General features: G+C 41.5%; 57 protein-coding genes and 2 tRNA genes (2 of these 59 cut by a window edge). 30 read left to right on the top strand and 29 right to left on the bottom strand.

The features are described from left to right. The 3 genes from KFB94_10105 to KFB94_10095 all read right to left on the bottom strand — a co-directional run. Nucleotides 1–270, bottom strand: partial view of a nitroreductase family protein gene (locus tag KFB94_10105; protein QVL45548.1) — the start only. Its footprint begins 300 nt before the window's first position; the window shows 270 of its 570 coding nt (coding positions 1–270); it begins with the start codon at nucleotides 268–270; its stop codon lies beyond the left edge, outside the window. A 205-nt stretch (nucleotides 271–475) separates the two neighbouring features. Continuing rightward, entirely contained in the window at nucleotides 476–1,084 is a 609-nt protein-coding gene (locus tag KFB94_10100; GenBank protein QVL45547.1) for a response regulator transcription factor, read from the bottom strand. 14 nt (nucleotides 1,085–1,098) lie between these two features. Continuing rightward, complete coding sequence (locus tag KFB94_10095; protein QVL46672.1) at nucleotides 1,099–2,538, bottom strand: PAS domain S-box protein; 1,440 nt, start codon at nucleotides 2,536–2,538, stop codon at nucleotides 1,099–1,101. A 318-nt stretch (nucleotides 2,539–2,856) separates the two neighbouring features. On the opposite strand from KFB94_10095, the gene KFB94_10090 reads away from it, so the two are divergent. The 4 genes from KFB94_10090 to KFB94_10075 all read left to right on the top strand — a co-directional run bounded on the left by KFB94_10090 (nucleotide 2,857) and on the right by KFB94_10075 (nucleotide 5,684). Next, the gene (locus tag KFB94_10090; protein QVL45546.1) at nucleotides 2,857–3,372 is read left to right on the top strand and encodes a hypothetical protein; all 516 of its coding nucleotides are present in this window, start codon (nucleotides 2,857–2,859) and stop codon (nucleotides 3,370–3,372) included. Nucleotides 3,373–3,377: 5 nt separating this feature from the next. Continuing rightward, on the top strand, nucleotides 3,378–3,578 hold the full coding sequence (locus tag KFB94_10085; protein ID QVL45545.1) for a hypothetical protein: 201 nt from the start codon (nucleotides 3,378–3,380) through the stop codon (nucleotides 3,576–3,578). A 108-nt stretch (nucleotides 3,579–3,686) separates the two neighbouring features. Continuing rightward, on the top strand, nucleotides 3,687–5,063 hold the full coding sequence (locus tag KFB94_10080) for an MBL fold metallo-hydrolase (protein ID QVL45544.1): 1,377 nt from the start codon (nucleotides 3,687–3,689) through the stop codon (nucleotides 5,061–5,063). A 33-nt stretch (nucleotides 5,064–5,096) separates the two neighbouring features. Continuing rightward, nucleotides 5,097–5,684: a hypothetical protein gene (locus tag KFB94_10075; protein ID QVL45543.1), complete on the top strand. Its 588-nt coding sequence runs from the start codon at nucleotides 5,097–5,099 to the stop codon at nucleotides 5,682–5,684. A gap of 95 nt (nucleotides 5,685–5,779) precedes the next feature. On the opposite strand, the gene KFB94_10070 is transcribed toward KFB94_10075, so the two are convergent. The 3 genes from KFB94_10070 to KFB94_10060 all read right to left on the bottom strand — a co-directional run bounded on the left by KFB94_10070 (nucleotide 5,780) and on the right by KFB94_10060 (nucleotide 7,197). Further along, nucleotides 5,780–5,869: transfer RNA gene (locus KFB94_10070), tRNA-Ser, on the bottom strand. A gap of 33 nt (nucleotides 5,870–5,902) precedes the next feature. Then, the gene (locus KFB94_10065) at nucleotides 5,903–6,445 is read right to left on the bottom strand and encodes a peptide deformylase (protein ID QVL45542.1); all 543 of its coding nucleotides are present in this window, start codon (nucleotides 6,443–6,445) and stop codon (nucleotides 5,903–5,905) included. Further along, nucleotides 6,442–7,197 carry an S-methyl-5'-thioinosine phosphorylase gene (locus tag KFB94_10060; protein ID QVL45541.1) on the bottom strand — a complete coding sequence of 252 codons (756 nt, stop codon included), beginning with the start codon at nucleotides 7,195–7,197 and terminating at the stop codon, nucleotides 6,442–6,444. Before KFB94_10060 ends, KFB94_10065 begins: the two co-directional genes overlap by 4 nt. Nucleotides 7,198–7,274: 77 nt before the next feature. Between KFB94_10060 and hpnC the strand changes: the two genes are divergently transcribed. From hpnC to hpnE, 3 genes are read left to right on the top strand one after another with little or no spacing between them, the layout of a single operon-like run. Next, complete coding sequence (hpnC, locus tag KFB94_10055) at nucleotides 7,275–8,138, top strand: squalene synthase HpnC (protein ID QVL45540.1); 864 nt, start codon at nucleotides 7,275–7,277, stop codon at nucleotides 8,136–8,138. Between the two features lie 14 nt (nucleotides 8,139–8,152). After that, nucleotides 8,153–8,992 (top strand): presqualene diphosphate synthase HpnD, encoded by an 840-nt coding sequence (gene hpnD, locus KFB94_10050; GenBank protein ID QVL45539.1) that lies wholly within the window; start codon nucleotides 8,153–8,155, stop codon nucleotides 8,990–8,992. Further along, the gene (gene hpnE / locus KFB94_10045) at nucleotides 8,985–10,271 is read left to right on the top strand and encodes a hydroxysqualene dehydroxylase HpnE (protein ID QVL45538.1); all 1,287 of its coding nucleotides are present in this window, start codon (nucleotides 8,985–8,987) and stop codon (nucleotides 10,269–10,271) included. The genes hpnD and hpnE overlap by 8 nt, the downstream gene beginning before the upstream one ends. Here hpnE and radA read toward each other — a convergent pair. The 7 genes from radA to rpsF form a co-directional block, all read right to left on the bottom strand. Continuing rightward, the gene (radA, locus tag KFB94_10040) at nucleotides 10,268–11,638 is read right to left on the bottom strand and encodes a DNA repair protein RadA (GenBank protein ID QVL45537.1); all 1,371 of its coding nucleotides are present in this window, start codon (nucleotides 11,636–11,638) and stop codon (nucleotides 10,268–10,270) included. The genes hpnE and radA overlap by 4 nt on opposite strands. A 1-nt stretch (nucleotide 11,639) precedes the next feature. Next, complete coding sequence (gene alr, locus KFB94_10035; GenBank protein QVL45536.1) at nucleotides 11,640–12,707, bottom strand: alanine racemase; 1,068 nt, start codon at nucleotides 12,705–12,707, stop codon at nucleotides 11,640–11,642. Nucleotides 12,708–12,709: 2 nt separating this feature from the next. After that, nucleotides 12,710–14,089: a replicative DNA helicase gene (dnaB, locus tag KFB94_10030; GenBank protein ID QVL45535.1), complete on the bottom strand. Its 1,380-nt coding sequence runs from the start codon at nucleotides 14,087–14,089 to the stop codon at nucleotides 12,710–12,712. A gap of 95 nt (nucleotides 14,090–14,184) precedes the next feature. After that, nucleotides 14,185–14,634: a 50S ribosomal protein L9 gene (gene rplI / locus KFB94_10025; GenBank protein ID QVL45534.1), complete on the bottom strand. Its 450-nt coding sequence runs from the start codon at nucleotides 14,632–14,634 to the stop codon at nucleotides 14,185–14,187. A gap of 11 nt (nucleotides 14,635–14,645) precedes the next feature. Then, on the bottom strand, nucleotides 14,646–14,879 hold the full coding sequence (rpsR, locus tag KFB94_10020) for a 30S ribosomal protein S18 (protein QVL45533.1): 234 nt from the start codon (nucleotides 14,877–14,879) through the stop codon (nucleotides 14,646–14,648). Between the two features lie 63 nt (nucleotides 14,880–14,942). Continuing rightward, entirely contained in the window at nucleotides 14,943–15,227 is a 285-nt protein-coding gene (gene priB, locus KFB94_10015; protein ID QVL45532.1) for a primosomal replication protein N, read from the bottom strand. Between the two features lie 2 nt (nucleotides 15,228–15,229). Continuing rightward, nucleotides 15,230–15,619, bottom strand: a complete 390-nt coding sequence (rpsF, locus tag KFB94_10010) for a 30S ribosomal protein S6 (protein ID QVL45531.1) — start codon at nucleotides 15,617–15,619, stop codon at nucleotides 15,230–15,232. A gap of 295 nt (nucleotides 15,620–15,914) precedes the next feature. Between rpsF and KFB94_10005 the strand changes: the two genes are divergently transcribed. From KFB94_10005 to KFB94_09995, 3 genes are all read left to right on the top strand, one after another. Beyond that, the gene (locus KFB94_10005) at nucleotides 15,915–16,241 is read left to right on the top strand and encodes a hypothetical protein (protein ID QVL45530.1); all 327 of its coding nucleotides are present in this window, start codon (nucleotides 15,915–15,917) and stop codon (nucleotides 16,239–16,241) included. Between the two features lie 104 nt (nucleotides 16,242–16,345). After that, nucleotides 16,346–16,945: an HAD-IA family hydrolase gene (locus tag KFB94_10000; protein QVL45529.1), complete on the top strand. Its 600-nt coding sequence runs from the start codon at nucleotides 16,346–16,348 to the stop codon at nucleotides 16,943–16,945. A 76-nt stretch (nucleotides 16,946–17,021) separates the two neighbouring features. Then, nucleotides 17,022–18,296, top strand: coding sequence for an aminotransferase class I/II-fold pyridoxal phosphate-dependent enzyme (locus KFB94_09995; protein QVL45528.1), 1,275 nt, complete (start codon nucleotides 17,022–17,024; stop codon nucleotides 18,294–18,296). Nucleotides 18,297–18,318: 22 nt separating this feature from the next. Here KFB94_09995 and KFB94_09990 read toward each other — a convergent pair whose 3' ends face one another. Beyond that, nucleotides 18,319–18,741 carry a hypothetical protein gene (locus KFB94_09990; protein QVL45527.1) on the bottom strand — a complete coding sequence of 141 codons (423 nt, stop codon included), beginning with the start codon at nucleotides 18,739–18,741 and terminating at the stop codon, nucleotides 18,319–18,321. Between the two features lie 65 nt (nucleotides 18,742–18,806). Then, nucleotides 18,807–19,139 carry a hypothetical protein gene (locus tag KFB94_09985; GenBank protein QVL45526.1) on the bottom strand — a complete coding sequence of 111 codons (333 nt, stop codon included), beginning with the start codon at nucleotides 19,137–19,139 and terminating at the stop codon, nucleotides 18,807–18,809. A gap of 139 nt (nucleotides 19,140–19,278) precedes the next feature. Between KFB94_09985 and KFB94_09980 the strand changes: the two genes are divergently transcribed. The 4 genes from KFB94_09980 to KFB94_09965 all read left to right on the top strand — a co-directional run bounded on the left by KFB94_09980 (nucleotide 19,279) and on the right by KFB94_09965 (nucleotide 23,174). Then, nucleotides 19,279–19,884 (top strand): DUF4202 domain-containing protein, encoded by a 606-nt coding sequence (locus tag KFB94_09980; GenBank protein ID QVL45525.1) that lies wholly within the window; start codon nucleotides 19,279–19,281, stop codon nucleotides 19,882–19,884. A gap of 77 nt (nucleotides 19,885–19,961) precedes the next feature. Then, the gene (locus tag KFB94_09975; protein QVL45524.1) at nucleotides 19,962–20,564 is read left to right on the top strand and encodes an alternative oxidase; all 603 of its coding nucleotides are present in this window, start codon (nucleotides 19,962–19,964) and stop codon (nucleotides 20,562–20,564) included. Nucleotides 20,565–20,573: 9 nt separating this feature from the next. Then, nucleotides 20,574–22,103 carry a helicase gene (locus tag KFB94_09970; protein ID QVL45523.1) on the top strand — a complete coding sequence of 510 codons (1,530 nt, stop codon included), beginning with the start codon at nucleotides 20,574–20,576 and terminating at the stop codon, nucleotides 22,101–22,103. 396 nt (nucleotides 22,104–22,499) lie between these two features. Next, on the top strand, nucleotides 22,500–23,174 hold the full coding sequence (locus KFB94_09965; GenBank protein QVL45522.1) for a hypothetical protein: 675 nt from the start codon (nucleotides 22,500–22,502) through the stop codon (nucleotides 23,172–23,174). 72 nt (nucleotides 23,175–23,246) lie between these two features. On the opposite strand, the gene clsB is transcribed toward KFB94_09965, so the two are convergent. From clsB to uvrB, 4 genes are all read right to left on the bottom strand, one after another. Next, nucleotides 23,247–24,410, bottom strand: coding sequence for a cardiolipin synthase ClsB (gene clsB, locus KFB94_09960; GenBank protein QVL45521.1), 1,164 nt, complete (start codon nucleotides 24,408–24,410; stop codon nucleotides 23,247–23,249). Continuing rightward, the gene (locus tag KFB94_09955; GenBank protein ID QVL45520.1) at nucleotides 24,410–25,153 is read right to left on the bottom strand and encodes an endonuclease/exonuclease/phosphatase family protein; all 744 of its coding nucleotides are present in this window, start codon (nucleotides 25,151–25,153) and stop codon (nucleotides 24,410–24,412) included. Before KFB94_09955 ends, clsB begins: the two co-directional genes overlap by 1 nt. 104 nt (nucleotides 25,154–25,257) lie before the next feature. Continuing rightward, a complete protein-coding gene (locus KFB94_09950) occupies nucleotides 25,258–25,521 on the bottom strand; it encodes a SemiSWEET transporter (GenBank protein QVL45519.1) in 264 nt (87 codons plus the stop codon). A 44-nt stretch (nucleotides 25,522–25,565) separates the two neighbouring features. Further along, nucleotides 25,566–27,584, bottom strand: coding sequence for an excinuclease ABC subunit UvrB (gene uvrB, locus KFB94_09945; GenBank protein ID QVL46671.1), 2,019 nt, complete (start codon nucleotides 27,582–27,584; stop codon nucleotides 25,566–25,568). A gap of 148 nt (nucleotides 27,585–27,732) precedes the next feature. Between uvrB and KFB94_09940 the strand changes: the two genes are divergently transcribed. The 4 genes from KFB94_09940 (at nucleotide 27,733) to mqo (ending at nucleotide 32,051) form a co-directional block, all read left to right on the top strand. Further along, the gene (locus KFB94_09940; GenBank protein ID QVL45518.1) at nucleotides 27,733–28,746 is read left to right on the top strand and encodes a trypsin-like peptidase domain-containing protein; all 1,014 of its coding nucleotides are present in this window, start codon (nucleotides 27,733–27,735) and stop codon (nucleotides 28,744–28,746) included. A gap of 147 nt (nucleotides 28,747–28,893) precedes the next feature. Beyond that, a complete protein-coding gene (locus tag KFB94_09935; GenBank protein QVL45517.1) occupies nucleotides 28,894–30,108 on the top strand; it encodes a pyridoxal phosphate-dependent aminotransferase in 1,215 nt (404 codons plus the stop codon). A 122-nt stretch (nucleotides 30,109–30,230) separates the two neighbouring features. Then, a tRNA-Asn gene (locus tag KFB94_09930) sits at nucleotides 30,231–30,306 on the top strand. Between the two features lie 239 nt (nucleotides 30,307–30,545). Next, nucleotides 30,546–32,051, top strand: coding sequence for a malate dehydrogenase (quinone) (mqo, locus tag KFB94_09925; GenBank protein QVL45516.1), 1,506 nt, complete (start codon nucleotides 30,546–30,548; stop codon nucleotides 32,049–32,051). A gap of 1 nt (nucleotide 32,052) precedes the next feature. On the opposite strand, the gene KFB94_09920 is transcribed toward mqo, so the two are convergent. Continuing rightward, nucleotides 32,053–33,855 carry a PQQ-binding-like beta-propeller repeat protein gene (locus tag KFB94_09920; GenBank protein ID QVL45515.1) on the bottom strand — a complete coding sequence of 601 codons (1,803 nt, stop codon included), beginning with the start codon at nucleotides 33,853–33,855 and terminating at the stop codon, nucleotides 32,053–32,055. Nucleotides 33,856–33,970: 115 nt separating this feature from the next. Between KFB94_09920 and mnmC the strand changes: the two genes are divergently transcribed. From mnmC to KFB94_09905, 3 genes are all read left to right on the top strand, one after another. Continuing rightward, nucleotides 33,971–35,188 carry an FAD-dependent 5-carboxymethylaminomethyl-2-thiouridine(34) oxidoreductase MnmC gene (gene mnmC / locus KFB94_09915; GenBank protein QVL45514.1) on the top strand — a complete coding sequence of 406 codons (1,218 nt, stop codon included), beginning with the start codon at nucleotides 33,971–33,973 and terminating at the stop codon, nucleotides 35,186–35,188. Between the two features lie 50 nt (nucleotides 35,189–35,238). Further along, nucleotides 35,239–37,110 carry a tetratricopeptide repeat protein gene (locus KFB94_09910; protein QVL46670.1) on the top strand — a complete coding sequence of 624 codons (1,872 nt, stop codon included), beginning with the start codon at nucleotides 35,239–35,241 and terminating at the stop codon, nucleotides 37,108–37,110. Between the two features lie 80 nt (nucleotides 37,111–37,190). Then, a complete protein-coding gene (locus KFB94_09905) occupies nucleotides 37,191–38,285 on the top strand; it encodes a PilT/PilU family type 4a pilus ATPase (protein QVL45513.1) in 1,095 nt (364 codons plus the stop codon). Here the strand turns inward: KFB94_09905 and KFB94_09900 are convergent, their stop codons facing one another. Beyond that, nucleotides 38,286–39,176 (bottom strand): DMT family transporter, encoded by an 891-nt coding sequence (locus tag KFB94_09900; GenBank protein ID QVL45512.1) that lies wholly within the window; start codon nucleotides 39,174–39,176, stop codon nucleotides 38,286–38,288. It lies immediately after the preceding gene. A 14-nt stretch (nucleotides 39,177–39,190) separates the two neighbouring features. Here KFB94_09900 and dapC point away from each other — a divergent pair, with 14 nt between their 5' ends. Beyond that, complete coding sequence (dapC, locus tag KFB94_09895; GenBank protein QVL45511.1) at nucleotides 39,191–40,375, top strand: succinyldiaminopimelate transaminase; 1,185 nt, start codon at nucleotides 39,191–39,193, stop codon at nucleotides 40,373–40,375. A 40-nt stretch (nucleotides 40,376–40,415) separates the two neighbouring features. Beyond that, the gene (gene fae, locus KFB94_09890; GenBank protein ID QVL45510.1) at nucleotides 40,416–40,964 is read left to right on the top strand and encodes a formaldehyde-activating enzyme; all 549 of its coding nucleotides are present in this window, start codon (nucleotides 40,416–40,418) and stop codon (nucleotides 40,962–40,964) included. 228 nt (nucleotides 40,965–41,192) lie between these two features. Here the strand turns inward: fae and miaA are convergent, their stop codons facing one another. After that, on the bottom strand, nucleotides 41,193–42,140 hold the full coding sequence (miaA, locus tag KFB94_09885; GenBank protein ID QVL45509.1) for a tRNA (adenosine(37)-N6)-dimethylallyltransferase MiaA: 948 nt from the start codon (nucleotides 42,138–42,140) through the stop codon (nucleotides 41,193–41,195). 106 nt (nucleotides 42,141–42,246) lie between these two features. Here miaA and KFB94_09880 point away from each other — a divergent pair, with 106 nt between their 5' ends. Next, nucleotides 42,247–42,621 carry a hypothetical protein gene (locus KFB94_09880; protein ID QVL45508.1) on the top strand — a complete coding sequence of 125 codons (375 nt, stop codon included), beginning with the start codon at nucleotides 42,247–42,249 and terminating at the stop codon, nucleotides 42,619–42,621. A 44-nt stretch (nucleotides 42,622–42,665) separates the two neighbouring features. Beyond that, nucleotides 42,666–44,357, top strand: coding sequence for an NAD-binding protein (locus KFB94_09875; GenBank protein QVL45507.1), 1,692 nt, complete (start codon nucleotides 42,666–42,668; stop codon nucleotides 44,355–44,357). A 9-nt stretch (nucleotides 44,358–44,366) separates the two neighbouring features. On the opposite strand, the gene mutL is transcribed toward KFB94_09875, so the two are convergent. Genes mutL through tsaE form a run of 3 tightly spaced genes read right to left on the bottom strand, consistent with a single transcriptional unit; the run spans nucleotide 44,367 to nucleotide 47,931 of the window. Then, a complete protein-coding gene (gene mutL / locus KFB94_09870; GenBank protein ID QVL45506.1) occupies nucleotides 44,367–46,184 on the bottom strand; it encodes a DNA mismatch repair endonuclease MutL in 1,818 nt (605 codons plus the stop codon). A 4-nt stretch (nucleotides 46,185–46,188) separates the two neighbouring features. Continuing rightward, nucleotides 46,189–47,451: an N-acetylmuramoyl-L-alanine amidase gene (locus KFB94_09865; protein ID QVL45505.1), complete on the bottom strand. Its 1,263-nt coding sequence runs from the start codon at nucleotides 47,449–47,451 to the stop codon at nucleotides 46,189–46,191. A 9-nt stretch (nucleotides 47,452–47,460) separates the two neighbouring features. Next, complete coding sequence (gene tsaE / locus KFB94_09860) at nucleotides 47,461–47,931, bottom strand: tRNA (adenosine(37)-N6)-threonylcarbamoyltransferase complex ATPase subunit type 1 TsaE (protein QVL45504.1); 471 nt, start codon at nucleotides 47,929–47,931, stop codon at nucleotides 47,461–47,463. Between tsaE and queG the strand changes: the two genes are divergently transcribed. The 4 genes from queG (at nucleotide 47,930) to KFB94_09840 (ending at nucleotide 50,790) form a co-directional block, all read left to right on the top strand. After that, nucleotides 47,930–48,997 carry a tRNA epoxyqueuosine(34) reductase QueG gene (gene queG / locus KFB94_09855; GenBank protein ID QVL45503.1) on the top strand — a complete coding sequence of 356 codons (1,068 nt, stop codon included), beginning with the start codon at nucleotides 47,930–47,932 and terminating at the stop codon, nucleotides 48,995–48,997. The two genes, tsaE and queG, sit on opposite strands and share 2 nt — an antisense overlap. A gap of 371 nt (nucleotides 48,998–49,368) precedes the next feature. Beyond that, the gene (locus KFB94_09850) at nucleotides 49,369–49,779 is read left to right on the top strand and encodes a hypothetical protein (protein QVL45502.1); all 411 of its coding nucleotides are present in this window, start codon (nucleotides 49,369–49,371) and stop codon (nucleotides 49,777–49,779) included. Nucleotides 49,780–49,817: 38 nt separating this feature from the next. Further along, nucleotides 49,818–50,165, top strand: a complete 348-nt coding sequence (locus KFB94_09845; GenBank protein QVL45501.1) for a hypothetical protein — start codon at nucleotides 49,818–49,820, stop codon at nucleotides 50,163–50,165. Nucleotides 50,166–50,562: 397 nt separating this feature from the next. Continuing rightward, nucleotides 50,563–50,790 carry a hypothetical protein gene (locus tag KFB94_09840; GenBank protein ID QVL45500.1) on the top strand — a complete coding sequence of 76 codons (228 nt, stop codon included), beginning with the start codon at nucleotides 50,563–50,565 and terminating at the stop codon, nucleotides 50,788–50,790. 384 nt (nucleotides 50,791–51,174) lie between these two features. On the opposite strand, the gene KFB94_09835 is transcribed toward KFB94_09840, so the two are convergent. Genes KFB94_09835 through glgC form a run of 4 tightly spaced genes read right to left on the bottom strand, consistent with a single transcriptional unit; the run spans nucleotide 51,175 to nucleotide 56,619 of the window. Further along, nucleotides 51,175–52,119, bottom strand: a complete 945-nt coding sequence (locus tag KFB94_09835; GenBank protein ID QVL45499.1) for an ROK family protein — start codon at nucleotides 52,117–52,119, stop codon at nucleotides 51,175–51,177. Beyond that, nucleotides 52,094–53,542 carry a 4-alpha-glucanotransferase gene (gene malQ, locus KFB94_09830; protein QVL46669.1) on the bottom strand — a complete coding sequence of 483 codons (1,449 nt, stop codon included), beginning with the start codon at nucleotides 53,540–53,542 and terminating at the stop codon, nucleotides 52,094–52,096. Before malQ ends, KFB94_09835 begins: the two co-directional genes overlap by 26 nt. Continuing rightward, on the bottom strand, nucleotides 53,532–55,250 hold the full coding sequence (locus KFB94_09825) for a glycoside hydrolase (GenBank protein QVL45498.1): 1,719 nt from the start codon (nucleotides 55,248–55,250) through the stop codon (nucleotides 53,532–53,534). Before KFB94_09825 ends, malQ begins: the two co-directional genes overlap by 11 nt. 52 nt (nucleotides 55,251–55,302) lie before the next feature. After that, a complete protein-coding gene (gene glgC, locus KFB94_09820; GenBank protein QVL45497.1) occupies nucleotides 55,303–56,619 on the bottom strand; it encodes a glucose-1-phosphate adenylyltransferase in 1,317 nt (438 codons plus the stop codon). 141 nt (nucleotides 56,620–56,760) lie between these two features. Here glgC and glgB point away from each other — a divergent pair, with 141 nt between their 5' ends. Beyond that, on the top strand, nucleotides 56,761–57,671 hold the beginning of the coding sequence (gene glgB, locus KFB94_09815) for a 1,4-alpha-glucan branching protein GlgB (protein ID QVL46668.1). It continues 1,288 nt past the right edge of the window; 911 of the gene's 2,199 nt are visible here — the first part of the coding sequence; it begins with the start codon at nucleotides 56,761–56,763; the stop codon falls past the right edge of the window.

Here is a 57,671-nt window from a genome sequence, read left to right as displayed (position 1 = left end):
AAAAATATTAAATTCGGGCTTAATAAAATGATCCAGTTCAGACGAATGATGATGTTGAGGGTGTTTGCTAAATAATAATTTGGTTAAATCTGACAAATGTTGCAACAAGGCTACATCTTGAATAATAGTAAATGCACATGCTTCTCGATTGGTCGCTGTCGGCGCCATCGCTGCAGCCTCAATTAAACTAGGCACTTTCTTTGCATCCACTTGCTCAGAGGTGTAATCTCTAACAGACCTCATGCCCAAAATAGCTTCAAAAACATTCATGACATTCAACTCTATTCTCATCTATACGCATCTATTATCGGTGTTTATAAGCTTGGTTATCTTTTACAATATCAATAATTTAAGCAGGCAGTAATCCGCTCAAACACGTATAAATGATTCGTTATTCAGGCATAAGGATTAGGTCTGTTGAGCAGATGCTTGTTGTTGAAAAACCAATTGAATGCCATAAATTGAATAATATACACTAACTTTCACAACCCCCTTCTCTTGCAATGCTGGCCAAATCTAGCAAATTAATAGCGCCTGTTTTATGCATAATCTTGGATTTATGAATTTCTACCGTGCGGTGACTGATCGCTAAGCGGCGTGCAATTTCTTTATTAGGGAAACCATTGATGGCTAGCACCATCACCTCACGCTCACGCTCAGTTAGGCTGTTAACAAGGGATTGTGCTTCTTTTTCACAAGCAGCTTGTGATAACTTCTTTTTACTTTCAATAATGGCAGGACGAATGGATGCAAGAAGCTTTTCTCTGGTTACTGGCTTTGTTAAAAAATCAATAGCACCCGACTTAATCGCATTGACACTCATTGGTATATCGCCATGACCAGTTAAAAAAATGATTGGTAATAAAATTTGACGATTGATCATTTCTTTTTGCAAACTTAAACCACTCATGTTTGGCATGCGGACATCAATAATTGCACAACCCAGCACCTCTTGCTGATAATCGGCAAGAAATGTCGCCCCACCATCAAAAGCTTTTACTTGAAAACCCTCTTGCTCTATCATCATTGAAAGGGCATCCCTTATTGCAGGATCATCATCAATAATAAATATAGTCGTTGTCATTATTTTATTAACGCTTAGTTTATGGCAAAAGGCAAGGTTAAATGAAAGCTGGCGCCACTAGCGCTATTGGCATCAAACCAAAGCTGACCACCACATGCTTCTATTAATGACCGGCTAATTGTTAGCCCCATGCCAATACCTTGTGATTTGGTGGTAAAAAAAGGTTCAAAAATACGCTGCTGCACTTCGGGCGTGAGTCCCGGGCCATTATCTTGAATAATCACCTCTGCCATATTGGATTGTGAATGCGTACGAAGTGATACTTGAATCTTTGCAACTGAAATGCCTGCAAGATGCGCCGCCTCAATACCATTGCGCAAGAGATTAACAATGACTTTCTGCAGCTGGGTTCGATTGGCTAAAACAGGTGGCAAATCAGGCTCTAAATGTAAGCTTGATTGAAATTCTCCATAGCCACTATGTTGCGTAATATTGACAGCCTCTTGGATCACCCCGTTCAAATCAATTGGTAACGCTTCAATCTCACCTTTATGAAAAAACTCCATAAGCTCATGTAGACTTTTACCTGCGCGCTGCGCTTGTGCCACGCAGCCTGTAAGACTACGATTTAACCTGTCTTTATCAATATCGCTTGCTTGTAATGCATATAATGCAACCTCGCTATAGGCTGAGATGGCTGCTAAAGGTTGGTTAATCTCATGTGCGATTGCCGATGCTGTTTGAATCGCTATTTGTGTTTTTGCGAGTGTTTCTAACTCTATGCGTTGCTCAGTTAACGACTGCTGCAACAATATACGTTCAGTCACATCGTGTACAACACCCAGCATGCGCACGGCAACATGATCATTAAAAAAAACCTTACCAGAAGCATGTAGCCATCGTTTAGGCTTATTGGTCTCGTTGTGAATGCGAAACTCAAGCTGATAGACACGCTCGCTTTCCATTTGAATAGCGCGATCAAAGATGGTTTGCCATTTCGCCCGATCAGCCGCATCAATCGCTTCAATAAAGTGGTGATAACTAACACTGTTATTGTGTGGGAAATCAAAAAAATCTTGAATATGAGCATCAAAGGCAACGGTATTGCTGAGCAAATCAATATCAAAAACGCCCAAGCCTGCCGATAATTTAGCCAGCCGCAAACGTTCTTCACTTGCTTTTAAAGACGCCTCTGCCCATATTTGTTTTTCAGTCATATGGAAGGTAACCAAGGCATACGCATCGTCCTCGCATACCAATGGGCTTAGACCAATATCCACTGGTAATTCTTGACCTTGTTGTGTCAGCACAACGAGGTTTTTTCCATTCCCCATTGCGCGCTTTTCTTGATGATTAAAAAAGCCACGTCTGAGTTGCGTATGGTGTGTGCGATAGGATGCTGGCATTAACATCTCCACGTTCATACCGATCAACTCATCCGCGGTATAGCCGAGCATTTTTTGTGCTGAATCATTGGCTAAAACGACCTGCCCTTCATTATTGACCAATAGCATGGCGTCAGCTATGGCATTAAAAAATACAGGAAAACGTAAACTTTCAAATGAACGGAGCAAATTTATCCTCAGCTTAAAGATTAACTATTGAGTATCCATCTGTCAGCATGGCTTAACAAACATATTAAATTGATTATACTTCGTCTTTTATTTATACATATACATAACGGATATATAAGGGTTAGCCCTTACGTGTTTGCACGCATATTTAACCGATGTATTACGCTGTAAGATAAAATTATTGTAAGGCATTACTTTTTAAAAAAACAGGATTGTGTTTAGCAATTAATGATGACTAAACCGTGAAGGATCATACGCATGAAACTGAAGCTGTTATATGTACTATCAATCATGATCGCCAGTCTAGTCTGCCCATTAGCTGTATTAGCCGATGAAGTGCCGCCGGCTGCACTCGATAATATTAGTCCTTCAAGTAATGAGGAAGGATGTAGCCTAGATTCAACCTTATCTGCAAAAGCTATCAAACAAGGTAACATTACCTATATCACAGGTGGCACGTGCATAGATAGTGCCAATCAAATGAAGCGAATGGCCAAAGACTATCCACTTGAGGTGGTGTTGGTGCAAAAATCTGCAACGTATGAAAAAGAAAACTATATCGCAGATGTGAAAATCAAAATTAAAGATGCAAAAGACAATTTGGTACTAGACGTAGTGACGGAAGGTCCTTTTTTATTAGCTGATTTGCCAATCGGAAGCTATCAAATTTCGGCTGAGTTTCGTCGTGTCCTCAAGTCGACAAATATTAAGATAAACAAAAATAAGCATGAGCGCGTTGTGTTTTTATGGCCTGAAGAATCAGCTAGTGATTAGCTATCATGCCTAACAAAACGGTAAACAGTGTTGAATCAGACAATACAGCCGTAAGCCTTCATCAATCATTTCCTGTTGCTTATACTGTTGAACTGCATCGATTAATTCAAATTGCTGCCTATGAATTGGCAGAAGCAGATGCATTTAGACAGTCCCCATGCCATTACTGGATTATCGCCGAACAAAACATAGCGCTAGGGTTGTAGTACTTTTGTTTGTTAAGATAATAAAATTAAATGATGGGCGCTCAATGTAAACACAATTTTTAGCGCTCTTCTATCCAAAAGAAAATGAAAGATACATCACACAACAATATGACTCAGTCAAAATTCCAACTCCAATTTTTAGGCGCCACCGGCACAGTAACTGGTTCAAAATATTTACTTCGGCATCTTGGCAAAAATATCTTAATCGACTGCGGTCTGTTTCAAGGCTTTAAACAACTACGCTTACGCAATTGGAAGCCCTTGCCTATCGACCCTAAAAATATAGATGCAGTGATTCTGACGCACGCCCACATTGATCACACTGGTTATTTACCATTATTGGTTAAAAACGGTTTTAAAGGACCCGTTTACTGCACATCTGCCACGCGCGATTTATGTGAAGTGTTGCTGATGGATAGTGCTAGGCTACAAGAGCAGGAAGCGACTTATCTGAATAAACATCTTATATCTAAACACAAGCCCGCCCTGCCTTTATATACACCAGACGATGCTATCCGCAGCTTACAGTTGCTACAAACGGTTGAACTTTATAAAGAGCAATCGTTGAGTAAGTCATTGCGCTTTCATCTATTACCTGCAGGGCATATTCTTGGTGCAACTATGGTCAATATTAATAGCGATGAACAATCTATCTTATTCTCTGGCGATTTAGGCAGACAAAACGATCTCATCATGAAACCGCCAGCCATTGTCAAACATGCAGATTATCTTGTAATAGAGTCCACTTATGGCAATCGTATTCATGAAACGGAAGATCCACTGGTCAAGTTAGCTGATGTGATTAATCGCACGATTCAACGTGGCGGTAAAGTGATTATTCCAAGCTTTGCTGTAGGGCGAACTCAAACGCTGTTGTACTCCATTCATTTACTCAAATCGCAAAATATTATTCCTGATGATTTGCCCGTCTATCTAAACAGCCCAATGGCGGAGGAAGCTACAGCCATTTTTGACAATCACCCAGATGATCATCATTTAACTGTTGAGCAATCAGCTGCGTTGTGCAGAACTGCCAAAGTAATCACTGACGTAGAGGGCTCTAAACAGCTGAATTTACGTAAAGAACCCATGATTATTATCGCTGGTAGCGGCATGGGAACAGGTGGTAGAGTTATTCATCACTTTAAGGCATTTGCACCAGACGCTCGCAACACCATTCTGTTTTCCGGTTTCCAAGCGGGTGGCACACGTGGTGCCGCGATGATAGATGGTGCTCAATCAATCAAAATTCACGGTGAGTATGTGCCCATACACGCTGAAGTCACCTCAATCAATAGCTTGTCTGCGCATGCCGATGCTAATGAAATCCTGACTTGGCTCAAGCATTTTGAACAACCACCAACACGCACGTTTATCACCCATGGTGAACCAGTTGCAGCCGACGCACTCCGCTTAAAGATTAAAGAACAGTTGGATTGGGAAACCTACATTCCAGATTATCTAGAATCTGTTAATCTGTCGTAAGACAGTATTTAAAGATAATATCGTGGAGAATGTATGAACAATCATATTCGTGAGCTATTGGGTCAAATATCAACACTGGAAGATGAGCTTCGCATTGCATTAAAAGAACAGCAATCCACCATCTCATTTCAAATCAAAGGTAAACGTATTGAATTTGAAGAATCGATTAAACAAACACATCAGCAGTTAAAAACAAGCTTCTTTCGCTGGCTTGTTACTAATCGACCGCAAAACTTAATCACTGGACCCATTATTTACAGCATGATTGTTCCATTATTGATTGCTGATCTTTTTATCAGCTTTTACCAACTAACTTGCTTTCCAATTTACGGCATCAAGAAAGTAAAGAGAAAAGATTATATATTTTACGATAGACATCAGCTTCAGTATCTCAATTTTATAGAAAAATTTCATTGCACTTATTGCGCATATGGTAGCGGAATGATTGCTTATGTCACTGAAATTGTGGGGAGAACTGAGCAATATTTTTGCCCTATTAAACACGCACATCATGTTATTGGAAGCCATCAACGCTATAGTAGCTTTTTAGCTTTTGGTGATGCAGAAGACTATGAAGCCAAACTAGAAAACTTTCGTCAGCGGTTGGGTGAAGATTGCTAATTTCTTGATATGACTAAAGCAAACCCTAGCCCAAACCAAAGTGTCATTAATAAAAAAGCCAGTGTCGCTAAACGCTAACACTGGCTTTTAAATTCTGGCGGAAGAGGTGAGATTCGAACTCACGGTGGGCGTGAACCCACGACAGTTTTCAAGACTGTAGCATTAAACCGCTCTGCCACTCTTCCTAATGAAGGCGAGATTATACCAAAGAAATGTCTTTATGGAAGCGACTGGCTGGGAAAAATAACATCCAGATAACCAAAAGTTGTTAAATCTTTCATTCTCATTGGATAAAGTATGCCATCAAGGTGGTCACATTCGTGTTGTACTACTCGCGCATGAAAGCCGCTCACTGTTCTCTCAATTGGATTTCCGTATGGGTCAAAACCACTATAGTTTAAATTTGTATACCGCGGTACAACACCTCGTAAGCCAGGAACCGACAAGCAGCCCTCCCAACCATCTTCTTGTTCATTTCCAATAACAGTTAGCTTTGGATTAAGTAAAACTGTATAGGGTACGTCATCAGCATCTGGATAACGTACATTCTTTGTCTCATCACCATCTTTTTTACCAAATATAACCAGTCGCAAACTCACACCAATTTGCGGTGCTGCTAGACCAGCACCATGCATATCTGCCATGGTATCTTCCATATCTTGGATTAATGTATGCAGTTCAGGGGTATCGAAATTGGTTATTTCATGTGCTCGCTTTAGCAACAAAGGCTCTCCCATGCGCAAAACAGTGCGTACGGTCATTGGACAACCTTTTTGTGTAGTTTAACTGCCTCGCTAATCAATGCACGTACTTTTTCCATGGTCTCAGCCAATCGATTCATCATCATTTCATATTGAATTTCTTCTTCACTCTCACCTCTGCCAGCAGCATGATTGGCGACTGGACAGATAGCCGCATAATGCAGATTAAGCTCTCTTGCTAATGCAGCTTCAGGCATGCCTGTCATTCCCACCAAGCTTGCACCATCGCCTTCTAAGCGATTAATTTCTGCAGCTGTTTCAAGCCGAGGGCCTTGTGAGCAAGCATAAACACCGCCATCATGTATGGCTAGTTGAATATTTGCTGCAGCTTGCTTACAAATGTCTCGTAAAGACGCTGTATAAGGATGTGTAAAATCAATATGCATGACAGGCCGTTCTATACCATCACAATAAGAATTATCTCGACCATGGGTGTAATCAATAATTTGGTTAGGTAGTACGATATCGCCTGGTAACAAAGCGGTATCTATGCTGCCTACCGTTGCCACCGCCAATAAATGTGTTACACCCACTGAATCCAAAGCCCAAATATTGGCGCGATAATTAATCGCATGTGGCGGTATCGTGTGCCCACCTCCATGTCGTGCAAGAAACACAACATCGTGACCGCTAATTTTGCCAAATACCAGCGGTTGCGAGGCGTCTCCATATGGCGTACGCACAATCTGGCGCCTAACTACCTCTAAATTTGCCAGTTGTGTGAGACCAGTTCCGCCAATAATGCCTATCATATTAATCCTTCAAATTTTGTTTATTCTATCGCCTGTAAGCGCTGTAGCATAGCGATATTCTATGGCATACTTCATCTATGCGTGCGAATAAACCCATTTTACAAGCCCCTGATCATACTGTACTTGCCAAACAGCATTATGAAAACTTTCCCGTTGCTTCTGTTGTTTTGCCCAAGCGTTTACGTTACCCAATTGCCTTGATATACCATTTTGCGCGATGTGCAGATGATTTTGCTGATGAAGGTAATTTGACACAATTTGAAAGACTCGCGCTATTACAACACTATGTTGATGAGATCGATATCATTAACAACGTAGGTAATAGTAACTCTGCTTTTTTTACTGAATTGGCACAGATGATTAAGGATAATCAGCTGCCATTAGCTCCTTTTTACGACTTATTAGATGCATTCAAACAAGATGTTACAAAAACGCACTATGCAAATTTTGATGAAGTGCTAGATTACTGTAACCGTTCAGCCAATCCTATTGGCAGACTATTACTATATCTGTTTAACAAGGCTACGCCTGAAAACCTCACTTATTCAGATTGCGTATGTAGTGCGCTACAACTGATTAACTTTTATCAAGATATTGCCATTGATTATGATGCAAATGCTCATCAAAGTCGCCTCTATCTGTGCTTAGATGAAATGGCACAATTTGGCGTTACCGAACAACAAATTGCAAACAAAGAAATGAATCAGAACTGGGTACAATTCATGCAATTTAATATTGAGCGTGCAGAAATCATGTTACAAAAAGGTAAGCCTCTCGCTCGGATCTTACCAGGTCGCATGGGGTTAGAAATGCGGTTAATTATCGGCGGCGGAGAAACGATTATTCGTAAGTTAAAAAAAGTGAATGGTGATATTTTTAACCGCCGCCCTACTGTGAAAGCCTGGGATTGGCCTTATATTTTTCTAAAAGCATTCATTTGAAATATTAAAACTACATGACACCTCAGCAATATTGTAAAGACAAAACCAAAAAAAGCGGCTCTAGCTTTACAGTGAGTTTTATTTTTTTGCCTAAACCAAAACGTGAAGCCATGATTGCGCTTTATGCTTTTTGTCGCGAAGTCGACGATATTGTTGACGAATGCACGGATTACAACGTAGCGCAAACCAAAATCAATTGGTGGAAAACGGAAATAGAAAATTTATATGCTGATAAACCGCAACATCCGGTTAGTTTTGCTTTGCAACCGGTGATTAAACAATTTGACTTAGCCAAAGAGCATTTCTTAGAAATTATTGATGGTATGGAAATGGATTTACAGTTTAATCGCTATGAAGACTTTAAACAGTTACAACTCTACTGCTATCGTGTTGCTAGCGTCGTCGGTTTACTTAGCGCGCAAATATTTGGCTTCCAAAATCGTAATACACTTAAATTTGCGCATGATTTAGGCATGGCGTTCCAACTGACGAATATCAGCCGTGATGTTGGCGAAGATGCACGTAGAGGTCGCATTTATTTACCTTTGGATGAACTCGCAAAAGCCAAAGTCACTGAAGAAGATATTTTAAATAGTCGTAAAACAAATGAAGTTAAAGCGCTCATTGAGTTTCAGCTTGAGCGCGCAGAGCGATTTTATGACAAAGCCCTCAAACAATTACCCAATGAAGATGCCAAACAACAATTGCCAGGACTCATGATGGCTGCGATTTACCGCACCCTATTGCGTGAAATTAAAGCGGATGGCGCTGAAAATGTATTGACGCATAAAATTGCTATTCCGCCATTGAGAAAGTTACTACTGGCGCTTAAAGCGTATTATAAATATGCCTAGCATTGCTATTGTTGGTGGTGGCATAGCCGGTTTGGCCGCAGCCGCCAAGCTAACGCAGCAAGGTCAATCTGTAACCCTATTTGAAGCAGCGCCAAGCTTGGGTGGCCGTGCGCGCGGGATGGATTTTAACGGCTTGCGACTAGATAACGGCCAGCATATTTTATTGGGCGCCTATCGTGAAACGCTTAGCTTATTAAAGATAGTTGGCGTGACAGAGTCAAAAGTGTTAATGCGCTTACCTCTTAGCTTACAAGTTAAAGATTTAACCGGCGATTTAAACTTTTCCCTAAAGACCAATCCTCTGTTACCAGCGCCATTACATATTTTATATGGGCTATTAACCACGCAAGGCATATCAATCAAAGAGAAACTATCAGCTATCCGTTGCATGATGTGGATGCGTTTAAACCGCTTTACACTCAAACATGACCAATCTGTAGCTACTTTTTTAACCACACATCGCCAATCAGCCGTCTTAATTAAGTGCTTATGGGAGCCGCTGTGTCTGGCCGCGCTTAATACACCGCTGAGTCAAGCTAGTGCGCAAGTATTCTTATGTGTTTTACGTGATAGTTTTGCGCAGCAACAACATGATGCCGATCTGATTTTTGCTAAAACCGATTTAAGTACTTTAATGAGTCATCCCATTGCAGACTATTTGCAGCAAAATGGTAGTAAAGTCGTTGCTAATTGCGCTATTAACAATATTATTGCAACTGATACTGGTTATGAACTGCAAACCAAAAAGCAAGCCTATGTATTTAAAACAGTCATCTTGGCCTGTGGGCCGCATCAATTAAAAAACTTTACCGAGACCTTGCCCAAACTAAGTCGGCTAACTGAGCATTTTAGTTATCGGCCTATTACTACCGTTTATTTGCAATACAAACATCACATTTCATTACCGGAACCGATGATCGGCATGGTGAATAGCCTAAGCCAATGGATATTTGATAGGGGTCAGATCTGCGATCAAAAAGGATTAATTGCTGTGATAATTAGCGCGCATATGCCTTTCAAGCAAACACAAGACGCTTTAGCAGCGCAAATAGCCGATGAGTTGAAGCAATTATTCCCACAATTAATACAGCCAATTTGGTATAAAGTCATTACAGAAAAACGCGCCACATTTAGTTGTGATGTTGCTTTAGCCAGACCGACCAATATCACAGCTTATCCTAACTTATTGATAGCAGGCGACTATACCGCTGGCGATTATCCAGCCACGATTGAAGGGGCAATAAGAAGTGGTATAAAGGCGGCTTCTTTTATTGATTAACTGTTGCGAATATGATTGAGCGCCTGATCTAAGCGATCAACAGCAATCACTTCTATACCCGGAATCTTTGTTTTAGGTGCATTGGCTTTGGGTACAATCGCTTTGGTAAAACCCAATTTAGCTGCCTCTTTTAAACGCACTAAACCGCCCTGTACAGGACGTACCTCGCCTGCCAATCCAACTTCACCAAATACAATCAGTTTATCTGCTAATGGTTTGTTTTTTAAAGAGGAAAAAATCGAAATTAATACAGCCAAATCAACGCCTGGCTCGCTAATTTTAACGCCACCAACAGCATTGATAAAAACATCTTGATCAAAACAGGCAACACCAGCATGACGGTGCAAAACAGCCAATAACATCGCCAAACGATTTTGCTCCAAACCAACACATAAGCGTTTTGGTGCTGGCGCATGGCTTTCATCGACTAATGCTTGAATTTCTATCAATAATGGACGGGTACCTTCCATAGTCACTGTAATGCAACTACCTGCAACTTGTTGTTCATGGTGTGATAAAAATAAAGCGGATGGATTAGCGACCTCTTTTAAACCTTTTTCTGTCATCGCAAATACACCAAGCTCATTGACCGCGCCAAACCGATTTTTAAAAGCTCGAATCAACCTAAAAGAGGAGTTCTGATCACCTTCAAAATACAGCACTGTATCAACAATGTGCTCCAACACGCGTGGGCCAGCTAGAGTACCCTCTTTTGTGACATGTCCAACCAATATCACAGTAATGCCAAATTGTTTAGCTAGACGGGTCAATTGTGCAGAACATTCTCTGACTTGTGCCACGGAGCCTGGTGCAGATTGTAGCGCTTCGGAATAGACTGTTTGTATCGAATCAATCACAGCAATATTAGGCTGATGCGATTGCAGGGTCGCCAATATTTTTTCTAAATTAATTTCAGCAAGCAAGTCGATTTCACTTGCGTCCAATCCCAATCGCTTAGCGCGCATGGCAATTTGTTGTGGAGACTCTTCCCCGCTGACATAAATAGCCTGACTGGTTTTACCCAAATGACACAGCACTTGTAATAGTAAGGTTGATTTACCAATACCAGGGTCGCCACCAATAAGAATAACGCCTCCCTCAACTAAGCCGCCGCCTAAAACGCGATCAAATTCCGCAATACTGGTTGGCTGGCGTTCGATATCAGCAGCTTCTACTGCGCTTAATTTTTGTAATTGGCCAGTGCTTGCCAAGCCTTCAAATTTGTTAGCGTAACGATTGGTGCTTGCTGTTTCTGCTACACTTTCAACTAAAGTGTTCCAAGCCATGCAACCCGGGCATTGACCTTGCCATTTGGGCTCGCTTGTACCACATTCAGTACAAATATAGACACTTTTTGCTTTTGCCATATTAGGCAACCACCATGATGGGCACACGCGGCGCGACTGCACAAAGCAGCTCGTAGCCTACAGTGCCACTTGCTTCAGCAACGGCGTCTACTGGCACTGTAGTGCCCCATAGTTCAACATGAGCGCCAATATCAGCTTCAGGCATATCAGTCAGATCACAAAAGAGCATATCCATAGAAACGCGACCCAGTGTCTGCGTTAGTCGCCCATTTACAGCAATAGGCGTACCATTGGGCGCATGGCGCGGATAACCATCGGCATAACCACAGGCAACAACGCCAATACGGGTCTCTTTTGTAGCGGTAAATCTTGCACCATAACCAACACTTTCACCAATCGCCAGTGTTTGAATTGCAATTATTTTTGCACTGAGTTGCATGACTGGTTTTAAATCATAGGCAGTGGCGGGTGTGCCGCTGACTGGTGTTGCTCCGTAGAGCATGATACCTGGACGCACCCAATTAGCATGAGCTTCTGGATATCTCAGAATGGTGGCTGAATTGGCTAAAGAAACTGGCGCATTAAGTGATTTTATCGTCTCTTTAAAACGGGTGAGCGGTTCAGCAATACCCTGCTCCTCATCAGCAGTTGCAAAGTGAGTCATCAACGTGATGTGTCTAACATTTTTACAATCATTTAGCTGTTGATAAATAGATAAATAATCGCATGGCCTAAAACCTAAGCGATTCATACCCGTATTCATTTTTAGGTATATATTAACTGGTCTTGATAGCGTTATGCTTTGCAATAAATTAGCTTGAATAGCACTATGAACTACCACACTAATTTTAAAGCTAGCTGCTATACGCAATTCCTCTTCGTCAAAAGCCCCCTCTAGCAGCAGAATATCCTGTTCAAAACCTGCTTCACGCAAGTCAATCGCCTCAGATAAATTGAGTGTTGCAAATGCGTCTGTGTTAGCCAAAGCATGTGCGACATTCATCAAACCATGCCCATATCCATTGGCTTTCACAACCGACATCACTTTGGCCGCTTGGGCATGCTGCCTCACAATATTAAGATTATGTTGTAAGGCGCTAGTCGATACGGTTGCTTGAATCGGTCGCATGGCTAGTCATCTGTCATATAGTCAGCATTAGCAAAATCTTCAAAGCGCGTGTGTTGCCCAATAAAGGTCAACCTAACCCGACCAATTGGACCGTTACGTTGCTTGCCAATAATAATTTCTGCTGTGCCTTTGTCTGTACTATCTGGGTTATATACTTCATCACGATAAATAAACAAAATCAAATCTGCATCTTGTTCAATCGCGCCCGATTCACGTAAATCACTCATTACTGGACGTTTATCAGGCCGTTGCTCAAGACCACGATTTAGCTGCGATAGAGCCACTACAGGCACATCCAACTCTTTCGCTAATGCTTTGAGCGAACGCGAAATTTCGGAAATTTCCGTTGCTCTATTCTCAGTGCGCGTTCCTGCAGGCGCTGCCATCAATTGTAAGTAATCGACCACAATAAGGCCTAATTTTCCAGTTTGACGATGCAAACGTCGTGCCCTTGCGCGCACATCAAAGCTACTTAATCCAGCGCCTTCATCAATAAAAATTGGCGCTTCATTAAGTTTGCCTAGCGCAGTGGTCAGCTTCTCCCAGTCCTCATCCTCTAAACGACCGGTACGCATGCGATGTTGGTCTAAGCGACCAATAGAGCCAATCATCCTTGTAGCAAGCTGTGTTGCCCCCATTTCCATGGAAAAGATAGCGACTGGCAAGCCGGTGTCGATAGCTACATTCTCCGCCATATTGATAGAGAAAGCAGTTTTACCCATTGATGGGCGACCTGCCACAATAATCAAATCGCCACCATGCAAGCCTGAAGTCATTCTATCTAAATCAGCGAAACCCGTTGGGATACCCGTCACTTCACTTTGATCTTCACGGGAAAATAATTCGTCAATTTTTTCTGCCACTTGTGGCAATAGCGCTTTAATGTCTTGAAATCCTTGATTATCTCTATTACCACTTTCAGCAATTTGAAAAATCTTAGCCTCAGCTTCATCTAATAATTGCTGTGCATCACGGCCATTCGGATTAAAAGCGCTACCTGCAATATCAGAACCAACAGTGACTAGTTTACGCATCACTGCCCGTTCGCGGACGATTTCGGCATAACGACGTATATTCGCTGCTGTTGGCGTGTTTTGAGCCAGCGAGCCTAGATAAGCAATGCCGCCGATAGCAGTTAGTTCTGCCGTGTTTTCTAAAGATTCTGCCACGGTAACAATATCAGCAGGACGGTTACGTTCTATTAACCGTGCAATATGTTGATAAATAGTTTTATGATCGTGCTGATAAAAGTCATCTGCATTTAAAATATCAGCGACTTTATCTAAGGCTTCATTTTCAAGCAATAAGCCACCAATAACGGACTGTTCCGCCTCAATGGAGTGTGGGGGAAGTTTTAATGCATCTAGTTGTTCATCAGCCATAACGTATGATTATACGGCATAAATAAGTGACTCTCACAAAGCACAGACAACAAAAAAGACGACCTCAGTCGCCTTTTTTGATGAGAGATGAAAAATTACGCTTCAGCAATCACTTTAACCGTGATGTCAACAACCACATCATGGTGCAAAGCGATACTTACTGGGAATTCACCAACTGCTTTAAGTGAACCGTTAGGTAAACGCACTTCTGATTTAGACACTTCAGTACCAGCCACTGTTAATGCAGCAGCAATATCATGATTAGTCACTGAACCAAATAAGCGACCATCTTCGCCTGCTTTTTGTGCGATTTCAACAGTTTGACCAGCTAGTTTATCCGCACGCGCTTTAGCTGCCGCTAAAATATCTGCTTGTTGCTTCTCTAATTCTACACGGCGCGCTTCAAATTCAGCTTTGTTTGATTCAGTTGCACGTTTTGCTTTACCTTGTGGTATCAAAAAGTTACGGCCGAAACCATCTTTTACTTTTACGATATCGCCCAATGCGCCTAAATTAGCTACTTTTTCTAATAAAATAATTTCCATTGTTATTCTCCTTAGCCTGGGTGTTTATCAGTGTATGGTAACAACGCTAAGAAACGTGCACGTTTAACTGCTGAGGTTAATTGACGTTGGTATTTAGCTTTTGTGCCAGTCATACGCGCTGGAATAATTTTTGCATTTTCTGAAATAAAATCTTTCAGCAAATCCACATCTTTATAATCCACTTCTTTAATGCCTTCTGCACTAAAACGGCAGTAACGGCGGCGTTTATACATATCTCTTGCCATGTCTAACTCCTAATCTTTTTCGTTTAGATAACCACTTTAATTTAGTTTATTAAATTAAGCCTGTTATATCAGTTCAATATTCTTTATATGCAATACCAATTGTGTGCTTTTTGCGCTACGCTTTGCCAAAAATCCTAGTGCGCGTAGTGTGGTACCTAGTTGAATGTTGGTTTTAGCTAAATCACCAATTACAACCGCTTTTATTTCACATTCTACTTTACGCTTTAAGCCAGCTTCAATAGCTTCTGAAACATGGCTAATCACAAAACTCAACAACGGCAAACCTGCTGGTGTATAACGTAAAGCCTCAATCTGAGTCACTTCCCCGCTTATTGCCAGCTTATTCACTTCTACTCTGCTGTCGCCTCTTCTGTCGCAGGCGCTTCTTTTGCTGAATCACCGCTCAATACTGATTTAGATTTCTCTTCTTTCATCATTGGGCTAGGCTCAGTTACCGCTGTTTTTGTGCTAAAAGTTAAATGACGCATGACGGCATCATTAAATTTAAAGCCCAGCTCTAACTCTGCTAATGTCTCTTGATCACACTCGATATTCATTAACACATAATGTGCTTTATGAATTTTGTTGATTGGGTAAGCCAATTGTCGACGGCCCCAGTCTTCTAAACGGTGAATAGTGCCTTTGTTGCCGCTAATCATGGTGCGATAACGCTCAATCATTGCAGGCACTTGCTCGCTTTGATCAGGATGCACGATAAATACTACTTCGTAGTGACGCATGAAATCTCCTTGTGGTTAAAGCCACCCATCCAGCCCTTTCATGTAAGGCAGCAATCAACAATTGCTTTGTGGTGTGGCAAGGTTTATGTAAGGCCGTGATTATAGTTAAAAAACGTTTACGAATCAAATGCTTTTTAGCCTTAGTATCAAAAGCGGGTGATTTAGATTAAAAATTATCTAAAAATTTATTTGGGATGCATGCAAAGGCAGTGCATAATAAGCGCTCTTATTAAGATATGAGGCATAATAAGCCTTGTAATATTTATTCATTTAATCATATTAAAAAGGAATTAAAATGGCAGAAGCAAAAGGTTTAGCAGTTCCAGTCAAAATGAAAAGCGAATTGGCAGCGTTGTGTGGTGCGGATGCACTTCCACGTACTGAAATCACAAAAAAAATCTGGGACTACATTAAAGCCAATCAATTACAAACTAAATCAGTCAATGGCAAACCTGAAAATGCTGGTAAATACATTGTAACTGATGCCAAATTATTGCCTATCTTTAAAAATACAAATACAACAAGTAAAACAGGTAAAGTAACCAACCTAACCAACATCAAAGAAGGCGAAACTGTCGACATGATGCAAATGGCAGCAATTGTTGGCGCCAACTTAGCGTAAAGCAACAGACGTTGTATAACAACGTTATGTCAATAAAATGAGTCATCAGTGATTACATGGTTAATCATTGATGACTCATTTTTTATTTAAAAAGTCAAATACATATGAAAATATCAGCTGTTCTTTTTGATATTGGTGGTGTACTTATTGAGTTGAATGGATTGCCTTCACTGGCGAAATTGTTAGACAGTCAACAATCTCATGATGAAATTTATAAAAATTGGATGTCCTCTCCCGCTGTGATTGCACATGAAACAGGCAAAATTTCTAGCGATGTGTTTGCAGAACGAATCGTCAAAGATTTAAACATTAACTTGAGCCCAGATGCTTTTATGGCAAACTTTGCCACATGGATAGTAGGCACCTTCCCCAATACTTTCGATTTGCTCCACGCCATACCAGATGATATTACCCTTGCCGCCTTAAGTAATACAAGTCAGGCACATTGGGTACATGTAGAGGCAACTGGGCTAACGGAGAGTTTGGATCATTTGTTTTTGTCTCATGAAATTGGCCACCTTAAACCAGAACACCAAGCCTTTGCGGTAGCCGCTACAGGGCTGCAGCTACCAGCCGAAGAGATTATCTTTTTTGACGATAATATTGATAATGTCAATGCCGCGAATGCGTTTGGTTTTCATGCATACCAAGCATTTAATCCAGAACAAGTGAAGCAAGTATTAATGCAATATAAACTGGTGTAAACCACGTCACTTGCAACCATAGCGCTAGCGTATTAAGCTAGTTTACACGACTAATAGCAATGCTGAGGAGCACATAATGAAGCTTGAATCTATCGCACTACACCACGGCTATACATCAGAGACAACAACTAAAGCTGCCGCCGTACCAATCTATCAAACAACCTCTTATACATTCGACAACACCCAGCATGGTGCTGATTTATTTGACTTAAAAGTGCCTGGTAACATTTATACACGCATCATGAACCCAACAACAGATGTATTGGAGCAGCGGGTTGCAGCAATGGAAGGTGGTATAGCCGGCTTGGCACTGGCTTCAGGTATGGCAGCTATAACCTATGCTATTCAATGTATTTGCGAGGTAGGCGACAATATTTTGAGTACAAGTCAACTTTATGGTGGGACATATAACTTATTTGCACACGCACTGCCAAGACAAGGCATTGAGGTGCGGATGCTTTCTTATGATGATTTTTCTGGATTTGAAAAAGCAATTGATAGCAATACAAAAGCTATTTTTTGCGAGTCTATTGGCAATCCTGCCGGCAATATTGTTGATATTCAAAAGCTTTCAGAGATTGCGCACAGGCATGGCATTCCAGTTATTGTCGACAATACAGTTGCTACACCCTATCTTTGCAAACCATTTGAACTGGGCGCCGATATTGTGGTGCATTCACTCACCAAATATATCGGCGGACACGGCACATCCATTGGCGGTATGATTGTCGATTCTGGTAAATTTGACTGGGTTGCCAACAAAAATCGATTTGCCATCCTAAATACACCCGACCCTTCTTATCACGGTGTTATTTATACGGAAGCATTAGGTGCTGCCGCGTATATTGGGCGTTGCCGCGTTGCGCCATTAAGAAATACAGGAGCAGCCATTTCACCAATGAACTCATTTCAAATTCTACAAGGCCTAGAAACATTAGGTCTACGTATGGAGCGTCATTGCGAAAATGCTGAACAATTGGCTGAGTATTTACAAAACCACTCCAAAGTTAGCTGGGTTAACTATGCAGCGCTAAAAAACAGTGAATACCATGCTAACTGTCAAAAAATAACCAATGGTAAAGCATCTGGCATTTTAAGTTTTGGCATTAAAGGTGGCGCAAAAGCGGGTGAGCAGTTTATTGATGCGCTAGAGATGATTCTGCGCTTAGTGAACATTGGCGATGCTAAGTCATTGGCTTGTCATCCTGCATCTACTACGCACAGACAGCTTAATGAAGAGGAACTGAAAAAAGCTGGGGTTAGTTCTGACTTAGTCCGAATCTCTGTTGGTATTGAAAATATTGACGATATTATTGCAGACGTTAGTCAGGCTTTAGATAAGGTAACCTAAATAAGTCATTACATGGTGTTTATTACAAACGTATCAGCAAAACAATAATCACCACACACAAAATGAAAGAAATCCCTTGCCAAAAAGCAACTGGATTGCGTTCGATTAAAGGCGGTCTCGTTCTATTTACAAACGCTTGATTAGGTTGTTTGAGATCCAAAATAAATTCAGATAAAGCCTCATGGCGCTTGCTTGGATTAGGATGTACCGCCTTCATAATTGTGTCATCTACCCAAGTAGGCACGTCTGGTCTAGCGTAACGAATACTGTGGTAGCTCAATTTATTTTGATCAGATTTGCTATTTATTTTCGCCACCTGCGTAGCGTAAGGTAGCTTGCCAGTCAACATTTGATAAGCAATCACTCCCAATGAAAATAAATCGGAACGCTCGGTCCCCTTTTCACCTAAAAAATATTTAGGTGCACTATATTGCGCAGTTCCCAAATCTTAACAATACCAATGTCAATCAAGTCATGAATGAATAACAAAAAGTGAAAAAGTATCAAGCGTTACTTCACTCTTTCTTCTAGTCGCTTATCTTCAATTGGTAGATCATAAGCGTCTGCAACATAACCGGGGCCTTTCATAATCATGATGAGTGCACAGCCTATTGCTAATACACCAACAAAAAACCAGTATGAAAACAAGGCGCCGAGACAAACGTAAATTGTTTTGTATTGTGCTGCTGAAATAACTGCGTTTTGTAGATAAATGATAGCGATTGGCGAAAGAATAAATAAAGTGCCGACGCCAAAAATTAGTGGCATTCGTTTCAAAATTGGCCATTCAATCCCAATTGGATACCGGGTGGCATGTGGTAACTTTTTAAAAAAATCAATCATCAACTAAACCTTTATCTATAGCAGACTGCCAACAAGGACTGACTATTATTGTTAGCCTATTCTGCATGTGTATAAACTTATTTGATGCAAATCAAGATTTCAGCTTTTAAGAGTAGGCTGAAAGCTTTAGAATTTGCATATGACAGAGAATCAAATTCGTTTTAACAATACCATTGCCAATTTCGATGCGATTAATAGTCAAGACCCTAATCAAATCGACGTGAATGGAACACAGCACCCTAAAGCGCTAATCTATGCCGAGCGATTGAGTGAAATGCTCAACCGCTATGCACCAGAGGCGTCTGAAGCTTTGCAACTTGCTATCCGCGCACAACATATTCAACGTTGGATATCTCCTAGAACCGACTACCCAATGACCAAGGCTGGCTATATGCAATGGCGCAGCAATCTCAAAAATCATCATGCAGAACTGGCAAGCACGATCATGCAGCAACATGGTTATGATGCTGCAACAATCGCAGAAGTTGCAAGCTTATTAAAAAAAGAAAATTTACGCACAAATGCCAATACGCAAACGCTAGAAGATGTGATTGTATTGGCTTTTTTAGAACATGATTTAGCTGATTTTGTGTTGAAATATAATGATTACAGCGAAGAAAAATTCTTAACGATTTTGCGCAAATCGTACATGAAAATGTCAAAAAAAGGGCGCGCTGCCGCATTAACTTTGATTCATATTCCAGCGCATCTATTACCAATAGTACTTAAAGCCGTTACAACTTAAAAAATTTATCTTGTTAAGCAATTATTTGTTCGACATATTGTCCGATGAATATCTAGTGTTAAAACAGGAAATCAGTCATGCATTCAGAAACGCATTATCAACCCAAAAACTGTTCAGATAGAGTGGCGTTGGCAATTACAAAATGTTTAAGATTTTTTGCGGATGCTTTTTTTAGTGGTCGTTATGGTCACCGTGCTGTTGTACTTGAGACCGTTGCAGCAGTTCCTGGTATGGTTGGGGGTGCAATTCAACATTTAAAATCGTTAAGGTTGATGAAATCTGACGATGGTTGGATTAGAACCTTATTAGATGAAGCAGAAAATGAACGCATGCATTTGATGACTTTCATTGAAATTGCACAACCCAGCTGGTTTGAAAGAACACTCATTATTATTGCCCAAGGTATTTTTTATAACTTGTTCTTTTTACTTTATCTTGTGTCTAGCAAAACAGCACATCGATTAGTGGCTTACTTTGAAGAGGAGGCAGTTTATAGTTATACCGAGTATCTTGCTGGTATTGAAAATGGTACTTATCCCAATGTGAATGCGCCAGCAATCGCCATTCAGTATTGGAATTTACCAGCTGACGCTACACTCAAGGATGTGGTCATTGCCGTTCGTCAAGATGAAATGAATCATCGTGATGTGAATCATGATTTTGCTAACATACTGCAATAAGGTTTACTTTTGCGCCCTCTCTACCTATTCGCGGCCTATGCCAACCGCTTTACCTTAGCAAGACAATTAAATCGACAACACCACTTTTATCTGGGGCCAACCAACTCAGGCAAAACTTACCATGCTTTGAACGCATTAATTGACGCCAATAGCGGCCTTTATTTAGCACCCTTACGATTACTTGCAATGGAAGTACGCGATCGATTGGTGCAAGCTGGCGTACCGTGTCACTTAATTACGGGTGAAGAGCGCATTTATATGGATGGCGCACAGCATACGGCTTCCACGATTGAAATGATGCATAGTCACAAAGCCGTTGATGTTGCTGTCATTGATGAAATTCAAATGTTACAGGATCCAGACCGCGGTCAAGCTTGGACGGCTGCATTGATTGGGGTGCCAGCCAAGCAGGTTTATATTTGCGGCTCTCATGCTGTGACCCAGCTTTGTACCAAGGCTTTGGATGCTTTAAGAGAAATGTATGACATCACTTATTTAGATCGCAAAACACCACTGATACTTGAACAAAACAGCTTATGTGGCAAACGTTACAGCAAGCAAAAGCTCAAACATCAGCTACAAAAAGGGGATGCGATTGTCACTTTTAGTCGTAAAGATGTGCTGACGCTCTCAGCCAGATTCAGAAACTGGGGTTTTAAAGTCGCCAGTATTTACGGCGCACTCTCACCAGAAGTTAGACGTCACGAGTCAGAACGGTTTTTATCAGGGGATGCAGATATATTGGTTGCAACCGATGCAATTGGGATGGGTCTCAATTTACCAATTAGACGAGTAATATTTGCCAATATTCATAAATTTGATGGCATTGCCTCGCGTTATTTAAACGTCACCGAGGTACGCCAAATTGCGGGGCGTGCAGGTCGTTACGGTGTCTATGAGACGGGTTATGTGAATGTATTAGAAGACGATGAACAAATCCATATCGAGCATATGCTAAATGCCGACGATACTGCCACCATTACACACCTGCCAATTGCTATGCAGCTCAGTAATTGTGAAGAGGTTGCCAATCAATTGCACACCAATCGCCTAGCAGAATGTATCGCCTATTTAGCTGAACATTATCACCGTCAAGATCAGCTGTGCCAACATGCACACGTTGTTGCCCAATATAAACAAGCAGTTATCGTTGATGAAGTTGCACCTAATATGGCGTTCAAAGATAAATTTGCGCTTGCCTGTGCCCCGCTCTCTATCCAAGTGCCTATTGAAAAAGACTATTTTATTCAATGCGTTACTAGCATTTATCAAGACAAACCTCACCCCATGCCGTTTGCCCCAAACTGGCTCAATGGCGGCAGCGAGAGACACCTGCAACAAGCAGAAATCCTAAGTCAGCATATCAGTCTTTACGCATGGTTAAGTTATCAGTTTCCGACTATTTTTACAGAGCAAGCAACAATTTCCGCACTAAGAAATAAAGTCAGCAACTACATCAAACAAGCACTGTTAACCCAGAAAGGTTACGGCGACACCAGTAAAGAAATAGACCTGAATCATGGTTTTGTAAAACGATAGCCATACGCAGTATTTCTCCAAAATACACATTTTAGCCATCTTTTTGTCGAGTGAACAATTATCATCTGGCATTGAATACAATGTGGCATTTACAACGTAGTATCACTTTATCGACGACTTTGGTAATGGATATGCCAACTTGTATCATTTAAAGCTTTTAGTAAAATGATGTGTGAAGTCATGAAAACCCGTTCAAAACTCACATTGTTCTGGGTTGAGGTAGCGTTGAAACGCAAGCATATTGAATGACAAGAGCATTGATTAATTACCAAGCATACCTTTATTTCAAAAAAAACCTGCCTTTAAAACTAATCGACAAAACGGTGAGCGGATAGCAAAATAAGTTGTTTAAAGCTAGATTTGTAACGTTACAGCATCGTTTTATTGGAGAAATAGATGATAGAAATCACGATACACAGACGCCTTACTTTTATTCTTCAGGCACTGTTAATGCTTGGGCTAGTAGCTGAAATATGGTCACAGCAATGGTTTAATGCTGTCATCACAAGTGGCATTATTTTGATTACATTCGCACCCCTGTATCTACAAAAACACTTTCACGTGTTTATTCCTGCTGAATTTGTACTGATTGCCATTGCTTTTATTTTTGCATCGTTATTTCTTGGTGAAATTCATGATTACTATACCCGTTACTGGTGGTGGGATATCGCCCTTCATACGGTATCTGGGGTGCTGCTAGGTATTGTTGGTTTTTTATTGGTCTATGTACTCAACGAGACAGAAAAGATTGGCGTCAATATGAAGCCAGGATTTGTTGCTTTTTTTGCCTTTCTGTTTGCGGTGGGTGTTGGAGCGCTTTGGGAAATCTTTGAGTTTGCCATGGATGGCTTTTTTGGCATGAATATGCAAAAGCCAATGCTTGGCGACCCCTCAGGTTTAACTGACACGATGTGGGATCTCATTGTAGATACGTTGGGGGCCTTTGTCATTGCTGTGTTAGGTTATGGTTATCTAAAAACAGCCAAGAACGAATCATTTCTCGAACGCTGGATTCATGCCTTTATAAGGGGCAATCCACGACTATTTAGACGCAAAAAACCACACAGCTAATGCATTTTAATCGAGTCAATACGCTCACCTTATTAGCTGAAGCCTGACACTAATACATTGGTGCGTTTGACTTTAATCTTTATCTTCTTGATTAACTACAAACCCTAGAAAAACTTTTACTAGGCCATGAATCAGCCAAGAAAAGACCTGCGTCAATCGGCTAGTTTTTTCCCACATCGTTAGCGTTATTGCTTCGGCGTGGTGGATGGTATGCTCAATTTCTATCCTTAATTCATTGGCAAACTGCTGGTCTTCTATCACTACGTTTGCTTCGTTGGCTAACATTAAACTCAGCGGATCAATATTGGATGAGCCTACCGTTGCCCAATGGCAATCAACTACCGCAACTTTACAGTGCAAATAGTTTTTTCTATATTCATAGATTTGAATACCTGCATGTAAAAAATGACGGTATAGGGCATTTGTGGCAAACATGAATAGATATTCTTTGCGGCCTTGTAGCAGCAACTTAACCTGAACCCCTCGCTTGGCGGCGGCTAATAATGCTTTTCGAAATCGTTTACTGGGTAGAAAATAGGCATTGGCTATGATGATTTCTGTTTGCGCATCATGAATTGCCTGTAAATACGCATGTTCAATATCATGTCGATGCAAGACGTTGCTACGGGTTACAAAAGCCACCTTGGTATTGCCTTTTACTTCTGTCAGTGATTGTTTTAACTTTGGCTTTAACTTTGGTTTTAATTTTCCACTGAACCTTGCTATCCAGGACATGCGTTGCCACAACTTACGCACACTCTCTTGTATCTCCAGCACAATAGCGCCTTCAAGTTTGACGGCATAATCAATACGCGGGCTTGCTTGATCGTGATTATGGTTATCGTTAATGATGTTAATGCCACCCACAAAACCAATGAAGCCATCCATGACTGCCACCTTTCGATGCATACGAATTAAACGTCTTTTTTGCAGTGTCCATGGCGAAATATTAGGCCGATAGAACATTAGCTTCACACCTACTTGTTGTAATTCATCAATATAGTCTTTAGTCAAATCTTTGCTGCCAAACCCATCCAGTAGTAGATTGACCGATACCCCTCTTAATGCTGCCTTTTTTAATGCATTACCAATGCGAATGCCTGTTGCATCTGCTGCATAGATATAGGTTTGTAGGTAAATTGCAACTTTTGCCTGCTCTATAGCCTGCTCTAAAGCTGGAAAAAACGCGGCTCCTCCGCGCAATAATGTCACTTTATTGTTGGATGAAAACTGCATCAAACTCTGTTTAAGGTAGCGGTTAGTACCGCATGATCAGAAAGTGCAAGCAACCTTGCCCCTGCATGTACTTTCACCTGCTTTACATCAAAACCTCGCACATAAATACGATCGACTTTTAAAATAGGTAACCAAGCAGGAAAACTACGCGCATGCGCGCCCAAGTGATGCTCAAACACTTCCTTCAGTTTTAAACGCTTAGCAAAATCATATCCAGCACGTGTACTCCAATCATTAAAATCACCTGCAATAATTAATGGGGCATCTGCTGGTATTTGTTGCTCTATAAATTGGGCAACATCGTTTAATTGTTTGCGTCGCCACGTTGCCAATAAGCCCAAATGCAAACAAATAGTATGCAAAGGTAATTCCCATTCTGGCATATCAATAATGCAATGCAACATGCCACGCTGTTCGGCTGTATGCGCAGAAATATCTTGATTAAAGGTATGCACAATGGGAAATTTTGATAACAAAGCATTACCATGATGACCTGCTGGATAGGCCGCATTTTTACCATAAGCATATTGTGACCAAATCGAATCTGCCAAATACTCTAATTGGCCAGAAGTAGACCATGCATTAAAGCGCGCACGGTGCTTGATGTGTGTGTCTTGCACCTCTTGTAAAAAAATCACATCAGCATTTAACTTTCTGAGCATATCGCGCTGGCTTTGCAATGAAAACCTTGCGTTAAAATGCGTAAACCCTTTGTGAATATTAAAAGTAGCAACACTAATCATTGCTTACTCAATAAAGACTTCTTCATATTGGGCAACCTCTCTAACAGTTATCATTGCAATCATCTTTTGACAGTACGTTTATTTTTAGCATGTTGCCAATTGGTTTATTGCTTAAGCATCTCATTGATTTTAAGTATCAATATCATGGCAGATAAAGCCACCGTAATGAGATTGGCGATAATAATGGGCCAATCGTGCTTCAGTAGACCATAGACTAGCCAAAACATCACACCTGCTGTAAATATGCTATACATGGGCAACGAAATCCCCGATAAGTCCCTGGTGCGATACGATTGAATGGCTTGCGGAATAAAAGCAACAGTGGTGCAAGTGGCAGCAAAGCTACCAATATAATCTACAATATTCATATTTAACTTTAATTATATAAAATAACAGTCTGATTTATTTGATATTAACTAACTTCTAATAGCTTGGCTTTGAGGGTTTTTAATTGATCTCTGTAGTCGGCCGCTTTTTCAAACTCCAAATTCTTAGCGGCATCGTGCATCTGTTTTTCAATTCGTTTAAATTCCTTAGACAGTTGCTTCACACTCAAACTTTCATAGCTGGCTTGCTCTTGCGCCGCTTTGCGCTCGCGCTTACCTTCATCCATATCGTAAACGCCATCGATAATGTCTTTAATTTTTTTAGTCACTCCCTTAGGAACAATGCCATGCTCTTTGTTAAATGCTGTTTGTATGGTGCGCCTGCGTGTGGTTTCATCCATTGCGGCCTTCATACTTTTGGTAATGCTGTTGGCATAAAAAATTACTTTACCATTTAAATTTCGTGCGGCTCGACCAGCCGTTTGAATCAATGAACGCTCTGAACGCAAAAAACCTTCTTTATCTGCGTCTAACACAGCAACCAACGAAACCTCAGGTATATCCAAACCTTCGCGGAGCAAATTAATACCTACTAACACATCAAACTCGCCTAACCGCAAATCACGGATAATTTCTACACGCTCCACCGTATCAATATCGCTATGCAAATAACGTACTTTGATACCATGGTCGCTGAGATAATCGGTTAAATCTTCAGCCATGCGTTTGGTTAGCGTTGTCGCTAATACGCGCTCACCAACATCGGTTCTGAGCTTAATTTCACTCAATAAATCATCCACTTGCGTATCAGCTGGTTTAACAATAATTTCAGGATCAATCAAGCCAGTTGGCCTAGCAATCATCTCAACCACTTGCTGTTGTTTTTCTGCCTCGTAATTAGCTGGCGTTGCTGAAATAAATACTGCTTGCCGCATAATCTTTTCAAACTCTTCAAACTTAAGCGGCCTATTATCCATAGCAGAAGGCAAGCGCCAACCATAATCAACCAAGTTGGCTTTACGCGCCCTATCGCCTTTATACATGGCGCCAATTTGTGGAATTGTCACATGGCTTTCATCCAAAATCATCAAAGCATCATCGGGCAAATAGTCAATTAAAGTCGGTGGTGGCTCGCCGGCTTTTGCACCAGACAAATGCCGTGAGTAGTTCTCAATGCCTTTGCAAAAACCAATTTCATTGAGCATTTCTAAATCAAAGCGCGTTCGTTGCTCAATACGTTGCGCTTCGACTAGCTTTTGTTCTTTCACAAAAAAATCAACACGGTCACGTAACTCTGATTTAATTGTCTCAATAGCACGCACTGTGGTGTCGCGCGTTGTCACATAATGGCTTTTTGGATAGATGGTAAAACGCTTGATTTTGTCAAATATTTCACCAGTTAATGGATCGAATAGCGAGATGCTTTCCACCTCATCATCAAACAAACTCACGCGCACCGCTGTCTCGTTATTTTCTGCTGGAAAAATATCAATCATATCGCCGCGAACACGAAAGCTACCGCGACTAAAATCAATATCATTTCGCTTGTATTGCATGCCAATTAAAATATCAATTGCATCGCGCTGTACCATTTTATCGCCCTGCTTTAAGTGCAATACCATGGCATGATAATCTTGGGGATCGCCAATACCATAAATAGCAGAAACCGACGCCACAATAATCGCATCTTCGCGCTCTAATAAGGCCTTGGTCGCAGAAAGTCGCATCTGCTCAATGTGGTCATTAATACTGGAATCTTTTTCAATAAAGACATCACGGGATGGCACATAGGCTTCTGGCTGATAATAGTCATAATAACTAACAAAATATTCAACAGCATTGTTTGGGAAAAACTCTCTAAACTCGCTATATAGTTGGGCAGCCAGTGTTTTATTCGGAGCCATCACAATGGCTGGACGACCTGTTCTTGCAATCACATTAGCCATGGTATAGGTTTTGCCAGAACCTGTTACGCCTAACAAGGTTTGGTATTTCAAGCCATCATGAATACCTTGCGTCAGCTTTTCAATCGCTTGTGGCTGATCGCCTGCGGGTGGGAATGGCTGAAAAAGTTGATATTGACTATTCGGAAAATTAACAAACACGTATCTACTCAATTCATTTAAAACAACACTTGATTTTAACAGGCTTTATTCAGATTGCTGATGCTAATGCAACGAAAAAGCAAGTTAATAGGGAACCTAACGCGCTAGCAAAAGTCATTAACATACACTTAATTACAGAGAGTCACTCATGAGAATAGCACTCATCGCTTTAGTAATGCTGTTAACAGCAAATACTGGTTTTGCTTACGATAAAAAAGCATTAATTGAATCCTACTTTAGCATTGTCATGGTGCGTGGTTTTAATGATGCTGGCGGCATGGCTTATGGCTCTGGTGTTGTGGTAGATACCGATAAAGTCATCACCAATTGTCACGTATTGCGCACTACCAAACAACCTTGGATTTCACGTGGCGAAGATGCCTACGAAATTACGGCAGTTAAAGCAGATGCATGGCACGATTTATGTTTGGTTAGCACATCTGGTTTGCCAGTAAAACCAGTCAGAATTGGCAGTAGCACCAGTTTGAAACGCGGCCAAGAAGTGGCTGGCATTGGTCACTCTAGTGGCTCACCAGCACCACTCACCTCCAAAGGTAGCGTTAATGGCTTGTATGACGGCAATCCTGGAAAAGTTATTCGCACGAATGCTAAATTTTTAATGGGCGCAAGCGGCAGTGGTTTGTTTGATTTAGATGGCTATCTTGTTGGCATTAACACATTTAAAACTGCTGGCAGAGGTGGCAGTATTCATTTCGCACTACCTGTAGAATGGATACAATCACTTGAAGCCCTGCCCGAGATTACACAATTTCCTATTTCAGGCATAGCTCTGTGGGAAGAAGACGAAGATAAAAAACCATTTTATATGCAAGCTGCCGTCCCTGAGTCACGCTATGATTGGCCCAAACTGGAAGAAGTTGCAACGCGTTGGACAAAAGCAGAGCCGTTAAGCGCAGATGCTTGGTTTGCGTTAGCATTGAGCCAAGAAAATATGGATAAATTAGCGTTGGCCAATGATACTTATCACCACTCGCTTTCGCTTGATGGCGACAATATCGATGCTTGGATCAAAGTTGGCGATTTAGCTAAAAGGCGTGGGGACACCACAGAGCTAAATAGTGTGTATGCTGCATTAAATAATATCGATAAAGAAATTGGCGCCCAATACAAAAAAATTGTGGAATGCACTGAGCGTTGTTAATAGCTAATCCATGCTTATCATCTGTCTAAAAAGCGATTCTCGCCCGCTTTTTAGATTTGAATGAGCCGCTTATATCTAAACTTCTTTTTTTTGCGTAAAATAGTCGATTTTATTTCACTCATTTTTTTGCATTAAGGGAAGCGAATCTTGGTTAAATCATCGTCTCAGCTCACACTCTCAGATAGAGTATTAAGCATTAAAGAATCTCCAACATTAGCCATTACTGCTAAAGCTGGCAAATATAAAGCAGAAGGTCGCCCCATAATTGGGCTTGCTGCTGGTGAACCAGATTTCGATACACCCCAACATATTAAAGATGCGGCAAAAGCAGCCATTGATGCTGGCTTTACCAAATACACACCAGTAACAGGTATTCCAGGATTAAAAAAAGCGATTGTTAATAAATTTAAACAAGACAATCACTTAGACTACAGCATTAATGAAGTGATTGTGGGCGTTGGTGGAAAACAAACCATTTTTAATCTGTGCTTAGCCGTATTAAATAAAGGTGATGAAGTGGTTGTACCAGCGCCATATTGGGTCAGTTATGCAGACATTGCCTTAGTTGCTGAAGCAACACCCATGATTGTTGAATGTGGTATTGAGCAAAGCTTTAAAATATTACCTGCGCAATTAGAAGCCGCCATTACGCCGAAAACAAAATTGGTGATGTTTAACTCCCCTTCCAACCCAACAGGTTCAGTTTACACATTGGACGAGCTAAAAGCATTGGGTGAAGTATTACTTAAACACCCGCATGTATTGGTGGCAACGGATGATATGTATGAGCACGTGAATTTAACAGGCGCTGCTTTCTATAATATTCTCAATGCAACCCCAGCACTCAAAGACCGTTGCATTGTGCTCAATGGCGTTTCAAAAGCATACTCAATGACTGGCTGGCGTATTGGCTATGCCGCAGGTCCTGAATATATTATTAAAGCCATGGGCATTTTGCAAAGTCAATCAACCAGCAATCCAACCTCTATTTCTCAAGTAGCCGCCCAAGCGGCACTAGAAGGCTCGCAAGCATGCATTACGCCGATGGTAGACGCGTTTAAACAGCGCCATGAATATGTAGTGAACCGTTTTAATGCCATGCCAGGTTTAACCTGCTTAAAAGCAGGTGGCGCTTTTTATGCTTTTCCTGATGCACGTATAGCCATTAGCAATCTGCAAAAAGCGGGTAAGATTACCGAAGCAACCGATATGGCATTTGCCGAATATTTGCTAGAGCAATTTGATGTGGCTGTAGTCCCAGGCTCTGCTTTTGGTGCCGAAGGTTATTTCCGCGTTTCGTTTGCAACCTCTATGGAAAACTTACAAACAGCGCTAGATCGTATTGAAAAAGCACTGAATTAATTAATTGATACGATTTAGCTAAAATTAGTCAAAAATTATCACTTCTAGTTATTGACCAATAAGCGCTTAGCCAGTATTATCACGCCTTCGTTGAGTGCTAAGAAACATTAGCAACAACCGATTCCTCAATAGCTCAGTTGGTAGAGCAATGGACTGTTAATCCATGTGTCCCTGGTTCGAGCCCAGGTTGAGGAGCCAAATACTAAAAGCCTCACAGTCATGTGAGGCTTTTTTATTACAGGCGATTGGGGGTATTATCCTGCGCATTAATCTAGTCTGTGGCATAAAATAGCATGACGATTTAATTGTTTATAATAAAATTAAGTTGAATGGGACGTTATTTTGTAAACAAAATTAACCTTCAATAGTCCAATTACAGATGTGTTACCAATTAATCAATCAGTCATTCATTGCTGACTTCTAATATAATATTGCCTATGAAAAATAGTGAAGTTGATGTACTCCTTGTAGGTGGCGGCATAATGAGCGCGACACTCGGTGTGTTATTGCAGCAGTTAAACCCCGATTTACGCATTATGATGATAGAAAGGCTATCAGAAGTAGCGCTAGAGAGTTCTGATGCCATGAACAATGCTGGCACGGGTCATGCAGGGTATTGTGAGCTTAATTACACCCCACAAGCAGAAGATGGCAGTATAGCCATTGATCGCGCATTGGCCATTAATGCCAACTTTGAAACGTCTCTGCAATTATGGACTAGCTGGGTGGAAATGGGCGCCCTGCCACCCCCTGAACATTTTATTCGCAAAACACCGCATTTGAGTTTTGTTTGGAATGATAAAAAAAATGGGGTGGATAATATTGCTTTTCTGAAAAAGCGTTTCGAGAAATTGCAGCAACATCACTTATTTAAAGAGATGCAATTTAGCGATGACTTTGCACAATTAAAAGCTTGGATGCCGTTGATTATGCAAGACAGAGAACCACAAACACCTGTTGCTGCAACGTATGTGGCTCATGGCGCAGATGTTGATTTTGGGATAATCACGCGCCATTTGGTTGCTTATTTAAAACGGCACAATCATTTTACGCTACTGACTAACACAAAAGTAAGCAGTATCAAGACAGTAAAATCGTCAACAGAACAAGACGCTTGGTCTATTGGCCTTTATGATGGTGCGACCAAACTTAAACAGACATTACATGCCAAATTTGTGTTTATTGGTGCTGGCGGCGCGACATTGCCGCTATTACAAAAAGCCAAAATTGATGAGAGTATTGGTTATGGTGGCTTCCCTGTGAGTGGTCAATGGTTGATTTGCAACAACCCTGATGTGATTCAACAGCATTATGCAAAAGTGTATGGTAAAGCGGCTGTAGGTGCACCACCCATGTCAGTGCCACACTTAGATACCCGCATCATTGATGGAAAACCACAATTATTGTTTGGTCCTTTTGCCGGATTTACCACCAAGTTTTTAAAAACCGGATCTAAACTTGATTTAGTCAAGTCAGTCAACAATCGCAATATCAAAGCGATGTTAGGTGTGGGTAAAAACAACCTTGATTTAACCAAGTATCTCATTAAAGAAGCTACGCAAACCCATGAACAACGCATGAACACGTTGCGCACTTTTTTGCCACAGGCTAATAGTGCAGATTGGCACTTAGAAAAAGCGGGCCAGCGCGTACAGGTGATTAAAAATTGTGAGGAACATTGGGGTAAATTAGAGTTTGGCACAGAGATTGTTTGTACTAAAAACGGTTCGTTAGCCGCATTACTAGGCGCCTCCCCTGGTGCATCTGTTAGTGCAAAAGCGATGGTAGATGTGATAGAACGCTGCTTTGCTACCCAATTGAATAATGGCTGGAAAGACAAACTAAAACAGCTGATTCCAGCTTATGGGGAATCGTTGATTGACAATGCAGACTTATTAAACCGTGTGAGAAATCATACGCACACGGTTTTAAAGTTGTTCTAGATTATTGATCGTTGAGTTTATAAACCAGCATGGCATCGCCCTGCTTGTAGCCCATAATCCAATTACCACCACTAGCCACTGCAATATATTGTACGCCATCAACCATATAAGAGATAGGCGGCGCATTAACACCAAATTCGGATTTGGTTTGCCATAACAGTTCGCCTGTTTGGCTGTTATATGCGTTAAAGTTGCCATTGCCCTCGCCCATAAACACCAAGCCACCAGCCGTAGCTAAGGTGCCGCCAACCAGCGGTTGTTCGGTCTTATGTTGCCATGCTATTTTGCCTGTTTGTAAGTCTACTGCTGATAATAAACCCCAACTAGGGTCATTGGTTGGTTCACTGGATGTATATCGCAGCGCTGGTGTTGTTTCCGTGGCAGCAGTTTCGTGTAAAGTGTATTTAATTGGCGTATGAATACCTGACACAAATACAAGCTGCTTACGTTGATCAAGACTCACAGGCGACCAGTTAGAGCCCCCCAAAATGCCTGGATATAACACCTCACCTTCAAATGTCGCTTTGGCAAACATATTTTTTTGTGGCACAAAGGCATCAGACTTTTTAAGAAGTTCGCCCGTTAAACGGTTATGGATATAAAACCAGCCTGTTTTACTCGCTTGTCCAACCGCAGCAATAGTTTTACCCGCTGCATTGGTGTAATCAAACAACACTGGCGGACTGGCTAAATCGTAGCCCCATAAATCATGCGGCACTTGCTGATAAAACCATTTCAATTCGCCCGTATTAGCATCTAAAGCCACCAACGACACCGTATATAAATTATCACCAGGACGTGAAACATCGTTCATTTGTGGTGATGGATTGCCAGTGCCAAAGTATAGGATATCGTTTTTGGTATCAATGGCTGGGGTGCTCCACGCAGAACCACCACCTAAACTAGCAGCATCTGGATAATTAGACATTGCCGCCTTTTCCCCTGCAATATCGCGATCTAGGCGAATACCATCAGCTGTTGTGACGGTAAAGTTACCTTCCCAACCTTGGGTTGGAATAGTGTCAAATTGCCAAACACGTGAGCCGTCATTAGCATCAAATGCCGCTAAAAAACCGGGACGTCCATAACGGCCTGTCACACCAATTACCGCACCTAACGGAGCATCTGCGATTGGGTTGTCAATATGCAAACCATAACCAACGCCAGTAATGCCAATCATCACTTTATCTTTATAAACAACGGGCGCCATACCAATGCCAATGCCTGTTCCGCCTGTTACTTTGCGTGCTTTATTTGGATCATCTTCGCTTAAGGTTTCTTGCCCTTCTCGACTAATGGCCGAATCAACCACATCAATATCCCACAACTTTTCACCATTTTTCGCATCCAACGCTATTAAACGTGCATCAACTGTGCCTATATACACTTTGCCATTATTAACGGCGACCCCTCTGTTTTGGGGGCCACAACACATCTTCCAATCTTCACGCATCTTATGTTCATAGCGCCAAAGCTCATCACCCGTCGCCGCATTCACCGCTACGACATGATTAAACGGTAAAGAAAAATACATCACGCCATTTTGTACAATCGGTGTAGTTTGATAACTAGCAATAACACCGCTATGATGTTGCCATGCTAGCGTTAGGTTTTTAACATTATCGATATTAATTTGGTTTGCGTTAGAAAAGCGCTGGCTAGTGAAATCGTTACCAAAGCTAGGCCAATTTTCTGATTGATCTGTAGCTTGATTATCGGTGCGATTGCATGCCATTAAGCTGCCAAGCAAACTCACAAGGACCAAAGCAACTAAAGTGGATGAAAGAGGTAAAATGCGTTTCATAATGTCATTTCCAATTAACGATAACACAAAAAGTATACCGATAAGTATACTGGTATACCAAGTCTAAATCATACAAACTCTAACTATTATTTAACGATTCTTTCAATTATCAGCCATGAAAAATAGTCATAATCCCTTGACTGCCGTGATTATCGGTGCAGGCATAGCTGGCTGCAGCACGGCCTATGCTTTGGCAAAATATGGCATCAAAGTGACTCTTATTGAACGTCATGATGCTGTCGCGCAAGAAGCATCTGGCAATCCCGTTGCCATGCTTTATCCCAAATTGAACACTGTGTCAGATGCACTGAGCATACTTGCCAGTTATGGTTTTTCATTCACCGTAGATTTGCTTAAACAACTACCCTATTGCGAATCGTTATTTGCATTATGTGGTCAGATTCAGCTTGGATTTAATGAACGCGAACAGACAAAACATTCCAAATTATTAGATAACAAAGATGCACACCTGGCCTTTCAACACTTATCTATTGATGAAGCCAGTGAAAAAGCCAATATAGCATTACTCAGCGGCGGTCTGTATTTGCCTGAATCTGGCTGGGTAAACCCGCAACTTTTCTGCCAATCTTTAATACAGTCAGATTTAATCAAATGCCAATTATCTACTACAGTCAGCTCCATTCATCAGCAAAGTACAGATTGGCAAATTCGCTTAGCTAACAAACAACAGTTAGCCGCTGATATTGTTGTTCTCTGCAATGCCAACGCGATACTGCAATTTGCGCCATGTCAGCACCTGCCAGTGACTCCAGTAAGGGGGCAGGTCAATTTCTTTAAAGAAAATGCCACCACGCAAGCCATGAAATCTGTTATTTGTAGCGACCATTATCTAAGCCCGTCCATCAAAGGCATACATTCTATTGGGACTAGCTATGCGCCCAATGATATGAATGGAGCGCTTTGTGCACAAGATACCGAGGCCAATTTACAGGCATTAAAGGCTATCTCACCAGCCATTTTTAATAGCATCCATGCATGCGAAGTCACCGGTCGCGTGGCATGGCGCAGTGCCACGCGCGATTATTTGCCATTAGCGGGTCAATTAATTGATGAACAAGCATTAAAAGCAGCCCCTCCGCGCTATAGTGATAGCCCAAGTAATTTACCATGGCTGACAGGCTTATATGTGAATGCAGGTCATGGCTCAAAAGGCATGATTACAGCGCCATTGTGTGGCGAGCTAATTGCCAATCTAATCACCAATAAGTCGCTTGTCATTGCACCCTCTATCGCAACAAAATTAAACCCTAGCCGTTTTTTATTAAAAGAGATGGGTTTAAAACAGATTGCACAAAACTTGTATGATTTTTAGATTAAAATAAGCTGATGGTCGATGTAAATCAATTAATAAAAGACGCACAAATGGCGCAATCTAACGGTAATGATAATCTTGCTTTAGATTACTTTCACCAAGCGTTATCACAATATCCAAACGAAACAAGCCTGCTCATTGCCTGTGGCAATCTTTGCATGAAGTTACAACAGTTTCAACAAGCGGCCACACACTTTAGATCGTTATTGGCACAGAATAAAAGCCCTGAAGTAGCAAACGCACTGTGCTTTGCATTGCAAGGATTGGGTAATCAAGCTGCAAACCAAGGTCACGACCATCTTGCAGAAGCTTGTTTTTTAGAGGCATTAAGCTATCAACCAAACCATGCCATTTATTTATATAACCTAGGCAATGCACAGCGTAATTTAGGCAAACTTGAAGCTGCTGTTGTAAGCTTTACACAATCTATACGCGCCAATCCAAACGATGCCGATGTCTATAACAATTTAGGTAATGTGCAACGTGAACTCGGCCGGATTGATCTGGCTATTGCTAATTATGAAAAAGCAATTGCCATTAGCAGTAATATGCACCACTCGCTTGCGCACTTAATTCATCAGAAACAGCATATTTGTGATTGGCGTGGCGAAGGGAAAAATAATCTTCATCAGCAGATTGAAACGATGCGTCAAATTGTGCGAACAACGCCTAACGCAGCGATTGCCCCCTTTGCCTTTCTCGCCATGCCTGGCACAACAGCACAAGAACAAAAGCAATGTGCAAATCACTATATCGCACAACAGTTTAAACAACTACGTGCCCTGCGCGATCAGTTGGGATTTGTTAATAACAAGCAAGCTAAAACTAAATTAAAAATTGGCTATTTATCAGCTGATTTTCGCTTACACCCACTCGCTTTTTTAATAACTGAGCTGATCGAGCACCACAATCGCTCACAATTTGAAATTTATGCCTACTCATATGGCGCTGAAGATAAAACGGATATACGTAAACGATTAATGCATGCTTTTGATTACTTTATTGATATTCGTGCATTAAATGATATAGAAGCCGCCACCAAGATTCATCAGGATGGGATTGATATACTAGTCGATCTAACAGGTTACACCCAAAGCAGCCGTACAGCGATTGCAGCATTAAAACCTGCAGCTATTCAGATTAACTGGTTAGGCTTCCCGGGCACCATGGGTGAGTTTGATTCCAACGATGCTTTATTTGATTACTTATTAGCCGACAAAATAATTGCTCCCAATCAAGCTGACTTCAGCGAACAGTTGCTCTATTTACCGTGCTATCAACCCAATAATCAACGTAGCTATCGCGAAATAAGCCTAAAAACAGACCATGCATTACCAAAAGATAGTTTTGTATTTTGCTGTTTTAACCAAACGTTCAAAATCACACCCGATATATTTGCTATTTGGATGCGATTATTAAAACAAGTACCCAACAGTGTTCTTTGGTTACTCGATTGCAACCGCTGGGCAAAAGCAAATTTAGAAAAAGAGGCAGAGCTTGCTGGCATTCAAAAAAGCAGACTTATTTTTGCACCCAGAATTACTTCAGAGCTGCATATAGAAAGGCAACAACATGCTGATCTATTTCTTGATACGCAACCCTATAACGCCCATACGACCGCCAGCGATGCACTATCTGTTGGCTTGCCACTATTGACCTGCAAAGGACATACTTTTGCTGCCAGCGTAGCCGCCAGCTTATTGAATCATATTGGGCTACCCATGTTGATTTGTGAAACATTATCCGCTTATGAAGAAAAAGCACTTCATTTTGCGCAAAACCCTGATGCATTAACGGTCATCAAAAACAATATAAAACAAAGTTTAAACAGCGCCGATTTATTTAATGCAAGACAATTTGCAGCAACCTTAGAAGCGCAATACCATGCAATTTGGCAAAAAGAGTGTGAAAAATTGCCTTAACAAGTTGATTATTCATCAGACGATTGTGATAAAGTCGCTTCCAATCAATCATTCATCAATTTATCTTTATAGGAAATGTAATGGCAAGCTTTGACATCACGCCAGTTTTAGAACTTATGGTAGAAAAAAACGGTTCTGATTTATTTTTTAGTACAGGCGCTGCTGTTCATATGAGTATTGAAGGTGATTTTGTACCTGTTAATACACAAGCGCTTACCCCAGGTGTGATTAAAGAAGTTGCCTATGGCTTAATGAGTCCACAACAAATCAAAGAATTCGAAGTGAACTTAGAGTCTAACTTTGCACTCAGCAAAAAAAATGTTGGTCGCTTTCGCGTTAATGTGTTTTTGCAACGCGGTGAAGTTGGCATGGTTATTCGTCATATCAAAACAGAAATTCCAAACTTTGAATCGCTAGGCTTACCTAGTATTTTAGGCGATTTTGTGATGCGTAAACGTGGGCTTATATTAGTGGTTGGATCAACGGATTCAGGAAAGTCTACCACCCTTGCCTCGATGATTGATTATCGCAACACCTATGCTAATGGTCATATCGTCACTATCGAAGATCCCATTGAGTTTGTTTATCAACACAAAAAATCCATTGTTGATCAACGCGAGGTAGGCATTGACACTTTATCTTTTAACAGCGCGCTCAAAAATGCAATGCGCCAAGCGCCAAATGTGATTTTAATAGGTGAAATTCGTGATATAGATGCCATGCAACAAGCCTTGGCCTATGCGGAAACTGGTCATTTATGCTTGGCTACCTTACATGCCAATAATGCTAACCAAGCATTGGAGCGGATTATTTCATTTTTCCCTCCAGAGTCAAAAAATGGTTTGTTACTTAATCTTTCACTCAACTTAGCTGCGGTTGTTTCGCAACGGTTAATTCCGGGTAAACAAAAAAAACGTGTTGCCGCTTTTGAGATATTAATCAATACGCCTTATATTTCTGAACTCATTAAACAGCAAAATTTATCTGAAATAAAAGAAATCATGGCTGATAGTAATGACGTTGGCATGCAAACCTTTGATCAAGCCTTGTACACCCTTTTTATGGATAGCCAAATCGATGAAAACAAGGCATTAATACATGCCGATTCTAGAAATGATTTATCACTTAAAATTCGTTTTAATGCAGAAAGAGAGCTGGGTAGTTTTAGTATCTAATTAAGCGCAGTTTTCATCAGAAATGAACGATGCAACGGTTGCAGCAACGATAATCAATATGCCGCCTAGCCATGCATTCCAAGTCATGGTCTCCCCTGCCAAAAAATAAGCAGCAATGGCTGCAATGACCAGCTCAAACAAAAAAATGACGGCTGCACGTGCCGCGGCAACATGGGTAACCCCATACTGCACTAGCAGAGTACTGACAAATAGCACCAACGCAACAATCCATATCGTCAACCAGTCATTCATACTAAGCGTCACGGGTAATGTCGTTATGTCTTCAAATAAAGCAATGCCTAATAATGCAATGAGGGTGACCCCAAACCATACAGCAAACGATTTAACCATAAGACTTAAATGTACCGACTTGCGTGTAATGACATTGGTGAGTGCAAAGCCCATGCCAGCAGAAAGTGCCAACCAATCAGACTGACTGCTAGGCAGTGGCAGATAATTCGCCGGATCGTAAAGCATAATAAAAGCGCCAAGCAACGAAGTAATGATGACCAATATATCTTTAATAACTGCGCGTTCTTTTAGCCAAAAATGCGCCAATAATAACGTCCAAACTGGCGATAAATAAAAAAGTAAAATAACGCGCATGACTTCGCCGTCAATAATCGCCAATACATAGCTTAAGTTTGTCCAGCCTGCGGCTAAAATCAAATAAATGATATTCTTTGGCTGCTGGCGTAGCGTGCGCCAATGTCGGCTAAAAACCAGGCATCCAATCAGCATTGCAATGCCGTAGGTATAAAAACTAGCGGTAATACCTGAAATGCCTGCTTGATCTAATAAGCGATATGGAAACCAAATAATGCCCCACACCGTTGCGCCAAAAAGCAACCCAAATAATGCAAAAAAGTTTTTATTCTGACCGATGCTCACTATAATACCTATCTATGAACGAAAATTTAAATTTGCTACAACCTTACCCATTTCAGCGCCTTAGAAATCTATTTGCGGATATAACGCCAAATACAGAATATACCCCAGTTGACTTATCGATAGGTGAGCCTAAACACCAAACGCCCAATATTATCCAAAAAAGTTTGATTGATAATATCGCAGGCTTGGCAAACTATCCTACAACGCTAGGTTCTGTAGCATTAAGACAAGCCATTGCAGATTGGGCAACGCGACGTTACGGTATTCCTGCGCTTGATATTGATAAAGAAATCATACCGGTTAATGGTAGCCGAGAAGCTTTATTTGCATTGGCGCAGGCAGTGATTGACACATCAAAATCACAACCAGTGGTTATTAGTCCTAATCCCTTTTATCAAATTTACGAAGGCGCCGCTTTTCTGGCAGGTGCCGAGCCGTATTTCATTAATACCTTGCCAGAAACGCAACATGCAATGGACTTTAGCAAAGTACCTGCTACGGTATTGAATCGCACACAGTTGGTTTATGTCTGCTCCCCTGGCAATCCATCTGGCAAAGTGATGTCCCTAGCAGAGTGGGCACAACTATTCAAATTATCAGATCAGTATGGGTTTGTAATTGCGGCAGACGAGTGCTACTCAGAAATTTACTTTGATGAATCAAATCCACCAGTTGGTGCGCTCCAAGCGGCAAAACAGTTAGGAAGAGACTATACTCGCCTCGTTGTATTTGCCTCACTATCCAAACGATCCAATGTACCTGGCATGCGTTCAGGCTTCGTGGCTGGCGACTCTGCTATAATGGAGAAATTCTTGCTTTATAGAACGTATCATGGTTGCGCAATGAGTCCGTCTATACAAGCAGCCAGTGCTGTTGCTTGGAACGATGAGGCGCATGTTATCGAGAATCGTCGTCTCTATTCAGAAAAGTTTAGAACCATTGCCCCCATGCTTAAAACGGTATGGTCTGCTGTAGAAATGCCAGATGCTGCGTTTTACCTCTGGATACAAACAAATCAAGATGATACTGCGGTTGCAATTCAGCTCAAACGTGATGCTAATATCACCGTATTGCCCGGTAGTTTTTTAGCAAGAGAAGCCCATGGTATTAACCCTGGCAAAGGCTTTATTCGCATGGCATTAGTTGCGACATTAGCCGAGTGTGTTGACGCAGCGCAACGCATTCAACAGCTTTATTAATTGAAGCTATCTTTATCAATTAATCATTAAGGAGAATACAATGAGTGAAAGAATTATTATGCGTGTCGGCGAAGCATTGGTTGCTGGCGGCCCATTAAATACAGCGGCCGAGCCAGAAGTTGCCATTGGAGAAATGGATGGACCGATGGGGGTGGCATTTGCCAATCAGCTAGCCAATCAATCACAAGGCCACTCAAAAGTATTGGCTATCTTAAACACCGATATTCAAGTGCGTCCAGCGACATTAATGGTGAGTAAAGTAACGGTTAAAGACACAGCTTATACCAATATTTTAATGGGCACTGTACAAGGCGCCATTGCCAATGGTGTATTAGATGCCGTGCGTGAAGGCTATATTCCAAAAGAAAAAGCCAATGATTTGGGTATTATTGTGTCGGTATGGTTAAACCCGGGCGTGGTTGGTCAAAAAGATTTAGATCACAAAGCCTTATTTGACATTCATCGCAAAGCAACTACATTGGCCATTAAAAAAGCCATGTCAAACGAGCCAAGTATTGATTGGCTTTTAGAGAATCAAGATAAAATCACCCATAAATATTATCAAATGGGGTTAGACGGCAAAATCTAATGATCAACCTGTTTGATGCCAAAAAGCCGCTGATTAATTAAGCGGCTTTTTTTTGAAGGGTCGAAACATTAACATTTGGATTACTTCGCTACTACGCCATTCGCAAAGACAGTTATTGAGATCACCTTACAGCTCCCACGCCGCCATCGCGAGCATAGCGTGGCGATTCAGAGTATTTATTCCTAATTTCTTCGTCTTTTTCGAGCGAATCAATTAATTAACATTTTTTTACTTCAAAAATGCTTTAACGAGCCTACTACAATCGCTTTTGATTGTTTCATTATCTACACAATCTACGATAGATAATCCGTCCATGCCTCGCAACCAAGTTAATTGTCGCTTGGCGAGCTGACGTGTCGCAAATATACCTCTATCACACAGTTCATCAAGGTCATATTCGCCAGCTAAATACATCAAGGCTTGCCGATACCCAACACAACGCATAGACGTGCTCTGTGCAGTTAAGCTGGGATATTGCAACAATAATTGTTTTACTTCATCTACAAACCCGTCTGCGAGCATTTGTTTAAAGCGCATTGCAATGCGATCATGCAATACTGTGCGGTCACTGGGCACTAAAGCAATCTTTAACACGTCATAAGGTAACGTATCATTTGCTTGTAGCGCATAAAGTGATGTCATGGTTTTGCCAGTAATTGCATACACTTCTAAGGCGCGTTGAATACGTTGCATATCGTTGGGCATCAAACGTGATGCGGTTTCAGGGTCAATTGTCGCCAATTTTTGATGCATCCCAGGCCAGCCAATCGCCTCTGCTTCCAAATCAATATGAGCGCGAATATTTTGGTCTGCTGCGGGTAAGCCACTTAAGCCATTTTCTAACGCCTTAAAATACAACATGGTTCCGCCTACCAACAATGGAATCTTGCCACGCGCTGTAATCTCAGCCATCAATGCCAATGCCTCCTGTCTAAAGTTGGCGGCAGAATAAGCTGCCGTTGGCGGCACAATATTAATTAAATGGTGCGGTGCAACTTTTAAGGTTTCAGGATCAGGTTTTGCGGTGCCAATATCCATCGCTTGATAGACCAACGCCGAATCAACGCTAATAATCTCAACTGGAAATTGTTGCAATAAAGCCACCGCTGCATTGGTCTTGCCGCTTGCTGTTGGCCCCATTAAAAAGATGGCTTGAGATAAAGAGTTGTCATTCATGCTGTTAATTATTGGTTGAAGTTATATAATAACGATAGGGTTACAGGCTATATCAACTAGTTTAGTATCTTATTCTATTATTGAAAGTAAGTGATGGCGGATTATTATGAATATGGAAAAAGTAGTTTTTGGTTTTTTTATTGTACTCGCAATGACACTCAATTTCGGGTTCTTTATCGGTGAAATCGATAATCCCACTCATCATCATGTTTATGAATTATATGCAGCCATTATTGTTAGCTTAATTGCTACTGTACTTAAGTTTGGTGATCGTACACAGGTTGGTGCCATTTTACTGTCTACTAGCTTAGCAGCCGATTTACAGTTAATTTCAGCTGCTATTTTATGGGCCGCCCTCCAAAACTCAATGGAGGCATCCAGTTTAACAGTGTATATCGTCTCACTTTCAGGTGGTGCTTTAATGGCCAATTTCGTTTCTGTTATATTGCTGATTTCTGAAACCATTAGCCAACGTCGATAATACAATCATTCATATTGACTCATTAAGAACCACTCTTTACAGCCATGAATAGTATTCTCTTCATGATTTTGCGGCGCTTAAGGCGTCCGCTTATCTTGATTATTGTGAGCTTTGCTATTGCCACCATTGGCTTGACACTCATGCCAGGTGTAGATGACAAAGGAAACACTTGGTACATGAGCATTTTCCAAGCGTTTTATGTGATTAGCTACACCGCAACAACAATTGGATTTGGTGAAGTTCCCTACCCTTATAGTCAGGCGCAACGCTTGTGGATGACTTTCTCAATCTATTTCACCGTTATTCCTTGGGTGTATGCAATCGGTAAGATTATCACACTGCTGCAAGATGTTAGCTTGCGCCAAACCATTTCTGCAGAGCGTCTAGCGCGTAACGTGCGTCGATTACAAGAACCTTTCTTCATTTTATGTAGCTACGGCCAATCTGCTAGTTTACTTGCCAATATCCTTGATGAAAAAGGCATGCGCGTCGTGGTAATTGAACCTAATCAAGAACGGCTCAATGAATTAGAGTTAACGGACACCAGAAACGCCACGCTAAGTCTTTGTGCTGATGCAAGAATTCCGGAAAATTTGATACGCGCCGGTGTTTATAATCCATACTGCAGCGGCGTTGTCACACTGACAGATAACGATGAAGTTAATCTAACTGTCGCGGTTTCTGTTAAATTAATGCGGCCTGATTTACGTGTGCTCGCTCGTGCTGAACGTAAAGATATTGCTGCCAACATGGCCTCATTTGGCACTGATCATATTATCAACCCCTATACGCTATTTGGTGAGCAACTTGCCATGCGTGTGCATGCGCTTGGTACTTATATCCTTCACCAGTGGTTAACTGGCGTACCTGGTGACACATTACCACCACCAGAAAATCCACCAAGAGGCAATTGGTTGGTTTGTGGTTATGGTCGTTTTGGTAAATCAGTTGTAGAAAATCTAGAGCGCGAGCATCTCACCACAACGATTATTGAAGCAATGCCAGAGCTAACTGAATGCGAACAATGTGTGGTTGGTAGCGGCACAGAAGCAAGCACGCTATTAGAAGCAGGCATTCATGACGCTTGTGGCATTGTTGCTGGTACAGATAACGACATTAATAATCTATCGATTGTGATGACGGCTAAGCAATTAAATCCCAACCTGTTCTTGATCGTGCGTAAAAATAATCGCAATAACAGCACCTTATTCAAAAAGTTTGGCGCCAATATCACCATGCAACCAACTGATATTATTGCGCACGAATGTTTGGCGCATATGCTGGCACCGTTATTGGCCGAGTTTTTGGCACTGGTTCGCAATCAAACCAACCAATGGGCAAATAGTTTAATCAGTCAGCTTGTGGATGTTGTCGGTGAAACAGTCCCAGAAACCTTTGCAATCACAATCGATACCGACAATGCATTGGCCGTAACGGAATATATTCAAAGCGGCATGCCAATTAAGCTACTCAATCTGATGCAAGACCCTGCCAACCGCGAAAAAACCCTCAAACTAGTCCCTTTATTGCTGGTAAGAGACGATGTTTCAACCCTATTGCCCGATCAAGAAATGACAATACTCGAAGGCGATTGTATTTTATTTTGCGGCACCTATGATGCCAAAATCACTTTACCTGCTTCTGCCAACAATGCAAAAACGTTTAGCTATATTATGAACGGGCTGGAAGTGCCTGATAGTTTTGTTTGGCGCTTTATCAAACGTATTACTGCTTAAAACGCCTCTTTATCTTCCACGCATAAACATTTTATCTAAATCGCGTAGACTCACTTGAAACCAAGTCGGTCGGCCGTGATTACATTGGCCTGAGCGTTCCGTTGCTTCCATATCGCGTAACAAAGCATTCATTTCAGTAATGGTTAAACTGCGATTGGCTCTTACTGCAGCATGACAAGCCATGGTACCTAACAAAGTATTGCGCTGATCTGTCAATACCCTACTCGCACCATATTCACTTAATTCACGCAATACATCGCGAGCTAGCGCAACCGCATCAGCCCGTTGCAATAAAGTGGGGACAGCGCGCACGGCAAGGGTTGTTGGTGACAGCACGGCAATATCAAACCCCAATTGCATTAATGTCTCTTCACCACTGGCTAATATTTCATTCACAACCGCCACCTCTACGCGGTCTGCATTAAAGCTGACAGGCAACAATAACGGCTGCATGGGTACCGCTTTATCATCTAATGCCTGTTTTAATCGCTCATACATAATACGCTCATGCGCGGCGTGCATATCAATTACCACCAATCCTGCTGCATTTTGCGCCAATATATAAATACCGTGAATTTGTCCTAGCGCAAAACCCAACGGATAGGCTGTGGGCTCATCTGCAAACCTAGTCGATTCAGATGCTGTTGACGCAACTGGCGCATTATAACTAGACGGTGCATCTCCATATAATTTCTGATAGAAATCAGGCGTTTGATTGGCCGATAAAGGGATTTGCGATTGGTATTTTGGATATGGCTGTGCGAATTGCTTATCTGACATGTTGGGCGATAAAAAGGGATTATGCGATGCTTGCCCTGCCGTCACCGCATTGGATTCTCCTGTTGGCGCGGCTAATACTTTATGTAATGCATGAAAAATAAACCGATGAATCGCTTGCCCATCTCTAAACCGTACTTCTGTTTTTGCTGGATGCACATTCACATCAACCAAGTGTGGATCTAACTCTAAAAACAACACAAAAGCGGGATGCCTGTCATGATGCAACACATCTTGATAGGCTTGGCGTATCGCATGTGCAATCAACTTATCCCTAACAAAACGACCATTGACATACACAAATTGTGTATCACGACGCCCGCGATTAAAGGTGGGCTTTGCCGCAACGCCCCAAAAACGCAAGCCTACCGCCTCATCATCAACAGTAACGGTCTCTGCCATAAACTCAGCACCCAACACCTCTTTAAAGCGTTTACTAGGCGCTGATATGGCATAACGGCTAATGGTGCGTCCATTATGCGCCAAGCTAAATGCCACATCAGGACGCGATAAAGCAATCCGCGTATAGGCATCCTCACAATGACCAAACTCTGTGGCTTCTTTTTTGAGAAACTTACGTCTAGCGGGTGTATTGAAATATAAATCACTCACTTCAACAATCGTACCCACATCTAAAGCACTGGGTTCCAATGCAGAAATGTCACTACCATTTGAAAAAATAGTCCACGCATGCTTAGCCGTTTGCGCCCGACTCACAATCTGTGTACGAGAAACTGAGGCTATGCTGGCCAAGGCTTCACCACGAAAACCAAGGCTGGCAACCGATTCTAAATCGTCTAGGGAATGAATTTTACTGGTTGCATGCCGCATTAATGATAATTGTAAATCCGATTCATTAATCCCATTGCCATTATCAGCCACTCTTAGCTGCTTAATCCCACCTTCTACCAAACTCACATTAATTTCAGTACTGTGCGCATCCAAGCTATTTTCTAATAACTCTTTTAATGCAGAAGCCGGTCTTTCTACTACTTCTCCAGCCGCAATTTGGCTAATCAGCTGATCCGGCAATACTTTGATGACATTCATCTGATTATTCGTTATCTGCAACAGTTCTTGCCAACGCAGGATTGGTCGCAAAGTATTTTTTAATACCAGTTAAAATCGATTTGGCCATTTGGTGCTGGTGGCTTTCATCATTCAGTTTGCGTTCTTCTTCTGGATTACTAATAAAAGCAGTTTCAACCAAAATAGAAGGAATATCAGGCGATTTTAATACCGCAAAGCCGGCTTGTTCTACGTGTTTTTTATGCAACATATTAATTTGTTCAATATGCGTTAAAACGGCTCTGCCTAATTTTAAGCTGTCATTAATAGTCGCCGCCTGTGATAAATCCAATAATGTTTTTGCCAAAATAGGATCTTTATCTTTCAGGCTCACACCACCAATCAAATCAGACTCATTTTCTTTTCGTGCCAAATAACGTGCAGTGGCACTGGTTGCGCCACGTTCAGATAAAGCAAAAACAGAAGAGCCATGCGCGGATGCTTTAGTAAATGAATCAGCATGAATAGAAATAAATAAATCCGCTCTCAGTTTGCGCGCCTTTACCACTCGGCCACCCAGCGATACAAAAAAGTCGCCATCGCGCGTTAAGACACCACGCATATTCGGCTCAGCATCCACATACGCTTTAAGTTTTTTAGCAATCGCAAGGGTAATATCTTTTTCGCGACTGCCACGCGCACCAATTGCACCAGGGTCCTCACCGCCGTGGCCAGGATCAATGGCAATCGTAATAAGGCGTTCTGCTTGTTTTTTCTCTAAGGTTGGGGGTTGTTTAGCAGCTTCTGGCAATTGATTTGCTGTAGCGGCTTGCTCAGTGCCGCTTTGTATTTTTAAGTTTTTATCAAGCTTATCGAGCATGGCCATGACTGGATCTTTTAATGGCAAAATATCCAATACCAAGCGATGTTTATACTCACCAGCCGGACTTAAAGAAAACACATTAAAATTCACTTCTTGTTTTAAATCTACCACTACGCGCACAACGTTGGGTTGATATTGCCCAATACGCACTTGTTGAATATAAGGATCATTCGCCAAAATTTGCGCGGGTAAGGTATTCAGCACATCATTAAGCGAAATATCTTCAATATCCAACACCAAACGCTCAGGATTTTTAAGTGACAGTGTTTGATATTTAAACGCCCCGCCGCCTTCAAATGTCATCCGCGTATAATCTTGCGAGGGCCAAACGCGGGTAGCCGTGACAAGGTTAGCAGCTAGCGCATAGGTGTTGGCAAACAACAACACGCCAACTAACACGAATTTTGCAAACAATAATTTAACCATACGTCCTAACTATATTTCAGGTTTACTCATTATCTCAGGTTTACTGATTATCAAAGTTCGGCCAATCGCCTGTGAATTAAGCTGCACCTTAGCTAATTTCAGCGCCACATCAACACTTGGTTTAGGCAATAGTGTACCTGCTTTTTCAGGCCACTCAACCATGCAAATACTCATCTCATTGAAATACTCACTAAAACCAGCAGCATCCCATTCATACTCATCAACAAAACGATATAAATCAAAATGATACACTTGCAAATCGCCAAATTCATACGGCTCAACCAAGGTATAAGTTGGGCTTTTTACTTTGCCTTCATGCCCCAAACCTTGCAAAACGCCGCGCACAAAGGTGGTTTTACCAGCGCCTAAATCGCCATGCAAATAAACGGTCATGCCCGCAGATAACTGCTTGGCAAAATCTCGACCTGCTTGCAATGTCGCTGCTTCATCCGCCAATTCGCGTGTAAAATATTCAGTCATGACAATCCATAAGCCTACTGCTAACGAAATGATCGCCCTCGCTCAAGACATCAAGCGCTGGGGTCAAGAACTTGGCTTTGCCGATATAGGCATTACCGATACGGATTTGTCGCAAGCAGAATCTGGTCATCAAGAATGGGTAGCAAAAGGCTTTCATGGTGAGATGGATTATATGGCAAAACACGGCACGAAGCGAACCCGACCTGCCGAATTAATCCCCAATACCATCCGTATTATTTCTGCTCGCTTAGATTATTTACCGCCCAAAGCCAAAGATAGCTGGCAAGTCATCAATGATGGCAAACAAGCCTTTATTTCGCGCTATGCATTAGGCCGCGATTACCACAAAGTGGTGCGCAATAAACTACAAAAACTGTGCGATAACATTCAACAAGCCACGCAACAATTTGAATACCGCGCCTTTACCGATAGCGCACCTGTCTTAGAAGTTGCTTTAGCCGAAAAAGCAGGCCTAGGCTGGCGCGGCAAACACACACTATTGATTAATAAAGACCACGGCTCTTGGTTCTTTTTAGGCGAAATTTACACCAACTTACCACTACCAATAGACCAACCTGCCACCAACCATTGCGGCACCTGCAACGCCTGCATTGATATTTGCCCCACCCAAGCCATTACCGCGCCATATGAAGTAGATGCAAGACGATGCATCTCCTACCTGACCATCGAGCTTAAAAGCAGCATTCCTGAAGAATTTAGACCACTCATCGGCAACCGCGTTTACGGCTGTGACGACTGCCAACTCACCTGCCCGTGGAACAAATTTGCCGAAACCACCCAAGAAAATGACTTTCATGTGCGCCACGGCTTAGATGATATTAGCCTTATAGAATGTTTTAGCTGGACTGAAGAAGAATTCAAACAAAAAATGGCAGGCAGCGCGATCTACCGAATTGGTTATGAACAATGGCTACGTAATATTGCGGTGGGATTAGGTAATGCACCTAAAACACCTCAAGTGATAGCGGCTCTTAAGTTGCGTGAAAATGATACAAGCGCTTTAGTCAAAGAGCATGTAATTTGGGCACTAAAACAACCATCATAACAAGCTACTAAACCCATCCAATTGCTGGCGCCATACACCCTAATTGAGTAACTGCCAGCAGAAAAAGCACTGACGCCCTAAACGCGCATTGCAAGCGGATGACGCTTATTAAAAAAATATATATCTTCACCCACTGCAAGTATTGATTTTCTGTACAAATACTGTAATGTTTTAACCTATCTTATCGTGAACGACATCGAGCAACTTAGGCTGCTAAGCCTCAATAGGATTGCTTTTCAGCATCGCTTCATAAGATTAAATAATAATTTAAATAAAAACAGGTAATTAACATGAATAATAAAATAATCTTACCCCGCCTTCTAACTAGTTATACACCGATTTGGGTGTCTACTTTACGTTAGGAAATTAAAATGAACGCACTTGCATTATCAAAAAATGATTTGTGGAAGCAGTATGAAATCAGTGTCGATTTGTACAAACACTATCTTAAACTCACGATAGAAATTAATATTTTCTATTACGCAATTACAGGGGCAATAGTGTCATATTACTTCGCTCATCGAATGGAGTCTCCAGACATTCGTTTTGCACTTTTTCTCCCAATCCTTATGAGTGTACTTCTTGCTCTATTTTTTATTTACGGTGGCATAATGAATCGTCATTCACATGATGAGATGTTTAGAGTTCGAGATGCGCTTGGGTTGCACGTTTCACCTGAATTTGCAGTCCTTAGCTGGTTATTAGTTATTTTCGCAGCTCTAATGGTGCTAGTTGCCCTAAGTTTAGGTGCTATTTTGCTTGGGTGCGTAAATATTGCCTAACCCATCCATCAAGCGGGACGCGCTAAAGCGCGCCCCTTATGTCAAACATTGGGCAATATTCAAAAATAACAAATGAGGGCAGCATGAAACATTTAATCATCATTTTATTCTCATTAGCTATCACAGGTTGTGCAACCAATTCAAGAGAAGCACAAATACAAACTGCGATAAATTTAACCCCTGAGCACTTTAAAAATACAGCAACTGTAAAGGATGATTCACTAGATACTATTGCAACAATTACCACGGTTAATGGATTTCAAGAAAAACGTGGGCTTCTTGGTATAGTTTGGGATGACAACTTTTTGCGTGCGCACATTAACAAAAAAACTGGTCAAACTTCATTTCAGGTTTATCAATCAATTTATTATCAAAGTAGCGGCTGAAATTTTTATCAAACAGCCAATTTTGAAACCCCTTCTGGCCCTAAATCAGTATCAGCTACAATCATTAACCGAGATGTTGATTGTAAAAACTCTCGCTATAGCGGTTGCACGTACAACGAGCATGTTGCTTTTGATGTAGATGAAAGTCTATTACGTATTATTGCAAGCAAATACTCACCTGGTCAGCGAGCAGGCTGGAAATTTAAATTCTCAGCAAAATCAGGAAAAGACTATAACGATGGTATGTTAGCTGCTGAGGTTATTGGATTGCTTGAAAAAGTTGATGAATACCGAGCTAGTCATGGGTTTAGTTCTACAAAGTAAACAATTATGTCCAACCCATCATTCAAGCGGGACGCCTAACGGCGCCCCTTAATTCAAACGTTAGGGATAGATTATGATTAAAGCTATAAAACGCTGGTATGACGGCGAGGCAAAAATGACCGAGGGTTATTCTGGCCCCGGCATTGTCATCATGCCAGCTCCCTATACTGAGTACCACTGGACGGCTCGTATAGCACGCACGATTGTACAATTCTATTTAAGTCACTGGCAGTGGATTTGGGCTACAGCTATCGCGTTACTGGGTATTTACGTTGCTTATCTGAACATTCCTGCAAAGTGAAAGTAAAATGGGGTCAGACACGATTTTGTCTGTTTTTGGTCTTGATAAAAGCGGAAACTCAATCTGGCTGAACGATTGGAATTAACGTTGGCCCGAATGATGTTCTGAGCAAAACACCTAACAAATGGTTCAAGTCGTTCGCTACGCTCGGTCGGGTCCGGATAAAGCCAGCCCCTTATGTCAAACGTTAGTCTCCTTACTTAACCCTTGATTTTAGTGCGAAGTAAAATGGGGTCAGACACGATTAATTCATGCTAAGCAATCAACCACAGCCAATACAGAGCTTGTAGGGCGTACCCACTTGCGGTGCACCGCATGTGTTTGTGAAGTTTTCATAAGGCGGACTATCAATGCGTCAGCCATAAACGACTTAGCGTTGAGTGTTTATTGACTAGCCAACATCGCCGCGCCCAGCATGCCTGCTATATCTTGCGCGGTAGATAGTTTTACTTTTACTTTACCTCGCAAGACTGGGATTAAATCGTGATTGAGGCGTTGATTGAATGTGTTTTGCATTAAATGCCAAGCGCCAGCCATGCCGCCGCCGATAACGATATGTTGTACATCAACCACTTTTAAAATGCTGGCGAGCGCTTGTGCTAAGGCGTTTGCGGCTATTTCGTAGGCGTTGATGGCATGCTGATCACCTGTTGTTGCAAATGCGGCAATTTCTGCTGCGGTGTGTTGGCGTTGCGTTGCTTCTTGATAGCTTAAGCTGACGCCACTAGCCGAGGCATATTGTTCCATGCATCCTAAATTGCCACAGCCACACAGGCGGCCTTCTGCCACAACGGTGATATGGCCAACTTCCATGGCACAACCGTGATGGCCAACGTGGGGACGACCATTTAAGATTAAACCGCCGCCAACACCGGTGCCTAAGCCTAGATAAATTAAGCCGCTTGCTGGTTTGCCTGCTAGGCAATATTCGCCAAAAGCGGCCGCATTGGCATCGTTTTCTACGATGATAGTTTTTTGCAAAAGTTGGGCAAGGTCATGTGCCAAATTGACGTTTTGCAAGCCTGGTAAATTGGGTGATTGCGCTACCGCGTGCGTGGCAGGGTCGATAAACCCCGGGAAGCCAATGCCTATGTGGGCGATGTGCGGGTGTTTTGTTAGCACGCTTTTAATACCCTCAGCCGTCACGTTTAGTATTGTTTGCCAAGCAACTTGCGGGAGTTGTGTTTTACAAATTGCAGAAAAATCAGCTTGAACGCGGATTTCGTCTATTAAGCTAAGCGCTTCAAATACACCAATACGTAGGTTGGTTCCTCCGACATCAATACCAATAGCTTTAGCCACTTTAGACATTGACTGCGCGTCCTGCATTGCTAACCGCTTGTTTAAACGCTTGTTGATGTTGGTCAGTTAATTGTTCCCAATTAAAGCGCCAAGCCCAGTTATTGTCGATTGTGCCAGGCGTATTCATGCGATGTGCGCCATCGAGCGCCAAAATATCTTGCATAGGCACTATTGCTAATTTTGCTTCTGTAGAAAAAGCCAGTGTGATTAATGCGCTAGGCATGTTGGGTTGATCATTATTTAAATAGCGATGCAGATGATCTTTTACATGCTGTTCTGCTTGTTGATACCAACCTAGTGTGGTGTCATTATCGTGCGTGCCAGTATAAACAACGCTATTTTCTTCGATATTCTGCGGTAAATAAGGGTTGGTTTCGTCACCACCAAAAGCGAATTGCAAAATCTTCATGCCCGGCATCTTGTATTTCAGACGCAAGGCATCGACTTCTTCGGTGATAATGCCCAAATCTTCTGCCACTAAATGAATATCAGGGCATTGGGCATAAATAGCGGCTAGTAAATCATCACCTGGCGCATCAACCCATGTGCCATTGATGGCGGTTTGTTCGTTAGAAGGAATCTCCCAAGCAGCTTGCAAGCCTCTAAAGTGGTCTATTCTGACTAAATCGAATAGCTCAGATTGGGTGCGCATGCGGTTTACCCACCATGCATAATCATCTTCTGCCATCGCCTCCCATTGATAATGCGGATTACCCCAGCGTTGACCTGTTTCAGAGAAATAATCGGGTGGCACGCCAGCGACAACTGTCATGGCGTTGTCTTCATCTAGCTTAAATAAATGTGGTTTTGCCCACACTTCTGCACTATCGTATGCAACAAAAATAGGAATGTCGCCAAATAACGCAATATGATGTGTGTTGGCGTAAACTTTTAATGCATGCCATTGTTTAAAAAACAAATATTGATGAAATTTAACTTGTTCAATCGCTGCTGCCTGTTCGGCTTCAAAAGCTATTAAGGCTTCTGCATCACGGTTTTTGTAGCAATCATCCCATTGCTCCCAACTGGCGTTGTTGAATTGTTTTCTTAATACAGAATAAAGTGCAAAATCGGTTAACCAATCTTTATGCTGATGACAAAAGTCTGTGAATCCATCTAACTTTTTGTTATTTACGCAATAATCATAAGCCAACTGCAGCACTTGTGTATGTGCCAACTGTGAATCAATCTCGGTGATTAATCCGTCTTGCTGCAATTGTTGTGGGCTAATAAATGCGGTATTACCAGCGTGCGCTGATATACATTGGTATGGCGAATTATCGGCGTGTGGCATATTAATAGGCAATGTTTGCCAAACGCTCACGCCTGATGATGCTAAAAAGTCAACAAACCGATACGCATCTTGGCCCAAATTGCCTGCAGGTAAAGAGCTAATATGTAATAAAACACCGGCTTGTTTTTGACTGTTTTGCGCAGCTTTAGGCATCATGCCCCCTACGCATGGTGCCAGCATTTTCGGCATCACCCCCACCTTCGCTAATCGCTTGGTGTAGATTATCTGGGACGCTTTGTTCTAATAATTCATACAAATTGATTAGGTTTCTTCGATAAAGCTGATCAAAGCTTTTCACACTATCGGAGGCATTGTAGTCGCCAAACCACCAAAACCAATCCGAACCTTCACAAATTGCTAATTGCCGCTCACAAGCGAGTTGTTTTTCAGCATTTAAGGTGTGAATAACGTTGTCATACACTTTTTTTGCCTCGCATAATAAATCCCAAGCGGCATTTTTATCTGCGCTGCCTATCCATGTGCTAAATGTGCCATAAACCCAACTACCGGCGGCTATTTTTGGCAATACTGGTATTGTGGGAAAGTGGCCTGATTTTTGTAAGGCAATAATGTCACTAAAGGTAGACATGATAATGTCGGGATGATCAATCAATGCTGCGTACAGCTCTTTTAAAAAATAAAATCCATTATAAGGGTAATACTCCCAAGCATTTTCACCATCTAATATCACACTAACCACTTTGGGTTTTTTGGGATTGTTATTTCTAATGTTTTCTAGATTATCAATAAAGTCTTTCACCGCATCTGACGAGTGCATTTTAGAATACTCAAAGCCAATTTTGTCGGATAAATGATCATCTCTAAAAAAGCATAAAATATCATCTTTACCATTAGTAACGCGATAGGGCTCATACAGATATTGATGTTTATCAACAACATTTTCGCCCGATTTAATTAAGCTATTGGCTAACACACCTTGCCCAGTTGCCGCCCATTTGACGCCATGCTCCGCCATTAAAGACAGACCAGCATGCGATACAGCACCTTCAGCGGGCCACATGCCGTTGGCCTGTTGACCAAAAATATCTTGATGATAGTGTTGTGCTGCTTCGATATGCGCTTTTCCGCGGCTTGCCCCACCCGGATAGTGACTATTGATTGGTAGCGGCGCGTCAGGCATTGCATCTTTTGTCGAGGTAAAATCAATCAATAATGGCAGAATAGGATGATAATAAGGCGTGGTTGTCATTTCAATTTGCCCACGCTGCATAAGCGCTTTGTATCTTGGAATGAGCTCAGCAATGGTGTTTTTAATTTCCTCAAATAACAGCTGTCGGTCTTGGAGATTAAATAATACGCCTTTGTGCATGAGCACTTTGATAACTTCGCTCTGTTGGCGCAAACTTTCACCGCACCAAGCCAGATGATACCAAACGAGCAAATCGGCTTTGTATTGTGCTGACAAATAATGAAAATCGTAATCATCTGTCATGATTGACTCAACTTGCTGATAAATATTGAGCAATCGTTGATAGTGTGGAAAAGGACTTAACATTTTTTCGTGGTGTGCTTTAAAGCAACTCTCCACAATCAAACGACATTGATGTTGATTAATACCTGCTAAATTTGGCTCTATAAGCAATGCTAATAATGGATCGCGGATCGTATTCTGCTTTAACTGCTCTGTATAATCTAATAGCTGCTCAACCAAAATAGGAACAAAATTAAAACTAACACGGGCTTGAGGGTGCTGCTCTAAGTGAAAAACCATATCACTATAGTCTTTAATTGCATGTAAATAAGTCCAAGGCAACACATACTCACCAGTCTTTAAGTCACGATAGTCTGGTTGATGCATATGCCAATACAAATTTAAATGGAGCTTGGGTGGTTGTATCGCCATAAAATTTCCTAACAAGTTGCTATAACTAAATTACTTAAATCTTTGTTTTTTATTATATAACTCTATATAAGTCTTGCCCCAACATGTCTGGCGTAACCAGTACAATCCCCTTTTCTGAAACATAAAAACGTTTTGCATCCAGCGCTAAGTCTACGCCTATTTGCATGCCTTCTGGAATATAACAGCCACGGTCAATCACCACATTTTTTAATACAACATTACTGTTTATGGTTGATTTTGGCAAAATGACTGAATGCTCTATGGTGCAATAATCATTCACATGCACATCAGAAAACAAAACAGAATTAGTCACACAAGAACCGCTGATTAAACACCCCCCTGAAACTAAAGAATCGGTTGCCATGCCTGTACGTCCCTCATCTTTAAAAACAAATTTTGCTGGTGGCAGTTGCTCTTGATATGTCCATATTGGCCATTCCATATCATATAGATTCAATTCAGGAATGACTTTGGTTAGTTCCATATTGGCTTCCCAATAAGCATCAATTGTGCCGACATCACGCCAATAATAATTGTTATTTTGACCAACACAACTATCAGTAAAACGGTGGGCTTGTACGCGATATTTTTTAATCACATGTGGAATAATATCTGCGCCAAAGTCATGCGATGATTTTGGGTCATCGCCATCTCTAATTAGCTGCTCAAATAAAAATTTTGCATTAAAAACATAAATGCCCATGCTAGCAAATGCCTGGGTAGGGTCGCTTGGCATAGGCTCTGGATTAGCTGGTTTTTCTGTAAAACCAACCACCCGATCCGTCTCATTGACTGTGACCACACCAAAGCCTTTGGCATCTTCTAATGGCACATTAATACAAGCAATTGTCATATCGGCATTACTGGTTGCATGCGTTGCTAGCATTTTTCCGTAATCCATTTTATAAATATGATCGCCAGCCAGCACAAGGATATAATCGCCGCCATTTTCTCTTAGCAAATCGAGATTTTGATAAACAGCATCCGCTGTTCCCTTGTACCATTGATCAGACAGTCGCTGTTGGGCGGGTATAATATTAACGTATTCATTAAACTCACCACGCAAAAACCCCCAACCCCGTTGAATATGCTGAATCAGGCTTTGTGCTTTATATTGGGTCGCCACATTAATACGGCGAATACCAGAATTAATACAATTGGATAACGGGAAATCAATAATCCTGAATTTTCCACCAAACTGAACAGCAGGCTTAGCACGCCAATCCGTTAAATTCTTCAGTCGACTACCACGACCACCAGCCAGAATAATGGCAACTGTATTTTTTGTTAAATTACTAATAAAGCGATCAGCCTGCGGCTCTGCACTGGCACTCGTTTTTTGACGATTATTGAATTGATGATTTGACATACATAATCCTAACAAAGCTGGCAATTAAGCATCAATATAAACCACTTCTGCTTTATAATCACATTACCTTAATACAAAATAATTTAATAGTTATTATTGACGATTGTTTAGAAAATCTTGCCCGTGAAAAAATCAACTAGCATGACAAGCAGCGATAAACGACACCTTCAAAGTCTGTTGGATGCTCAACATCATGATCCGTTCCAATTTTTAGGGGTGCATCAAACAAATAATGGCGATGTGCTGAGAGTGTTTCATCCACGTGCAAATAACATCTACTTAAAATCTGGTCAAAAATGGTTAGCGTTAACGCAAATTGCACATCAGCCATTATTTGAATTAAATAGCAAAGACGCCATACCAACACCCTGCTTACTTAAAATTGAGGTAAATCAACATACCTTTGAGATTGTAGATCCGTATACTTTCAAAAACACAATTAGCCAAGATGATTTATATCTATTTGGTGAAGGGACATTAAAGCAAGCCTATAAAATGCTTGGCGCGCATTCGTTAATTCAAGAAGGTGTTGCAGGCGTTAGATTTGCTGTTTGGGCGCCCAATGCAGAAAGAGTGAGTGTTGTTGGTAGTTTTAATGATTGGGATGGTCGCATTCATAGCATGCGCTCGCTGGGCGGCAGTGGCGTTTGGACGCTATTTATTCCGCATTTAACCACAAACGATTTATACAAGTTTGAGATTCGCAATCGACACACCGGCCATGTGATGGTCAAAACAGACCCTTATGGATTTGAATATGAGCAACGCCCGGGAACGGCGAGCAAAATCAGCCAAAGTAAGCATCAGTGGGCGGATTCTAATTGGTTAAAAAACAGGCAGGAACGTGATTGGCTACATGCACCATTTAATTGTTATGAGGTGCATCTAGGAAGCTGGCAGCGCAATTCACAAGGGCATTTTCTGAATTATCGCGAACTAGCAAAAACACTGGTTCCGCATGTAGTAGAAATGGGCTATACCCATGTAGAGCTATTACCGATTACCGAACACCCATTGAATGAGTCTTGGGGCTATCAAACAACAGGTTATTT

The organism is Methylophilaceae bacterium (assembly GCA_018398995.1).
Classification (GTDB): domain Bacteria; phylum Pseudomonadota; class Gammaproteobacteria; order Burkholderiales; family Methylophilaceae.
Note: the sequence above shows the minus strand (reverse complement) of the source record. Positions and strands in the feature narration are given on the sequence as shown.

What these genes read in the sequence shown, in the direction of transcription:
- mqo (QVL45516.1), top strand. Translation starts at nt 30,546, where the DNA reads ATGAAAAATAGTGAAGTTGATGTACTCCTTGTAGGTGGCGGCATAATG.
- queG (QVL45503.1), top strand. Translation starts at nt 47,930, where the DNA reads ATGACAATCCATAAGCCTACTGCTAACGAAATGATCGCCCTCGCTCAA.
- hpnC (QVL45540.1), top strand. Translation starts at nt 7,275, where the DNA reads ATGCGTGCGAATAAACCCATTTTACAAGCCCCTGATCATACTGTACTT.
- rpsF (QVL45531.1), bottom strand. Translation starts at nt 15,619, where the DNA reads ATGCGTCACTACGAAGTAGTATTTATCGTGCATCCTGATCAAAGCGAG.
- KFB94_09995 (QVL45528.1), top strand. Translation starts at nt 17,022, where the DNA reads ATGAAGCTTGAATCTATCGCACTACACCACGGCTATACATCAGAGACA.
- hpnD (QVL45539.1), top strand. Translation starts at nt 8,153, where the DNA reads ATGACACCTCAGCAATATTGTAAAGACAAAACCAAAAAAAGCGGCTCT.
- fae (QVL45510.1), top strand. Translation starts at nt 40,416, where the DNA reads ATGAGTGAAAGAATTATTATGCGTGTCGGCGAAGCATTGGTTGCTGGC.
- dnaB (QVL45535.1), bottom strand. Translation starts at nt 14,089, where the DNA reads ATGGCTGATGAACAACTAGATGCATTAAAACTTCCCCCACACTCCATT.
- glgC (QVL45497.1), bottom strand. Translation starts at nt 56,619, where the DNA reads ATGTCAAATCATCAATTCAATAATCGTCAAAAAACGAGTGCCAGTGCA.
- KFB94_09955 (QVL45520.1), bottom strand. Translation starts at nt 25,153, where the DNA reads ATGATTAGTGTTGCTACTTTTAATATTCACAAAGGGTTTACGCATTTT.
- KFB94_10000 (QVL45529.1), top strand. Translation starts at nt 16,346, where the DNA reads ATGAAAATATCAGCTGTTCTTTTTGATATTGGTGGTGTACTTATTGAG.
- KFB94_09920 (QVL45515.1), bottom strand. Translation starts at nt 33,855, where the DNA reads ATGAAACGCATTTTACCTCTTTCATCCACTTTAGTTGCTTTGGTCCTT.
- KFB94_09910 (QVL46670.1), top strand. Translation starts at nt 35,239, where the DNA reads ATGGCGCAATCTAACGGTAATGATAATCTTGCTTTAGATTACTTTCAC.
- KFB94_09940 (QVL45518.1), top strand. Translation starts at nt 27,733, where the DNA reads ATGAGAATAGCACTCATCGCTTTAGTAATGCTGTTAACAGCAAATACT.
- KFB94_09880 (QVL45508.1), top strand. Translation starts at nt 42,247, where the DNA reads ATGAATATGGAAAAAGTAGTTTTTGGTTTTTTTATTGTACTCGCAATG.
- alr (QVL45536.1), bottom strand. Translation starts at nt 12,707, where the DNA reads ATGCGACCGATTCAAGCAACCGTATCGACTAGCGCCTTACAACATAAT.
- KFB94_09825 (QVL45498.1), bottom strand. Translation starts at nt 55,250, where the DNA reads ATGGCGATACAACCACCCAAGCTCCATTTAAATTTGTATTGGCATATG.
- KFB94_10075 (QVL45543.1), top strand. Translation starts at nt 5,097, where the DNA reads ATGAACAATCATATTCGTGAGCTATTGGGTCAAATATCAACACTGGAA.
- KFB94_10095 (QVL46672.1), bottom strand. Translation starts at nt 2,538, where the DNA reads ATGCTATTGGTCAATAATGAAGGGCAGGTCGTTTTAGCCAATGATTCA.
- hpnE (QVL45538.1), top strand. Translation starts at nt 8,985, where the DNA reads ATGCCTAGCATTGCTATTGTTGGTGGTGGCATAGCCGGTTTGGCCGCA.
- KFB94_09840 (QVL45500.1), top strand. Translation starts at nt 50,563, where the DNA reads ATGATTAAAGCTATAAAACGCTGGTATGACGGCGAGGCAAAAATGACC.
- KFB94_10005 (QVL45530.1), top strand. Translation starts at nt 15,915, where the DNA reads ATGGCAGAAGCAAAAGGTTTAGCAGTTCCAGTCAAAATGAAAAGCGAA.
- clsB (QVL45521.1), bottom strand. Translation starts at nt 24,410, where the DNA reads ATGCAGTTTTCATCCAACAATAAAGTGACATTATTGCGCGGAGGAGCC.
- KFB94_10080 (QVL45544.1), top strand. Translation starts at nt 3,687, where the DNA reads ATGACTCAGTCAAAATTCCAACTCCAATTTTTAGGCGCCACCGGCACA.
- KFB94_09835 (QVL45499.1), bottom strand. Translation starts at nt 52,119, where the DNA reads ATGCAGGACGCGCAGTCAATGTCTAAAGTGGCTAAAGCTATTGGTATT.
- radA (QVL45537.1), bottom strand. Translation starts at nt 11,638, where the DNA reads ATGGCAAAAGCAAAAAGTGTCTATATTTGTACTGAATGTGGTACAAGC.
- malQ (QVL46669.1), bottom strand. Translation starts at nt 53,542, where the DNA reads ATGATGCCTAAAGCTGCGCAAAACAGTCAAAAACAAGCCGGTGTTTTA.
- KFB94_09985 (QVL45526.1), bottom strand. Translation starts at nt 19,139, where the DNA reads ATGATTGATTTTTTTAAAAAGTTACCACATGCCACCCGGTATCCAATT.
- KFB94_10090 (QVL45546.1), top strand. Translation starts at nt 2,857, where the DNA reads ATGAAACTGAAGCTGTTATATGTACTATCAATCATGATCGCCAGTCTA.
- KFB94_09845 (QVL45501.1), top strand. Translation starts at nt 49,818, where the DNA reads ATGTCAAACATTGGGCAATATTCAAAAATAACAAATGAGGGCAGCATG.
- KFB94_09950 (QVL45519.1), bottom strand. Translation starts at nt 25,521, where the DNA reads ATGAATATTGTAGATTATATTGGTAGCTTTGCTGCCACTTGCACCACT.
- miaA (QVL45509.1), bottom strand. Translation starts at nt 42,140, where the DNA reads ATGAATGACAACTCTTTATCTCAAGCCATCTTTTTAATGGGGCCAACA.
- KFB94_09865 (QVL45505.1), bottom strand. Translation starts at nt 47,451, where the DNA reads ATGGTTAAATTATTGTTTGCAAAATTCGTGTTAGTTGGCGTGTTGTTG.
- KFB94_10060 (QVL45541.1), bottom strand. Translation starts at nt 7,197, where the DNA reads ATGATAGGCATTATTGGCGGAACTGGTCTCACACAACTGGCAAATTTA.
- mnmC (QVL45514.1), top strand. Translation starts at nt 33,971, where the DNA reads ATGAAAAATAGTCATAATCCCTTGACTGCCGTGATTATCGGTGCAGGC.
- KFB94_10085 (QVL45545.1), top strand. Translation starts at nt 3,378, where the DNA reads ATGCCTAACAAAACGGTAAACAGTGTTGAATCAGACAATACAGCCGTA.
- dapC (QVL45511.1), top strand. Translation starts at nt 39,191, where the DNA reads ATGAACGAAAATTTAAATTTGCTACAACCTTACCCATTTCAGCGCCTT.
- mutL (QVL45506.1), bottom strand. Translation starts at nt 46,184, where the DNA reads ATGAATGTCATCAAAGTATTGCCGGATCAGCTGATTAGCCAAATTGCG.
- KFB94_10065 (QVL45542.1), bottom strand. Translation starts at nt 6,445, where the DNA reads ATGACCGTACGCACTGTTTTGCGCATGGGAGAGCCTTTGTTGCTAAAG.
- KFB94_09980 (QVL45525.1), top strand. Translation starts at nt 19,279, where the DNA reads ATGACAGAGAATCAAATTCGTTTTAACAATACCATTGCCAATTTCGAT.
- tsaE (QVL45504.1), bottom strand. Translation starts at nt 47,931, where the DNA reads ATGACTGAATATTTTACACGCGAATTGGCGGATGAAGCAGCGACATTG.
- KFB94_10100 (QVL45547.1), bottom strand. Translation starts at nt 1,084, where the DNA reads ATGACAACGACTATATTTATTATTGATGATGATCCTGCAATAAGGGAT.
- KFB94_09850 (QVL45502.1), top strand. Translation starts at nt 49,369, where the DNA reads ATGAACGCACTTGCATTATCAAAAAATGATTTGTGGAAGCAGTATGAA.
- rplI (QVL45534.1), bottom strand. Translation starts at nt 14,634, where the DNA reads ATGGAAATTATTTTATTAGAAAAAGTAGCTAATTTAGGCGCATTGGGC.
- KFB94_09975 (QVL45524.1), top strand. Translation starts at nt 19,962, where the DNA reads ATGCATTCAGAAACGCATTATCAACCCAAAAACTGTTCAGATAGAGTG.
- rpsR (QVL45533.1), bottom strand. Translation starts at nt 14,879, where the DNA reads ATGGCAAGAGATATGTATAAACGCCGCCGTTACTGCCGTTTTAGTGCA.
- KFB94_09965 (QVL45522.1), top strand. Translation starts at nt 22,500, where the DNA reads ATGATAGAAATCACGATACACAGACGCCTTACTTTTATTCTTCAGGCA.
- KFB94_09905 (QVL45513.1), top strand. Translation starts at nt 37,191, where the DNA reads ATGGCAAGCTTTGACATCACGCCAGTTTTAGAACTTATGGTAGAAAAA.
- KFB94_09875 (QVL45507.1), top strand. Translation starts at nt 42,666, where the DNA reads ATGAATAGTATTCTCTTCATGATTTTGCGGCGCTTAAGGCGTCCGCTT.